This is a genomic window from Azohydromonas caseinilytica, assembly GCF_012927045.1.
Taxonomy (GTDB): domain Bacteria; phylum Pseudomonadota; class Gammaproteobacteria; order Burkholderiales; family Burkholderiaceae_C; genus Azohydromonas; species Azohydromonas caseinilytica.
The window spans coordinates 228,219-281,279 of the sequence record NZ_JABBFW010000008.1 but is presented as its reverse complement, the minus strand read 5'-3'; the positions used below and the strand labels follow the sequence as shown (position 1 = coordinate 281,279).

The window sequence follows — 53,061 nt, the reverse complement described above, 5'->3', positions numbered from 1 at the left end:
CACGCATACACCATCCCGCTGCCGGATGGTTTGATCCACCGCACACCTCCTCATCAACACGGATACGAATCGGTCGAACACGCGACATGAGAGTTTCTCCGCCGTTGTACCGCTGTATCTCGCACCTTTTGTGTGCATTGGTGGCCTCAAGGCCGGTTGTGGATGTTCCCGGAGGTGATGCCAGGCGCATGACGCCGCGATGTCGGGGCGGCGGCTGGATGTTCTGGCTGACCGTCGCCTCACTGCTGGTTGGTTGCGGCAGCGGCGACCTCGCCGGCAGCACCGAGCTGCTTGCGCAAACAGAGCGCGCTGCGGCGAGCAGCGAGCCGGTGGTCCGGTTCGGGCTCTCCAGCGCCATCGGTGGTTCGCTGCTGCCCTTCACCATGGGCCAGCCGCTGGTGGAGGGGCAGGTTCCCGCCGGGTTCACACTCGTCGCAGCGGACGCACCGGAGCTGCAGTTCGTGGTCCGCAACCGCTGGCCCGACGGCAGCGCCAAGTTCGCCATCCTCTCCGGCAGAGTCAGCCTGGAGGCCGGCACCCAACGCAGCATCGCGTTGAGCGTGAGCCAGGCGCCCATGGAGCCCAACCCCGTGAGCCTTGACGATCTCAAGGCCACCGGCATCAGCGCCGAGGTGGGCTTCGGTACCTTCGGCACGGCGGGCTGGACCACCAGCGACTGGGACAAGCCCATGCGCACGGTGCTGTCCGGACCGCAGATGAGCGCCTGGACCTACCGCAAGCCCATCGGCGCGGATGCCCATCTCGTGGCCTGGCTGGAGGTGCGTGCCTACAAGGGCGGGGCGGTGGAGGTGCTGCCGTGGATCGAGAACGGCTACCTCAACGTGCCCGGGCCCGCCGAGAAAAGCGCCACGGCCAGCTTCACTCTGGGCGGCACGCAGCGCTTCTCGCAGCCGCTGACGCTGCTCAACCACCAGCGCGCGGTGCTCGCCGGGCCCGAGGTGCTCACGCACTGGCTGGGCGCCGACCCACAGATCACGCCGCGTCACGACGCGGCGTATTTCATGAAGAGCAAGCTGGTGCCTTTCTACCGGGGCAGCACCGCTTCCGGCAGCCCGCTGTTCAACCGCCTGCCCACCCAGTACACGCCGCTGATGCAGGGCAGCTACCACAGCGCCATGGGCACCACCGGCTACCACCCCTCCATCGGGCTGCTGCCCGAGTGGGACGTGGCCTACCTCAGCACGCGCGCCGATCCGCGCGCGTACCGCGCGGTGCTCATCAACGCCTACGCCGCCGGGCGCTACGGCATCCACTACCGCGATGAAACCACGCAGCAGCCGCTGGTCTTCACCCAGTACCCGGATCTGGTCATGCGCGCGGGCTCGGGCGTGGCCGACACCGGCACTTCCTCCACCGGGCGCTATACGCCCGCGCCCAGCGGCGCCGTGCCGCCCACCTTCAAGGTCTCGCACCATCCCTCGATGGGCTACATGGCCTACCTGGTCAGCGGCTGGAGCTACTTCATGGAGCAGACGCAGCTGCTGGCCACGGCCAACTTCATCAAGCATCCGGACCGCACGCGCGGCTACAGCCAGGGGCTCTACCTCAGCGGCCTGGACGCCGCCCAGACCCGCAGCTCGGCCTGGGCCATCCGCACGCAGGCCCAGGCCGCCACCATCACGCCCGACGACGATCCGCTGCGCCGGCAGTTCCTCGACGCCGTGAGCCACAACATCGTGGCCTACCACCGCCGCTACGTCGCCCAGCCCCACAACCCGCTGGGCGTGGTCGAGGGCTACAACGGCTACGCCAGCGACAACGAGTGGTACATCGGCGCGCCGTGGATGGACGACTTCCTGACCGCGACCCTGGCCTACGCCAAGGAGCTCGCGGCCTACGACCCGGCGGTGCGGCCGCAGCTGGAGGCCTTCCTGAAGTGGAAGTTCCGCGCCGTCACGGGCCGACTGGGCGGCGGCGGCCCGGGCGAGTTCCCCTACACGCACGGCGCCCAGTACAACCTGCCGTTCGCGAAGTCCAAGACCGCGGACTGGAAGAACGGCGCCGGCCCGTGGTTCGGCTCGTGGGGCGAGGTGGCGCGCGCGATGGGCGTGCCCACGGGAGCGCAACCCGGCGATGCGCTGGTGGAGGGCTACCCCGAGTCGGCCACGGGCTACTGGGGCAACCTCATGCCGGCGCTGTCCTATGCCGTCGATCTGGGCGTCGAGGGCGCCATGGAGGCCTGGACCCGCGTGACCACGGCCTCCAATTTCTACAAGCAGGCGCTCAAGTACAACGACCAGCCCGTCTGGGGCGTGCATCCGCGCACACTGGCCGTGGCCGATACGCCCATGCCCCAGACAGACAGCGGTGGCACGCTGCCGGAGCTCCCGTTGCCCGCCGATGCCTTGGCGCGTCTGGAGCCCGGCCACTGGCTGGAGCTGCCCAACACCAGGATTCGCTCGGTGCTGCCGGCCCCGGCACAGAAAGGCAACCCGCTGGCCATCGTGGGCGGCTGGAGCGGCGCCACCGTGGACACGGTGCGCAGCCGCCTGCTGGTCTGGGGCGGCGGCAACACCGACTACTGGGGCAACGAGATGTATGCCCTGGACCTGCCCACGCTGTCGATCAGGCGGGCGGTCGAGCCCAGCCCCGTCACGGGCGAGGACAGCTGCGGCGCCGCGCTCTCGGATGGCACGCCGCGCTCGCGCTCGACCTTCGACGCCATGGCGTATGTCGCGCACCTGGACAGCTTCTTTGCCATCGGCGGCGGCGTGAACTACTGCACCACCAGCCCCCGGGGCTCCGGCGGCGTCTGGCTGCGCGATTTCACCAGCAACCGCTGGATCATGAAGCGCCCGGACACGCCCTTGCCCTACGAGCTCAGCGCGATGGCCGAATACGACGAGGCCCAGAAGCGAGTCCTCATCAAGGACACCCGGAGCCTCTGGGCTTATCACCCGGAAACGGACAGCTTCACCGTCCTCAACGCCAGCATGCCCGTGAGCTATGGCCTGACGGCCACGCTCGACACCAAGCGGCGCAAGTTCGTGATGCTGGGCAACGGCGTGCAGGTCATCGACCTCCAGACCAACCAGCTGAGCACCTTGGCGACCACCAACACGCCGGCACTGGTCACCAGCAAGCAGGCGCCGGGCGTGGCTTACGACGTGGTGGCGGACCGCATCGTGGCCTGGCATGGCGGCGCCGAGGTCTGGACGCTCGACATGGACACCGGCGTCTGGAGCGAGGTGGCCGTGAGCGACGGCCCCACGGCCGACGCGCTGGCACAGGGTACCTTCGGCCGCTGGGCCTACATCCCGGGACTCAACGTGTTTGCCCTGATCAACGGCATCGATCAGAACGCCTGGGTGTTCAAGCTGCCCGATCCCGAAACGTCGAGCGCGCCATGACGGCGGCCTTCAAGGCCGCCTTTCAGCGCCGCGGCTGCGACAGCGCCAGCAGCGCCGGCGTCTGCGCCGTGATGGCCTGTGCCACCGGGGCCGCCAGGCGTTTGAGCCAGTGGCGGGGCAGGGCGCCGGCGCCGCAGCGCGCGCCGGCGAGCATGCCCACCAGGGCGCCGGTGGTGTCGGCATCCTCGCCGCGGTTGACGGCCGCCTGCACCGCCTCCTCGAAATCGGCGTGGCGCGTGAAGGCCCACAGCACCGTCTGTACCGTGTCCACCACGTAAGCGCTGGCACGGCCGGGATAGGGATCGAAGCGGAAAGCGGGCTGTTCCTGCGCCAGCCGCGCGGCGCGCTGGGCCATGGTGGCGGCATCGGCGCCGGTGAGCTGCAGGCGCAGCAGATGGCCCAGGCCCAGCACCGCGGCGTCCGACAGCCGGTGGTTGTGCGTGAGGTGCGCCTGCGCCATCGACACGCGCTTGAAGGCCTCGTCGTCGCCCAGCGTGGCCAGCGCTGCCGGCAGGTTGCGCATGAGCGCGCCGTTGCCCGCGTCGCCCTCGTTGGGCGGCGTGAACAGCGCGCCGGTGCGGATGAAACGCTGGATGCCGCGCCGGCAGGTGTTGCCGCAGTCCACCGGCTTGCCGCGCCACCAGGCCACGAAGGCCTCGGCGATGAGCCGGGCGTCTCCGAGCTTGTCCCGCCGCGCGCCCTCGATCAGCGCCGACCCCAGTGCCAGGCTCATGGTGGTGTCGTCCGTGACCTGGCCGGGCGGCAGGGCCAGCCAGCCGCCGCCGATGATGCGGCGGTGGATGCCGCCCTGGTCGGCAAAGCGCAGGGCAATCTCGCGCGGCGTCATGAACTCCACGGTGGCGCCCAGCGCATCGCCCAACGCCAGGCCCAGGTAGGCGCCCAGGGCACGGTCGAGCAACTCGACCGGCACACCAGTATCAACAGCCATAGCTGGCCTCCACCTCGTAGTCGCCGCCCAGGGCCAGCACCTCGGCCTCGCCCTGCAGCGAGCGCGTATCGAGCAGCCCGGGCACCAGCAACAGCTTGACCAACGGCGCCCGGGCCTGCAGCAGCCAGTCGCCGAAGCAGTCCGCCGTCTCGCGCGACAGGCTGAAGGACACGATGTTGTTGAGCCGCACCGTGCAACGACGCTCGCGCAGCGAGCCGCGCACCACCTGCTCCTCGCAGCGGCTGCTGCCGCGCCACAACTGCACATGCGTGCCGCAGCCCAGCAGCCCGAAGCGCGCCAGCATCCACTGGCAGAACTCGAACAGCAGGTCGAGCTGCTGGTGGATGTTGTTGCTGTGGTAGCGGCTGGTGGCCTTCTCTTCCAGGTAGCCCACCCAGGCCGGCGAGGGAAAGCGCCGCAGTGGCGCCTTGTGGAAGGTGGGCACCAGGCCAAAGCGGCTTTCCACCCAGCCCTTGAGCACCGCGCCGGCGGGGCCGTTGGCGTCCATGCCCCAGCCCTGCAGCAGCTTCAGGTAGCTGGCCTTCCAGCGCCGCAGTTCCGAGGGCGCCGCACGCGCCGCCGGCTTGGCCAGGCCGAAGGCCAGCTCCAGGTAGTGCTCGAACACGTCGCGGGCCTCGGCGGCGTCGCCACAGCGGTCGAGCAGGCTGAACAGCCCCGCGCTGGAAGCGCGGGTGCCGGCGATGCGCAGCCGCCGCGGGTGCGCGTTGAACTCCAAGCTGCCCAGCAACGGCGCCGGCACGCCGACCAGACTGGTCGCGTACCAGCGCGCCGGATCGGTCTCTCCCGCCGGCAAGTCGTCGAGCACGGGGGCCGGCGGGAAAGACACGGCGCGGTCAGACCGGACGGTTCTCGTTGGGATTGCGCACCGGGCCCATGCGCTGCAGCCCTTCCTCGTAGGTCATGGGCTCGAAGGAAGCCTTGAACTTCAGCGCCGCATCGGCCACGGCGTCGGTCTTGCCGGCGGTGTCGAGTTTCTTGAGGTCGCCCTTCTCCAAGTACAGCAGCTCCAGCAGCTCGTTGTAGACGGTGGCCTCGTCGATGGGCAGCACATGAAAGGTCGCGCCGTTGTAGGCCACCTGGTACTTCTTGAGCAGGTCGATGTTGTTGCAGAACAGGAAGTACTTTCCTTCGGGCGAGAGCTGCTCGCCCAGCACCTCGGCCACGTCCTTGAGATGCTCGAAGCTCAGCAGGTAGCCGGCGAAGAAGGGCAGCTTGGCATTGCCCCTCTGGGCGATGGCGATGACCTGGTCGCAGCTCAGCTCGGGCGGGCGGGCCTCGTCGGCCAGCTTCGGGGCGAAGCGCAGCGCCAGCTCGCCGCGGAAGCCGGCGCGGCCGGGCTTCTTGGTGGCGCCCTTGAGCACAGGGTTCAGCAGCCGGCCCTGAGCCTCCAGGGGCGCCAGGGCGGTATCGGCCAGGGCGGCGGCAACGGGGGATTCGGCAACGGTAGTGGTCATCAAGAACTCCGGTGGGTTGAGAACGAAACGTTCACGGGGTCTTGCGGGTCATCAAGCCGCCGCAAAGCCCTTGCGGTTCCTCATGCAACCCCCGTACCACCGGGAGAACGCCCGTCGATCCCAGCCCGATGGCCGCCGCCACGGCGCAAAGCCGCCATCGCGACAAGGCCGATACCGGCCTTTGTCGCCTTTCCGACATTCCAGCGGCCCGGCGCTGGCGGCCGCATCGGTCAAATGTCCCCGCCACACGGGCGTTTCCCCCTGGGGCAGGCCCGTGGCGCCGACATGGCACAGCCATTGCGTAAGGCTGGTTGCGCGGAACCCATGCCAGTCCAACAAGGCGCTGCAGAAGAAGACCACAGGCACCCAAGACTGCATAGAGATCGCGACGACCCGTTGAGATTCGTCCACTTCTCGTTCACTCACTGGAGCACACCATGTCCAAGCTTCGTCAGATCGCCTTCTACGGCAAGGGTGGTATCGGCAAGTCCACCACCTCCCAGAACACGCTGGCCGCGCTGGCCGAGATGGGTCAGAAGATCCTTATCGTCGGCTGCGACCCCAAGGCCGACTCCACCCGCCTGATCCTGCACGCCAAGGCCCAGGACACCATCTTGTCGCTGGCCGCCGAAGCCGGCTCCGTGGAGGACCTGGAAATCGAAGACGTGATGAAGATCGGCTTCCGCGACATCCGCTGCGTGGAATCCGGCGGCCCGGAGCCCGGCGTGGGCTGCGCCGGCCGCGGCGTGATCACCTCGATCAACTTCCTGGAAGAGAACGGCGCCTATGACGGCGTGGACTACGTCTCCTACGACGTGCTGGGCGACGTGGTGTGCGGCGGCTTCGCCATGCCCATCCGCGAGAACAAGGCCCAGGAGATCTACATCGTCATGTCCGGCGAGATGATGGCCATGTACGCGGCCAACAACATCTCCAAGGGCATCCTGAAGTACGCCAACAGTGGCGGCGTGCGCCTGGGTGGTCTGATCTGCAACGAGCGCAAGACCGACAAGGAACTGGAGCTGGCCGAGTCGCTGGCCGGCAAGCTGGGCACCAAGCTCATTCACTTCGTGCCCCGCGACAACGTCGTGCAGCACGCCGAGCTGCGCCGCATGACCGTCATCGAATACGCCCCGGACAGCAAGCAGGCCGGCGAGTACCGCAGCCTGGCCCAGAAGGTGCACGCCAACGCCGGCAACGGCGTGATTCCCTCGCCCATCACCATGGACGAGCTGGAAGACCTGCTGATGGAGCACGGGATCATGCAGGCCATCGACGAGAGCCAGGTCGGCAAGACCGCGGCCGAAGCCGCGGCCTGAGCAGCCCTGGGGCGCGCATGAGTGCCCCGTTCGGGCTGGGCTTGCCGAAGCATCGCCGCGCAGCCCGGCTGCCGGCCCTTCGACAGGCCCAGGGCGAGCGGAAACCACTCAGGCCAGACGCGCCTTCAACAAGAAGAACGCCCTCCGTTCCAGCCGCAACCCCTCTGCCGATTCCACCGCTGACGAAAGAGCCCAGCCATGAGCATGACCGTTGAAGAGCGCAAGGCCGCCAACAAGGCCTTGATCGATGAAGTCCTGAAGGCCTATCCCGAGAAGATGGCCAAGCGCCGTGCCAAGCACGTCAACCAGTACGAGGACGGCAAGCCCGACTGCGGCGTCAAGTCCAACATCAAGAGCCTGCCCGGCGTGATGACGATCCGCGGCTGCGCCTACGCCGGCTCCAAGGGCGTGGTGTGGGGCCCGATCAAGGACATGGTGCACATCTCCCACGGTCCCGTGGGCTGCGGCCAGTACTCCTGGTCCTCGCGCCGCAACTACTACATCGGCGTGACCGGCGTGGACAGTTTCGTGACGATGCAGTTCACCTCCGACTTCCAGGAGAAGGACATCGTCTTCGGCGGCGACAAGAAGCTCGACAAGATCATCGACGAGATCCAAGAGCTGTTCCCGCTGAACAAGGGCATTTCGATCCAGTCGGAGTGCCCCATCGGCCTCATCGGCGACGACATCGAGGCAGTGTCGAAGAAGAAGAGCAAGGAGTATGGCAACCACACCATCGTGCCCGTGCGCTGCGAGGGCTTCCGCGGCGTGAGCCAGTCGCTGGGCCACCACCTGGCCAACGACGCCATCCGCGACTGGATCTTCGACGGCAACACCAGGAAGGAGCGCGAGTTCGTCTCCACGCCGTACGACGTCACCATCATCGGCGACTACAACATCGGCGGCGACGCCTGGTCCAGCCGCATCCTGCTGGAGGAAATCGGCCTGCGCGTGATCGCCCAGTGGTCGGGCGACGGCACCATCGCCGAGCTGGAGAACACCCCGAAGGCCAAGCTCAACCTCATCCACTGCTACCGCTCGATGAACTACATCAGCCGGCACATGGAAGAGAAGTACGGCATTCCCTGGGTCGAGTACAACTTCTTCGGCCCGACCAAGATCGCGCAGAGCCTGCGCGAGATCGCCAGCCACTTCGACGACACCATCAAGGCCAACGCCGAGCGCGTGATCGCCAAGTACCAGCCGATGGTGGACGCCGTCATTGCCAAGTACAAGCCGCGCCTGGAAGGCAAGACCGTGATGCTGTACGTGGGCGGCCTGCGTCCGCGCCACGTCATCGGCGCCTACGAGGACCTGGGCATGGAGATCGTCGGCACGGGCTACGAGTTCGCCCACAACGACGACTACCAGCGCACCACGCACTACGTCAAGGACGCCACGCTGATCTATGACGACGTCACGGGCTACGAGTTCGAGAAGTTCGTCGAGGGCGTGAAGCCGGACCTCGTGGGCTCGGGCATCAAGGAAAAGTACGTGTTCCAGAAGATGGGCGTGCCCTTCCGCCAGATGCACAGCTGGGACTACTCCGGTCCCTACCACGGCTACGACGGCTTTGCCATCTTCGCGCGCGACATGGACATGGCCATCAGCTCGCCGGTGTGGAAGCTGGCCCAGGCGCCCTGGAAGAAGGCAGCCTGACAAGGCAGCTCAGTCTGAACCGAGAACACTCCGTTCGGGCTGAGCTTGTCGAAGCCCTGCCGCCCAGCCGGGATGCAGGCCCTTCGACAGGCTCAGGGCGAACGGGATCGAGATTCCTCCGTCATCACTCAGGAGAAACCAAATGCCCCAAAGCGCAGACAAGATCAAGGACCACGAGCTGCTGTTCCGCGAGCCGGAGTACCAGGAGCTGTTCAAGAGCAAGAAGGAAAACTTCGAGTTCAACCACTCCGAGGTCAGGATCGCAGAGATCCGCGACTGGACCAAGTCCAAGGAGTACAAGGACAAGAACTTCGCCCGTGAGGCGCTGGTCGTCAACCCGGCCAAGGCCTGCCAGCCGCTGGGCGCGGTGTTCGTGGCCAACGGCTTTGCCAAGACGCTGAGCTTCGTGCACGGCTCGCAAGGTTGCGTGGCCTACTACCGCAGCCACTTCAGCCGCCACTTCAAGGAGCCCACCTCCTGCGTGAGCTCGTCGATGACGGAAGACGCGGCGGTGTTCGGCGGCCTCAACAACATGATTGACGGGCTGGCCAACGCCTACAACCTCTACAAGCCCGAGATGATCGCGGTGTCCACCACCTGCATGGCGGAGGTCATCGGCGACGACCTGGATGCCTTCATCAAGAACTCCAAGCAGAAGGGCTCCGTCCCGGCCGAGTTCGACGTGCCCTTCGCCCACACCCCGGCCTTCGTCGGCAGCCACATCACGGGCTACGACAATGCGCTGGTGGGCGTGCTGAAGCATTTCTGGGACGGCAAGGCCGGCACGACCGACCCGCTGGTGCGCACTCCCGACGACAGCATCAACTTCATCGGCGGCTTCGACGGCTTCGTCGTGGGCAACATGAAGGAAGTGCGCCGGATCTTCGAGCTGTTCGGCGCCAAGGTGAACATCATCTGCGACCCCTCGGAGGTCTGGAACACGCCCACCGACGGCGAGTTCCGCATGTACGCAGGCGGCACGACCAAGGCCGAGGTGGAAGCGGCGCTCAACGCCAAGGCCACCATCGTCTTCCAGGAGTACTGCTGCGAGAAGACGACCAAGTACATCGCCGAGAAGGGCCAGGAAGTCGTGGTGCTCAACGCCCCCGTGGGCGTGGCCGGCACCGACCGCTTCATCATGGAAGTCGCCCGCCTCACCGGCAAGCCTGTGCCTGCCGCATTGGAGAAGGAGCGTGGCCAGCTCGTGGACGCCCTGGCCGACAGCCAGGCCCACCTGCACGGCAAGCGCTACGCGCTCTACGGCGACCCGGACCAGCTCATCGGCTACACCGAGTTCCTGTTGGAGCTCGGCGCCGAGCCCGCGCACATCCTGGCCACCAACGGCGGCACCGAGTGGGCCGGCAAGGTGCAGAAGGTGCTCGACGCCTCGCCCTACGGCGCCGGCTGCAAGGTCTACCCCAAGCGTGACCTGTGGCACCTGCGCAGCCTGCTCAACACCGAGCCGGTGGACTTCCTGATCGGCAACACCTACGGCAAGTACCTGGAGCGCGACTGCGGCACGCCGCTGATCCGCCTGGTGTTCCCGATCTTCGACCGCCACCACTACCACCGCTTCCCCACCTGGGGCTACGAGGGCGGCCTGCGCCTGCTGACGATGCTGCTGGACGAGTTCTTCGAGACGCTGGATGCCAACACCATCGTCCCGGGCAAGACCGACTACAGCTACGACATCATCCGCTGACCCATTGCGGAGCCAGGCAGCCGGACGCGCGGGGTGTGCCCCGCGTCCGGACCGGCCTCCGGTCCGAAATTCCTAGAGAGAGGTTGCGATGACACCCGTGCATGTCAAGACCACGCTCGATGGCCGCAAGGTCGAGGTGATCGGAGGCCATGTCTGCCTGGACGGCCGGCCCGAGGCGGACACGCTCGTCGCGCTCGATGAGCATCCCAATCGCCAGGCCATCCTGCGGGCCGTGCCCAAGGCCACGCATGTCGCCGGGCGCATCCCGCTGACCATGCCCGAGGCCTCCGTGGCCCAGGCGGCGCTGCGCCGCGCCAACGACCGTTTCGACGGCTCGCCGCAGGCCATCAGCGAGCGGCTGCGCAGGGCCTCGTGGCAGAAGGTGTTTGCCGAAGGCGCCGAATGACGCCCGCCCCGCACCCGGCCGCCAGCAAGCCCCGTACGTGCCGGCATTGATGTCCTGGAGCCTTGGTCATGATCTTCGTCCTTGAGATGCCCGCGCAGGCCGAGCCCAAGGCCTGGTTCGCCTACGACGCGGATGATCTGCTGCGCAAGGTCGCGGCCGGTGACGCGCTGCAGGCGTGGGAGATCCACGACCGCGCCACGCCGCGCGAGCTGCTGGAGATGTTCGATGCCGCGCCCGAGACGCCGGGCGTGCACGGGCGCTATCCCGGCATCTGCGCCATGGGCGAGGAATACGGCTGGGACACGCCGCTGTACCGCGCCGACCACCTGCTGGAGCCCGGCACTTATCGCACCGGGCTGGTGACGCCGGCGCAGGCCAGTGAGGCCGCGTTGCGCGCCCGCGGCGACTGCCGCATCTACTGGAGCGAATCCGAGGCTACCGCGGCGTTCGAGCGCGCCGAGGACCCGGCCTGGACCGGTGGGGGCTGGCGCGCGCGCTGGGCGCTGCGCGCGCAGCTCGTTGCCACGGAAGTGCTGGCCGACGACCTCTGATGCAGCCACATGCGATGTCAGGCCACCGGCCCCTCACGGCGCCCATAGACCCGCGTCACACATGCGACAGAACCGACAGAAGCCACAGCCGCCACGGCTTCCGAAAGCAGGCGGCCAGGGGAGCATGCAGGAAATGCCTGCCTCCGCGGTGATTTCTTGATAGTCCATCGCTGGCACGGTCCATGCGACAGGGCCGCAAAGCACCTCGTCGAGCAGCGCATGGACGGCTCCGGCCACCCCGGCCGGCTCATGGGCAGCCGGCGCCATGAGCCTGCGCTGCAACCGCCCGCTTGCGGGCCGCACCGGGCCACGCGGTGCGGCGCGGCACGCATCCTGTTCCAGTTCCGTTGAAGGAGAAACCATGGGCAAGCCACAACGTCACGTTTTCGTCTGCAGCCAGCAGCGTCCGCCGGGGCATCCGCGCGGTTCCTGTGCTGCCAAGGGCGCCTCGCCGCTGCTGCAGGCCTTTTGGGGCGAGCCGCAGAAGCGCCAGGCCTACGACCGTGTCGCGGTCACCTACTCCGGCTGCCTGGGCCCGTGCGACAACGGCCCCAACGTGCTGGTCTATCCCGAGGGGGTGCTCTACAGCGGCGTGACCACGGCCGACGTCGCGGAGATCTTCGACAGCCACCTCGAAGGCGGCCAGCCGGTGGAGCGGCTGCGCGCGGAAGCCGGCGTCTGGTGAGCCGCGGGGCGCCCGGGGCGTCGCGTGCCGCTCCGGTGTGCGGCACGCCTTGGCGTAGATCCTGCTAGCCCGCAGTCAAGCACATTCAGCAGGGGAAAAGAATGGAAGTCGCTACCAGGGGACGCTTCGAACGGGACCGCATGGCGGTGGCCGTCATGGTGGACCTGATGCTGCTGTCGCGGCGCGGGCCGGTGCCGCAGGAGAACATCGGCCGGCGCCTGCGCCTGTCTTCCTATGCCCTTGAGGTGTTGTTCACGCAGTTGCGCCGCCACAAGCTCGTGCGCTTCACCCGCGGGCGCGAGGGCGGCTACGCGCTGGCGCGCCGCGCCGACGAGATCACGGTGGCGCAGGTGGTGCAGTGTGTGAAGGAGCGGCCGGACCGCCGCAGCACCTTCTGCGCCGAGGCCCGTGTCGGCGACAACGCCGGCAAGTGCCTGACGCAGGAGCTGTGGGCCGGGCTGGACGAGGTGATGCAGGGCGTGCTGGGCGCGGTGACGCTGCAGGACCTGGCCGACACGCACCGGCAGGGCCAGGCCACCAACCCCTTGCTGGACATGCCGCACGTCGCAGCGCTCCTGCCCGCGCGTCCCGGCACGCCGCTGCCCCTGGGCGCCTTGTCCCAGGTGCGGCCCGCGGCGCGCAGCGAGAGCGTCGCACTGTCGGAAAGCGCCGCATGAACCTGGCCATGGACGACTTCACGCTGTTCGGCCTGCCGCAGCGCTTCGCGCTCGACCGCGCGGCGGTGGACGAGCGCTGGCGCACACTGCAGGCGCGCATGCATCCGGACCACGTGGCCAACGCCAGCGCTGCCGAGCAGCAGGCGGCCACGCAGTGGGCCGTGCGCATCAACGAGGCGCGCGAGCGGCTCGGGAACCCGGTGCAGCGCGCCTTCCTGCTGTGCGAGCTGCGCGGCGTCCCCATGGACGCGCAGGCCGGCCGCGGCGCCGTGCCGCTGGTATTTCTGGCCCGGCAGATGGCCTGGCGCGAGGCGCTGGACGAGGCACGCGACGTCCAGGCGGTGGAGCGCCTGGACGCCGAAGTCGCGGCCCACGAGCGCGAGACGCTGGAGTCGCTGCACGTGCTGCTGGACGAGCGCGACGACGCTGTCGCCGCGGCGCAGCTGGCCTGGGTGCTGAGCTACGTCGTGCGCCTGCGCGAAGCCATCGCCAGCCGGCTGGAGGCGCTGGAAGCATGAAACCCGATGGCTCGGGAGACGCCCCCATGGCGCACCTGCGCTTTTATGGAAAGCCCGGTTGCGGCGGCAACGCCCGCCAGCGCGCGCTGCTCGAAGCCGCCGGCCACCGCTGAAGCGCACTTCGTCGCCTTCGACACGGCCAAGGTGGAGCGCTTCGTGGGCCTATCGGCCGTGGCCGGCACGCCGGCATCGCTCGAAGGCTGAGCCTCGGCCCGGCACCCGGAAAAGCGGATGCGCTGCGTTTCGTCCTGACACCGCTTCCGCCGCAGCGTCCACGCCCACCGACGGCCCGCCTCCACGGCGGGCTGTCGCGCGTCGGCTTCATTGCGGTTGTCGCCGTTGTCGGAATCCCGACGAAGGCCGGCAATGCGGTGGCCTATGCCCGCGCCGGCGTGGACCTGCTGGTCAACTCGGCACCGTACTGGGCAACGCCTGCAAAGGTGAAGGTGAGGTTTTCGCGTAGCCACACGGTGTTGTGAACCGTGTTCCGCCACCGGCGGCCGTAGCTGGCCGGGCCTTCAGCAGGCCCGCGCACGACACCCGGTGACGCAGTCAGCGGTTGCGGCGGCGACGGCTGATCAGGCCCAGGCAACCCAGACCGGCCAGCACCATGGCCGCGCTGCCGGGCTCGGGGACGGGATTGCGCTGCCCGTTGAAGTAGACCTCGTCCAGGAAGCTCCACGGGCCGTTCGACATCACCGAAACACGCACGAACTGGCTCTGGATATCGAGATCGGACAGCGTAAAGATGGGGTGGGACGCCTTGCTCGCCTCGTCACGGTTGTTGCCGTCGGTAGGCGGATTGTCCAGCGTGCCCTTCAGCACCCACTCGCTGCCTTCAAGCGCATACACGGCAAATGAGGGCAGCACTACATCGTCGAGACGGTTCTGTGCCGAGCCAATCGAAACGGACGATACGGGCGTGACCGCACCCAGATTGAAGTCGATGTTGACGACCCCGAGGTTGTACCAGCCGACCCAGGGGCGTGCCTGGTCCACCAACACACCGGCGTAGCCGGTCCGACCATCGGTGAGCTTGGTCATGTACGGGTCCTTGTAGCAACCGGGGACAGTGCATCCGGACGCGTCATTGGGCGCCTGCTCGTAGGTGTACGTGATGCGCGCCTGGGCAGCGGTCACGCCGCAAACCGTCAACAGCAGTGCCGACAAGAGCTTTTTCATGTTCATTCCCTGAGTGTCGAAGTTGATGAGGAACCTGAGGCCGCCGGTGGCCGCGGCGCACGTGCAGCGTGTGCATGGGCCGTCTGGCCTGTCGGTCGGCGCTGCACGGCCTCATGGCTTGGCGCTTGAAAGTCGATGTCGCCATCACGAAAATCCGTTGCAGATGCAACCATTATGTAAGCAAATGCCACTACTTGATACATATTTTTGTTGATTTATGTCAATGTCATGAGCGTTTGATCGACTGATGTCCAAGGGCAGGCGCCTTGGCGGCATGTGGGCGCTCACAACCCGAGGCTGCGGTCCTCCACCACCACGGGCGCCAGGTTCACGACCCGCGGCGCGCAGGACTCCATCCGCTCGATGCGGTCCACCTGCAGCAGCCACTGGCCCGAGCGCAGCCCCCAAGCCATGCGCCGCTCATGACCCAGCAGCACGGCCACGGGGCACTCGGCAATGTCAAAGCGCTCGTCCACCGCCGTGTGGTCATGCCGAGCCCAGCAGCGCCGGCCTCGGCATCGAGCCCGACCAGCTTGGTGGCCAGCGCCTCCTACTCCTCGTGGCAGCAAAAGCTCCACGGCGCCACCACTTGGCCCTCATAACCGGCCGGCAAGGCGCGGAACCAGTCGTCGGGATCGCGGCGCGGTTCACACATCCAGGCACGTCCTGTCACGCAATGCAGTCCGCTACACAGCGCGACGCCGGCATGCACGGCATGGATTGGGGAGCCCGCCGTGGTGGGCGGCCCATACGACCTCAACGGCTGCCAAAGCGCCCCGTCGCAGAGCCGACGCGGCTTGTCGCTTTTGTGGCCTACCGGACAAGCCAACGTCCCGCCAGCGCCCTAAAAGCCGTGAAAAGGCCGCGAATCGCCCTGGCACGGCTCTCGCAATACGGGGCTCACGGACCGTTCCTGGAGACCCACCATGGCTTACAAGATCATCGCTTCCCAGTGCTCCGGCTGCTCCGCCTGCGAGGCCGAGTGCCCCAACAACGCCATCCGCGAGAAGGGCGGCACCTTCATCATCGACCCGGCCAAGTGCACCGAGTGCGAGGGCCATTTCGACGCGCCGCAGTGCGTGACGGTGTGCCCGGTGGACGGCTGCATCAAGAAGGTCTGAGCCCGAGTCCCGCCATGATCGACCTGCGTGAACCCAAGTACCCCTGGGGCCTGCCGGTGAAGGCGGTGGTGGACCTCTACAACGACGGCAGCGTGCCCGACGTGCCCGAGGACATCCTCCTGGTCGCCAAGGGCGGCCCGGGCGAGATCGTGCAGGTGGGCCACCACGGCGAGGCCAACCTGCCGATCTACATGGTTGACTTCGGCGTGTGCGTGCTGGGCTGCCTCGAAGAGGAGATCACGCCCCTGCAGGCCCTCGCAGCGCCCGCTGCCGCCGCATGAACGCCCGATCCGTCCCTTGCACGGCCGCCGGACCCTGCCGGCGTGCCGCAGGGCGGGGCCCGACGCACCGTTGACGCCGCCACCGCCCATGAACACCGCCACCGTCTACCTGGACCACAACGCCACCACGCGCCCGGTGCCCGAAGCGGTGGCGGCGATGGTGCAGGCGCTGCAGCAGTGCTGGGCCAACCCTTCGTCCACCCACGAGCCCGGGCAGGACGCGCGGCGGCTGCTGGCCCAGGCCCGCGGGCGCGTCGCCGCCTTCCTGGGCTGCCAGGCCGCCGAGGTGGTGTTCACCAGCGGCGCCACCGAGGCCAACCACATGGCGCTGCTGGGTGCGCTCAAGGCCGGCACGCGGCGGCGGTTGGTGCTCTCCGCCGTGGAGCACCCCGGGCTGCTGGCGCTGGGCCTGCGCCTGGGCGCCGAGGGCGTGCCGGTCGACTTCATTCCCGTGGACGCGCAGGGCCGGCTCGACCTGGCCGCGGCACGCTCGCTCATCCGCGACGACGTGGCGCTGGTCAGCGTCATGGGCGCCAACAACGAGACCGGCGTGCTCATGCCCGTGGCCGAGTTGGCCGCGCTGGCGCATGCCGCCGGGGCCTGGATGCACGTGGACGCCACGCAGCTCGCGGGCAAGGCGCCGCTGTCCTTCGCCGCCTCCGGCGCCGACCTGATGTCGGTGTCGGCCCACAAGCTCGGCGGCCCCAAGGGTGTGGGCGCGCTGCTGGTGCGCAAGGGGCTGCCGCTGCCGCCGCTGCTTGCCGGCCGCCAGGAGCGCCACCGCCGCGGCGGCACCGAGAACCTGCCCGGCATCGCCGGCTTTGCCGCCGCCTGCAAGCGCGCCGCCGCGACGCTGGCGGCCGACATCGCCCGCATGGAAGCACTGCGCCGGCGCCTGGAAGAGGCGCTGCTGGCGGCGCTGCCGGGCGTGCACGTCTATGGCCGCGCGGCCGAGCGGCTGTGCAACACGCTGTGCCTGCGCTTCGGCACGCTCGATGCCGAGCAGGTGCTGTCGCAACTAGAGCGTGCCGGCATCGTCGCCTCTTCGGGCGCGGCCTGCAGCGCCGGCGGCACGCAGCCCTCGCACGTGCTGCGGGCCATGGGAGAGAGCCCGCTGCACGCCAAGGCCGGCGTGCGCCTGTCGCTGGGCCCCGACACCACCCCCGAACACATAGCCGCCGCCATCGCCGCGGCCACCGGGCGGCTGCGGCCGCTGCTGGCCCAGGCCGCGGCGGCGCCGCAACCCGTTTTCCAGGAGACCCCATGAAAGTGATGATCCGCAAGACCTCCACCGGCGCCCTGTCGGCCTACGTGCCCAAGAAGGACCTGGAGGAGCCGATCGTGTCCCAGGAGAAGGCCGATCTGTGGGGTGGCACCGTCACGCTGGGCAACGGCTGGGTGCTGTCGCTGCCGGAAATGGCGCCGGGCACCGGGCTGCCGATCACGGTCGAGGCCAAGCGCCTGTCCGGAGATTGAGCATGGACGCCGCGCTGCTTCAGGAAGCGCTGGGCCTGGCCGATGCCGCCGACAGCGCGCGCCAGGCCGCGGCCGTGCTGCGCGAGCGCTTCGCGCCGCTGCGCGTGATCGTGGTGGACGCGATGGACATGCGCCACGAGAAGCCCGCCGCCATCGGCGCGCGCCGCGCGCTCTACCTGGGCGCCAGCGACGGTCACTGCTGGAACGTCACCGACGACCCGGCGCAGGCCGCCGGTTTCTTCGTCGTGGACAAGGTGGCGCCATGAACGCGGTGATGCAGGCGCCGGAAGAGGAGCTGCCCGAGGGCGAGCTGCTGCTGTCCGATCCCGACATGAGCGAGGTCGAAATCGAGCTGGTGCAGGCCGCGCTGCGCGAGCCGCGGCTGTCGGCCGGGCGCATGGTGCAGCACTTCGAGGCGGCGTTCGCGCGCTGGATCGGGCGCAAGCATGCGGTGGCCGTGTCCAGCGGCACCATCGGCACCTGGCTGGCGCTGCGCGCCCTGGGCATCGGCGCGGGCGACGAGGTGATCGCCTCGCCCTACGGCTGGCACCAGGTGGCACACGCGGTGCAGCTCACCGGCGCGCGCGTGGTGTTTTCCGACATCAACTACTGGTCCGGCTGCCTGGACCCGGTGCGCGCGGCCGACAAGGTCGCGCCCGCGACCAGGGCCATCCTGGCCGGCAACGCCAACGGCCACCCGGCCGCCTGGGATGAGCTGCGCCAGCTCGCCGGCGCCCGGGGCCTGCGGCTGGTCGAGGACTCCACCGAGGCGCTGGGCTCGCGCCTGGGCGGGCGGCTGGTGGGCAGCTTCGGCGACCTGTCGGTGTTCGATTTCTCGCAGCCCTCGGCGCTGTGCTGCGGCGAGGGCGGCATGGTCGTCACCGACGACGACGCGCTGGCCTCGGAGCTGCGCTACCTGCGCTCGCGCTCGCCGTCGGACCGGCGCTCGGTGTCGGTGGGCGCGCGCGTGCCGCTGCAAGCCGCGATGAGCGAGATCACCGCGGCGCTGGGTGCGGGGCAGCTCGCGCGCATCGACACCCTCCTGTCGCGGCGCAAGGCCGTCGAGGCCAGCTACCTGGCCGAGATGCAGTCCTTCGAGGGCGTCAAGCCGCCCTACGTCGCGCCGGGCGTGGACGAGGTCCACTGGATGCTCTACGTGGTGCACCTGGGCAAGCGTTTCACCGCCGGCGCCTGCGCCGACATCATCGAAGACCTGGAGACCGAGCTGATCGAGGCGGTGATGTACTGCGTGCCGCTGCACCAGCAGTTCTTCTACGCGCAGCAGGGCTGGAAGCGCGGCGACCTGCCGCTAACCGAGCGCATCGCCGACCGCGCGCTGGCGCTGCCGTTGCACGCGCACCTGGAGCCCGGCCACATCAGGTTCATCGTCAAGACGCTCAAGGACTCGTCGGTCAACGTCGGGGCGGGGGCGGCGATCTATTTGTGACGCAGGAGAACCCCATGACCCACGCCACCCTCCATGAGCTCCCCGCCGCCGTCGCCGACGGCCTGGCCGCCGGCACGCTGGCGCCCTACCTGGGCCCGGGCCTGCTGGCACTGTGCGAGGGCGCCACGCCCCCGGCCGATGCGCTGGCGCTGGCCGGCATGCTCAGCGCCAAGGTGTCGGTGCCGGGCAAGATCCGCAGCCGCCTCACCGCCGTGGCGCAGTTCATCGAGAACTTCAAGCACCGCAAGACGCTGGTGAGGGTGATGGACGAGGCCTACGCCGCGGCGCCAGCCCCTTCGGCGCTGCACCGCTGGCTCGCCGCGCTGCCCGCGCCGCTGATCGTCGAGGCCTGGTACGACGACACGCTGCGCCAGGCGCTGGCCGCACGCAGCGACTGGGCCGAGGTGCAGGGCCTGGCGCAGAGCGAGCATTTCGGCACCTGGACCGGCTGGTACGACGCCCGGGGCCAAGTCAGCCCCGATCCCATCGCCGCGGCCACGCTCTACTACAAGCCCTGGGGCGGCCACGCGCCGGCCTCGAACTACCTGGTGTCGGACAGCGACTTCGTGGAGGTGCTGACCGAGATCGACATCCAGACGCCCATTCCCGCCGAGGTGCAGCAGCGCCGCGCCACGCTGGGCTTCGTGTTCCTGGGTTGCCGCTTCAACGACCAGCTGCCGCGCGCCTTCGCACGCCAGATCATGAAGCGCTCGCAGGGCCCGCACTACGCGGTGCTGCCGGACGAGCCCACGCGCATGGAAGCGCGCTTCCTGTCCGAGCAGGGCATCACCCGCATCGCGTTGCCGCTGGCGGCGGCGGCCGCGGCACTCACCGGCAGCGCCGCCACGGCCTGAACACCCCCCTGACCCGCCATGTACCACCGCTCGCTCTACGACATCGTGATGGACACCGGCCGCTCCATCGGCGAGCTCACCCGCGAGATGCAGGGCGAGGACGAGCTGTTTGCCAGCACGCTGACGCTGCGCGCGGTGGAGGCGCAGCTGCTGATCATGGCCCACACCCTGGGCAACATGACGCCGGCGCTGCACAGCCGGCTGCTGCAGGTTGACTGGAACGGCTGGGCCGCGCTGCACGACAAGCTGTGCCGCGGCGTGCAGCCCCGGCGCGAGGAGATCTGGTACGCCGTCAACGCGCTGGTGCCGCAGACCATGGCGCTGCTCGAAGAGCTGCGCCGCAGGCAGCCGGTGTGGTTCGAGGTCGGCTACTGAACCCTGTGCTCCCGCCTCCGTACTTCCTCACCGCGATTACCGAGAACGATCCATGAGCACTGCGGCCACAACCACCCCGCTGTCCGATCTCGAATACCGCCGGATCACCAGCGCCATCCTCTCCAACGTCGAGGCCGCGGTGGACGCGTGGCTGGAGGCGGACCTGATCGACATCGACACCCGCCGCAGCGGCGGGCTGCTGGAGCTGGTGTTCCCGAACAGCAGCCACATCGTGCTCAACACCCAGCCGCCGCTGCAGGAGCTGTGGATGGCAGCGCGCAGCGGCGGCTTTCACTACCGCCACGCCGAAGGGCGCTGGCTGGACCGCGAGGGCCGGGAGTTCTTCGAGGCCCTGTCGGCCTGTGCCAGCGAGCAGGCGGGCCAGGGGCTGAAATTCGCGCCGGCACATTGAGCCGCCGCCGCCCCAGCCGCCCGGCACCCGCTGGCAACAGCGCATTACGAGCAAGCCCCCTCCCGCGCGACGCCGGCCCATGCTTTGGCCCCTGAATCTCGGGAGCCAAAACCATGAAAAAACTCTTGACTCTGGCCGCGACGGCCTCCACCACCGCGGCACTGCTGGGCGCGCCGACGGCGGCGCAGGCCGGGCTGATCGGCCTCTACCAGTTCAACGACGCGGCCCAGCTCGGGCTGGACACGAGCGGCGCCGGGCGCGACGGCACGGTGTCGTCCTCGGGGGCGGACTACAGCGCCGCGGGCTACCAGGGCGGGGCAGCGAGCTTCAGCGGCGGCTCCGTGTCCGTGAACCTGGACGTGAACGCCTCGGTGCTGCCGAAGATGAGCTGGGGCGCCTGGGTCAAGCCGACCAGCACCCGGGGCTACCAGACCATCCTGTCCGCCGACAACGGCGGCTACGACCGCGAGATCACGATCGACGCCCGGGGCAGCGGCTTCAATTCCTGGTCCGCCTTCACCGGCACGGGCGTGCTGAGCTCGTACGTCACGCCCTCGACCACCGACTGGACCTTCGTGGCGGCGGTGTACGACCAGGTGGCGCGCTTGGTGACGCTGTACGTCGACGGCGTGATGACCATGACATCGACCAACTTCAGCCCCTCGTTCAACTTCTTCCAGATCGGCCACAACCCCGGCCACGGCGAAGCCTTCACCGGGCTGATCGACAACGTGTTCGTCTACGACCAGGCGCTGACGTCCACCGAGATTGCCGCCATCCGCGCCAACGGTTTCCCGGCCCCGGTGCCCGAGCCGGCGTCGCTGGCGCTGGTGGGGCTGGGCGGGGTACTGGCGCTGGGGGTGTCGAGGCGGCAGAGGAGGCCACAGGCTGCCAGCCTCAAGTAAGGCAAGGCCGGGGCGGGCTTCGCGCACATGGCGAAGCCTCCCTGAACCCGTCTCGCATGCCTGCACTGCCATGAAGAAACCGCTTTTCACCTCGTTCCTCGGCGCCCTTTTCAGCGCCGGCTGTCTGGCCGCCTCCAACTGCGACAAGCCCGTCAACGACTTCGACGGCCTGTATTGCCTGAACAAGGTCTACAACGAAGCCGACCGGGAGTTGAACGAGAAATACGGCCAGCTCGCCGGGCAGCTGGATGCCGAGGGCAAGGCGAAATTGAAGCGGGGCCAGATCGCCTGGATGAGAAACCGTAACAGCCAATGCTCGCGTCACGAGGGCCACGAATTCTTCGTGAACCTGGAATGCGCCACGCGCGAGACCATTTCCAGGGCTGAATTCCTGCAAAGCCGCCTGCGTGAATGTTCCAGCACGGGGTGCCAGAGCAGCAGGCTTTGAGGAAATTCACATAGAAGCGCCGGCGCCTGAATGACGTCACTGCCTAAGGCGGTTCGTCATGCGAGTCGGCTATCGGCCTTCAAAGGCAGCCGACCCGCCGGCCACGCATACCGAAAACGCGGCACGAAGGTGCCGCCCGGCGCGTTCCACACATCCTCGCCCACATTGGCGGCGCCATGGAATTCATAAAAGCGCCGGGCCCGCAAGTTCGATTGCAGCACCCACAAATAAAGACCGGCCTTCGGCGCTAGCTCCGCCGCACGGCGGGCCACCTCCAACAGCAGGGCCGTGCCGATGCTTTCCCGCAGCGAGGTTTCTCTCACATGAATATTGTCGAGGAGCGAGCCCCACTCGGGATCGTCATTCAAATACAGGCACGCGAAGCCTTTCAGGCTTTCGTTGCCGGCTACCACGACGCATTGCTCCGCAGCCGGCTGGTCCAGGCGCTGTTGCCAGAGGTGAATTCGGTCTTCGACGATATCGCCCGCCAGATATTCCTCACTGAGCGCGGCCCGGTAAGCGAAGCGCCAGCTGGCGGCATGCAAGGCCGCAATGGCGGCGGCGTCGGTGGAGCGGGCGGTGCGGAGCATGGGACGGGTTGCTGTCATGCAGGGAAATGAGCGCCTCAATCTAGCGATGCCTGCCTGTATTTGCCGGCACGAAATGAGGCTACGGCCCCGTCCATTTCCCGCGAATCGATTCACCAAAACATCCGCTGGCCCGCGTCGTTGGTCGGCAGCAGCGCCCCGGTGTATTTCAGGGAGTCGTGGAAGCGCACTTCGGACATCTGGTATTCCTGCCTGAGGTATTCCTCGCGCCGCTTGGGCTCGGCCGGCTTGGTGATGGCGCCGTCGGCGCCGACCTCGAAGCGCACCTCCGCCGTGCCGGCCACGGCGTTGTCCTTGGCCAGCAGCGCGGTGACCTTGCCGGCCGCGTCCATCTCGTAGCCGTAGACGGCCACGAAGTGGTCCGTCACCGGCTGGCTGTGCGGATTGACCACCGTGCCGTTGGACGGCTCGTTCACGCCAGCGACCACGGCGCGGCCGGAGTCGATGTGGGCCTTGATCTGGTCCAGCGCCAGCCGGCTGGCGGTGGCGTCGGTCTGGATGCGGCGGGCCGTGCTCTCGTAGAGCATCACGCCGCCTCCCTTGACGACGCTTTCGCCGGCATGCGCCGTCTGCTGCGCCCCGGCGCTGGCGAGCTTGAAGCAGGCGGCCGGGTTGCCGCCGGACGCCTCCCAACCCGGCGGCTTGAAGCCGTCGAGCTGGACCGTGGTGCGGCCCTGGGCGGCGAGGCGGCTGTCGTAGTCCTGCTTGAGCTTCGGGTCGGGGCCGCCCGGCAGCGCCTCCAGGCCGTCGGGGCGCGCCAGCGCCGCACCGGCACGGTCCAGCGCCCCCTCGGTCGGGCAACGCTGGAACACGCTCTCGAAGGACTGGCGCAGCAGCTCGCGGTGGTTGTCGGAGCGCAGCACCCGGGCGTCGCCGCCGGGCTGGTCGCACTGGTCGCGCTGGAAGGCTTCCAGCTCGGCCTGGGTCATGGTGCGGGTCTGGCCGTTGACCTCGACCTGGACCAGCCCCAGCAGCCCGGCCAGGCCGTCGGCGCGCGTGACGCGCACGTCCTCGCCGGGCGCATGGTGGGACTGGCCGTTGGCGGGGCAGGCGCCGAGGGAGAGGGCGCTGCTGGAGGTCGAGATCGGGGAGGACATGGCGGGCTCCGGCACGGGGCATTGAGGTTGGCGCATTGAACCCGCCGGCCCGGCCAGCGCCAATCTCGTGGCGTTCCCAGTTGGGAACGATCCCAACGGACCTGATGCCCGCTCCTGATATCACTTCTTGCTAGCATTCCGCGAATGAACGCAAAGCACCGCAAGACCCTTGCTGCCGTCTTTGCGAAACCCACATCTCCTTCCATCGTCTTTGCGGACATCGAGGCGCTGGTCATCGCGCTCGGCGGAACGGTCACGGAGCGGGAGGGCTCGCGCGTGAAGATCGAGCTCAAGGGCGAGCAGTGGCGCTGCCACCGGCCGCATCCGGGCAAGGAGGCCAAGCGCTACCAAGTCGAGGAAGCCCGGGAATTGCTGGAGAGAGCCGGAATCAAGCCATGAACACCATGACCCACAAGGGATACACGGCGCGGATCGACTTCGACGAGCGCGACGACATCTTCGTCGGACGCGTTCTGGGCCTGCGCACGATCATCAGCTTCCACGCTGACAACGTGGCCCGGTTGCGCGCCGAGTTCGAAGCCGCGGTTGACGACTTCCTGCGCGACTGCGAGGAGCAGGGCATCAAGCCGGAGAAGCCGGCCTCAGGACGGCTGCTGCTGCGAGTGCCGCCCGAGGTGCACGGCGCGGCCCTGGTCGCGGCCCAGGCTGCGGGCAAGAGCCTCAACCAGTGGGCCACCGAGGTGCTGCAGAACGCAGCGCAGGCATCCACGGCCTAGCGGCGCCATCAGGCCCGCGAGGTACGGACCCGCGCCACCGGGCGCAGCGCCTTGCCGCCCACCAGCGCCAGCAGCAGCGAGAACACCACCACCGTGGCCAGCCCGGCCGTCAGCGAGCGGTGCTGGGCGATGAAGCCGATCACCGGCGGCCCGCCCATGAAGCCCAGATAGCCCAGCGAGGACACCGTCGCGATGCCCTGCGCCGCCGGCACGCCCGGCAGCCGCGAGGCGGCGGCGAAGAGCACGGGAATGACATTGGCCAGCCCCAGGCCGACCAGCGCGAAGCACAGCAGTGCCAGCGCCGGGTGCCGGCCCAGCAGCGCCGCCGCCATGCCGGCGGCGGCCAGCAGCGCGCTGGCGGTCATGAGCTGGTGCGCCGGCCAGCGCGCCCGGGCCGCGTCGCCCACCAGCCGCGCCAGGCCCATCGCCACCGAGAAGCTGGCATAGGCCAGCGCCGACAGCGCCGGCGCGCTGCCCAGCTCGCGCTGCATGTACAGCACGCTCCAGTCGTACATCGCGCCCTCGGCCACCAGCCCGATCGCCGCCAGGACGCCCAGCACCCACAGCACGCCGCGCGGGCGGCCGTGGCTGCCCGAGGCCGGGGGCTCCTCCGCTGCCGCGGGCAGCACCGGCCGCGTCGCCCAGAGCACGGCCGCCACGGAGGCCGCGCCCACCAGCGCCAGGTGCAGCACCGGCGCCACCTCCAGCTTCAGCAGCGCGCTGCCGAAGGCCGCGCCGGCCATGCCGCCGAAGCTGAAGAGGGCGTGGAAGCGGCTCATCAGCCGGCGCCCGCTGACGCGCTCCAGCGCCGACCCGCCGGCATTCATGGCCACGTCGTAGATGCTGCCGACGGCGCCGAAGACCCACATCGTCGCCAGCAGCAGCGGCCAGACCTGGCTGGCCAGCAGCGCCGTCAGCGACAGCGCCGCCCCCATGCCCGTGAGCAGCGCCACCCGCTGCGGCCCCCAGCGGCCGACCCAGCGCCCGGCGAAGGCCAGGCCGCACAACGCGCCGATGCCGGCGGCGAGCATGGTGAGCGCCAATGCCTGCTCGTTCAGGCCGTAGTGGCCGCGCACGGTGGGCACGTGCACGCCCCAGGTGGCAAAGAGAAAACCGCTGACGAAGAACTGCAGGCGCACGGCCCACACGGGCCGATCGAGGGACAAGGGCATGAACGGGACTGGAGAAGTGAGTGAGGCTGCCGGGACGGGGCGCGAGGCCTCGGGGCGGCAAGTGTCGGGCCTGGCGCGCCGGCGGGCGCTGGCCGCGCCCGGGCCAGCGCGGCTCCTTATGCCTTCCTGACGCCGCGGCTGCTACGTTAAGTGCCATGGAACACGCCGCCCCCACACTGCGCCACGCGGCCCTGCGCTGGATTCCGGCCCTGGCCGTGTGGGCGGGCGCCTGGGCCGCCCTGCTGGCGCTGGACGGCCGGGTGGACCTGGCCAATCTCGCCATGCTGCCGGTGCTGGCCTCGGCGCTGGCCGCGCTGTGGCTGCCCGCGCTGCCGTCCCTGCTGCTGACGCTGTTGGCGGTGGTGGGCTTCAACTGGGCCTTCGTGCCGCCGCGCCACACCTTCACCGTGGACCTGCGCCAGGACGCGCTGCTGCTGGCAGTGATGCTGGTGGTCAGCCTGCTGGTGGCCGTGCTGGTGGCACGCCAGCGCCGCCTCGCTGAGAGCGCCCGCCACCACGCCGCCCAGGCGGAGCTGCTGCGCCGCTTCGGCGAGGCGCTGCGCGATGCCGACGCGCCCGCGCCGCAGGCCGAGCTGCTGCGCCAGGCGCTGGCACAGCAGCTGGGCACGGCCCCGCTGCTGATGGTGCTGCGCGACGCGCTGCCGCCGCAGGACGACCCGGCCGCCGTGCTGCTGCTGGGCGAACCCAGCGCCGACGAGCTCGGCGGCCTGTGGCACTGCCTGCGGCAGGCGCGCGCCTTCGGTCCGGGCACGGGGCGCCACTCGGAGCTGCGGCAGTGGTACCTGCCGCTGCGCGGCCGGCAGGCGGCGTTCGGCGCCGCGGTGGTGCGGCTGGACGCGCTGCCGCAGGCCGACGAGGCGCTGCGGCTGCAGGCGCAGGCGCTGTGCGACCAGGCCGGGCTGTCGCTGCAGCGCGGCCACGCCCAGCGCGCGGCCGAGGCCGCGCGCGAGCAGGCCCAGGCGCAGGGCGTGCGCAACGCGCTGCTGGCCGCCATCTCGCACGACTACCGCACGCCGCTGGCCACCGTCATGGGCGCGGCCTCCTCGCTGCGCGACCAGGGCGAGCGGCTCGGACCCGAGCAGCGCCGGCGCCTGGCGCAGACCATCCTGGACGAGGCCACCCAGCTCAGCCGCCTCACCGACAACACGCTGCAGCTGGCGCGGCTGGATGCCCCGGGCGTGCAGTTGCAGCTGGATTGGGAATCGGCCGAGGAGATCGTGGGCACGGTGCTGCGCCGTGTGCGCGCCCGCGACCCCGCGCGGCGCGTGCGGGCCTGGCTTGCGCCCGGGCTGCCGCTGCTGCGCTGCGACGCGCTGCTGCTGGCGCAGCTGCTGGAGAACCTGGTGGACAACGCCCTGAAGTACAGCGACGCGCCCGCGCCGGTGGAAGTGACGGCGCAGCGGCGGGGCGGCAGCCTGGTGTTCGCGGTGCGCGACCGCGGCCCGGGCATCGCGCCGGCCTGGCGCGAGAAGGTGTTCGAGGTGTTCCAGCGCGGCGAGCCCCGGCCGGCCAGCGCCGGCGGCGGACGCGCCCGGCGCGGTGCCGGCGTGGGCCTAGCCGTGTGCCGCGCCATCGCCCGGGCCCATGGCGGCGAGCTGCGGCTGCGCCCGCGCGCCAGCGGCGGCACCAGCTTCGAATGCGAGTTGCCGCTGGCGCCGCCGCCGCCGGTCGAGGAGCCGGCCACGCCGTTGGCAGCCGGCACGGCCCCGGGTTCCACGACGCCGGAGGATGCCGAGAACCAGGGTGCGGCACCGGGCGGGGTCGCGTCCGACGGGCCGGAGCCGCAGGCCGGTGCGGCCGCGCCGGCGGGAGCGCCGCGATGAGCCTGCGCGTGCTGCTGGTGGAGGACGACCGCGAGCTGCGCACCATGCTGCGCGACGCGCTGGCGGTGGAGGGCTACGAGGTGGTCACCGCCGCCAGCCTGGCCGAGGGCCTGGCGCTGCTGGCCCACCTGGGCCGGCGCCCGCGCCACGCCGACGACGCCGGCACCGACCTGGTGCTGCTGGACCTGAGCCTGCCCGACGGCGAGGGCGAGACGCTGCTGGCGGCGCTGCGCCGGCGCCACGGGCTGCCGCTGATCGTGATCTCCGCGCGCGAGAGCGACGGCCAGAAGATCCGGCTGCTCGATGCCGGTGCCGACGACTACCTGGTCAAGCCCTTCGGCATCGGCGAGCTGCTGGCACGCATGCGCGTGGCGCTGCGCCACCGCGGCACGCGGCTGGCGCCGGCGGTGACGCGCTACGAGCACGGCGCGCTGCGGGTGGACCTGGAGCGGCGCGAGGTGCGCGCCGACGGTACGCCGGTGCACCTCACGCCCACCGAGTTCGCGCTGCTGGCCCGCCTGGTGCGCAGCGCCGGCCGCGTGGTCACGCACCGCCAGCTGCTGGCCGACGTGTGGGGCCCGGAGCACGTGGCCGACACGCACTACCTGCGGCTGTACATGGCGCAGCTGCGCGCCAAGCTCGAACCCGACCCCGCCGAGCCGCAGCTGCTGCTGACGGAGCCGGGCGTGGGCTACCGGCTGGCGGAAGCGCCCGCCTGATCCTTATGCGTTCCTGATGGCCGGCCCGGCACGCTGGGCCCATGTCACAACCTCTTGCCCACCCCCTGCCTTCGGACACGGCCCACGGCACGGGACCGCGGCGCCAGGGCCTGCCCGCGCTGACCCTGGCCGCCATCGGCGTCGTCTTCGGCGACATCGGCACCAGCCCGCTCTACACGCTCAAGGAGGTGTTCCACCCCGCCGGCGGCGTGCCGCTGGACCGGCCGCACCTCATCGGCGCCTGCTCGGCCATCGTCTGGGCGCTGATGCTGATCGTCACCTTCAAGTACGTGATCCTGATCCTGCGCGCCGACAACCGCGGCGAGGGCGGCGCGCTGGCGCTCACGGCGCTGGCGGCGCACGCGGTGCGCGCTTCCCCGGCGCGGCGCCGCGCGCTGCTGCTGCTGGGCCTGTTCGGCGCGACGCTGTTCTACGGCGACGGCGTCATCACGCCCGCCATCTCGGTGCTGGGCGCGATGGAAGGCCTGGAAGTGGCGGCGCCGGGCCTGGAGCCCTGGGTGGTGCCGGCCTCGCTGGCGGTGCTGGGCGCGCTGTTCGCGGTGCAGCGCCTGGGCACCGGCGCCGTGGGCGCGGCCTTCGGGCCTGTCATCGGCCTGTGGTTCGTGACGCTGGCCGCCACGGGGCTGGCGCAGGTCGCGCGCGAGCCCGCGATCCTGGCCGCGCTCAATCCGCTGGAGGCGCTGGCCTTCCTGAGCGAGCGCGGCTGGCAGGTGTTCGCGGCGCTGGGCGCCATCGTGCTGGCCATCACCGGGGCCGAGGCGCTGTACGCCGACATGGGCCACTTCGGGCGCGCGCCGATCCGGCTGGCCTGGACGGTCCTCGTGCTGCCGGCGCTGGCGCTGAACTACCTGGGCCAGGGCGCGCTGCTGATGGCCGAGCCCGCGGCGCTGGAGAACCCCTTCTTCCGCCTGTTCCCGGCGGCCTGGGTGCCGGCGGCCATCGTGCTGGCCACGCTGGCGGCCGTCATCGCCTCGCAGGCCGTGATCTCCGGCGCCTACTCGATGACCAAGCAGGCCATCCAGCTCGGCTTCCTGCCGCGCATGGCGCTGCGCTACACCTCGGCGCGCGAGGCCGGACAGATCTACCTGCCCGCGGTGAACTGGGCGCTGCTGGCCGGCGTGGCGGGCGTGGTGCTGGGCTTCGGCAGCTCCTCGGCCCTGGCCGGCGCCTACGGCATCGCGGTGACGGTGACGATGCTGATCACCACGGTGCTGACCTACTTCGTGGTCCGCCACGGCTGGAGGCTGCCGCGCGGCCTGGCGCTGGGAGCGACGGCCTTCTTCCTCGCGGTGGATGCGCTGCTGGTGGCGGGCTGCTCGCTGAAGTTCCTCGACGGCGGCTGGTTCACCTTCGCCGTGGGCCTGGCGCTGTTCGCGCTCATGAGCACCTGGGAACGCGGACGCGCGCTGCTGCTGCAGACCATCCACAGCGAGGGCCTGGCCCTGCGGGAGTTCGTGGCCGCGCTGCCCGGCAGCGCGACGCCGCGCGCACAGCGCACGGCGGTCTACACGGTGGCCGACCCGGACACGGTGCCGCACGCGCTGCTGCACAACCTCAAGCACAACCAGGTGCTGCACGCGCGCAACCTGATCCTGACCGTGGTGTTCCACGACGTGCCCTGGATCGAGGACCAGCGGCGCGCCGAGGTCGAGCCGCTGGGGCAGGGCTTCTGGCGCGTGGCGCTGCATTTCGGCTTCATGCAGGTGCCCGACGTGCCGCGGGCGCTGGCCGGGTGCGAGGCGCAGGGACTGCGGCTGTCGCCCTTCGAAACGAGCTACTTCCTCAGCCGCGAGACCGTGGTGCCCACGCCCGGCACGGGCATGGCGCGCTGGCGCGAACGGCTGTTCGCCGCCATGAGCCGCAACGCCGGCAGCGTGGCCGAGTTCTTCAGGCTGCCCGACAACGCCGTGGTCGAGCTGGGCACGCGCATCCAGATCTGAACGCCGGGGCCTCGGGCCGCGGCCGCCCCCGGCAGCCCCCGGCAGCCCGCCCCATGCCGGCGGCATGACATGCGCGCCGGCGTCGGGCGGGCGGGCGTGGCGCTCGGCCACAATCCCGCCCCATGGATGACGACATCTCCGCCCTGCTGCGCCGCCTGCTGGCCGAGCGGCCCGTGGCCGCGCTCGCCACGCTGCACCGCGGCGAGCCCGCCGTCTCGATGGTTCCCTTCGTGCTGCCGGCCGGCGACACGCGGCTGCTCATCCACGTCAGCGGCCTGGCCACGCACACGCGCGACATGCTCGACCACGCGCGCGTCGGGCTGCTGGTGACGGCCGAAACCGGCGCCGCCTCGCCTCAGGCCCTGCCGCGCGTGTCGCTGCAGGCCGACGCCGCGCCGCTGGCGCGCGAGGGCGCCGAGTACGCCGCGGCGCGGGCGCAGTACCTGGCGCGCTTCCCGGACGCGGCCCAGACCTTCGAGCTGGGTGACTTCCAGCTCTTCGCGCTGCAGCCGGTGTCGGCACGGCTCATCGCCGGCTTCGGGCGCATCCACAGCCTCGCGGGCGAGGCGCTGCACCGCTGGCTGCGCGCCGACCGGGGAGCGCAAGCGTGAGCCGGACGCTGCGCATCGAGCCGCTGGGCCGCAGCGTCAGCGTCCCCGACGGGTGCAGCCTGCTGGAGGCGGCGCTGGCCGAGGGCCTGAAGCTGCGCAGCCTGTGCCGCAACGGCACCTGCCGCGAGTGCATCGCCCGCGTCAGCGAAGGACGCGTGAGCTACCGCGTCGAATGGCCCGGGCTGTCCCCGGATGAAAAGGCCGAAGGTTTCACATTGCCCTGCGTCGCGCTGGCCGAGAGCGACGTGGTGCTGCTGCAGCCGCACGTGGACGTGCTGCGCTGAGCGGCGGCTGGACCCGCCGCAGCGGAGAGTACCGCGCCTCAACGACAATCCCTCAGGTGAGGGTCCATGAGCTTCAACCACCCAATGCCGCCACGCCGCCCGCCCGGGACGGCGCGGCGCTGCCCGTCGTGATGCCGGACCCGCAGGGCGGCTGGGCCGCGCTGCTGGCCAGCGCGCAGGACGCCATCGTCGTGCACAGCGTGCAGGGGCTGGTCACGGCCTGGAACCCGGCGGCGGAGCGGCTGCTGGGCTGGAGCGCCCACGAGGCCGTGGGCTGCTGCCTGCTGCAGCTGACCGTGCCGGCCGAGCATGCCGAGGAGGCGCGGCGCGTGCAGCAGGCACTGCAGCAGGGGCGCGACGTGGCACCGTTTCGCACGCGGCGGCTCAACCGCCACGGTGGCCTGGTCGAGGTCTCGGTCGCGGCGGCGCCGCTGCGCGATGCGCAGGGGCAGGTCACCGGGGCGATGACGACGCTGCGCGACCGGCGCGGCCCGCGCCCCGGCGACGCCGAGTTCGACGCCGCGGTGGAGCGCCGGGTGCAGGAGCGCACCGCCGCGCTGGGCGCGATCCTCAACAGCGCCGCCAGCGCCATCATCACGACCGACCTGAAGGGCCGCATCACCTCCTTCAACCCCGCCGCCGAGGCCATGTTCCGCATGGCCGAGGCGCAGGCGCTGGGCCGGCTCATCACCGACATCTCCGACCAGGAGCAGGCCCACGCGCCGGCCCCGCACAGCCGGCCGGACGGCGGCGCGGGCACGCCGCGCGACACGGCCGCCGCCGGCGGCGGCCGGCGCGGCGAGCGCATCTACCTGCGCGCCGACGGCACGCGCTTTCCGGGCCTGCTGAGCATCAGCATGCTGCGCGACGAGGTCGGCACCGTGCAGGGCATCCTGTGCATCGTCACCGACCTCACCGAGCGCAAGCAGATGGAGGAGGCGCTGCGCGAGCGCACGGTCCAGGCCGAGGCCGCCAACCGCGCCAAGAGCGCCTTCCTGGCGCACATGAGCCACGAGATCCGCACCCCGCTCAACGCCGTCATCGGGCTGAGCCAGTTGCTGGCGCGCATGGAGCTGCCGGCCAGGGCGCAGGAGTTCGTGCGCCACATCGGCGAGGCCGGCACGCAACTGCTGGGCCTGACCGACGACGTGCTGGACCTCTCGCGCATCGAGGCCGGCGCGCTGCACCTGGAGCACACCCGCTTCGAGCTGCTGCCGCTGCTGGAGTCGGTGTGCGACCTCGTCGCGCCGCAGGCCGGACAGAAGGGCCTGGCCCTGCGCTTCGAGCCCGCGCCGGAGCTGCCGTCCAGCGTGCTGGGCGATCCGGTGCGGCTGCGCCAGGTGCTGCTGAACCTGCTGGGCAACGCAGTGAAGTTCACCGCCGAGGGCAGCGTGACGCTGCGCGCCGCGCAGCTGCGGCGCGAGGGCGGGCACAGCACGCTGGGCCTGGAGGTGGCGGACACGGGCATCGGCATCGCGCCGGAGCACCAGCGGCGCATCTTCGAGCCCTTCACGCAGGCGGAGGGCTACACCACGCGGCGCTTCGGCGGCAGCGGGCTGGGGCTGTCGATCGTGCACCGCCTGGTGCAGCTGATGGGCGGCTCGGTGCGGCTGCACAGCACGCCGGGCCAGGGCAGCACCTTCACCGTGACGGTGTCGCTGGCGCTGCCTTGACGCCGGGACAGGCCAGCGCGTGCACCGGCCCCGGGGAGCGGATCTGGTGGCACATGCATCTTGTGAACGAGCGCCTGCTTGGTTGCCGGCGCATCTGAGGGGCGCAAGATCAGGAATTGATCGGGGCCTGCGGCCCGGCGTCAGTGCGGGCGCAGCCGGTCGAACACCTCGGCCATCTCCCGCGCCGGCACTTCCGCGAGCGCGGACGGGGCGAAGACGTCCTCGCCGCGCAGCCAGCGCGCCTCGCTGTGCTCGTCGTCCATCGCGATCAGCACCGCGCGGTTGAGCTCGTACATGCCCCAGGCCAGCCCGGCATCGCGCAGCGAGGACTGCATGGCGTTCTGCACCATCGAGCGCACCTGGCGATGGCCCTCGCTGTGCGGCACCTGCAGCAGGCGGCCCGAGGCCGCGTCCATGCAGGCGCTCACGTCGTGCGAAGCGTGGCCGCGGCAGGCCAGGGGCCTGACGCCGTAGATCACGCAGGCGCCCTGGGCCACGAAGGGGCAGGGCTGGCGCAGCGCCACGCGTGCCGCCTCGGGCAGGCCCGCGGTACGCGCGTCGGCCGCACGCAGCCCGGCCACCAGGTCGATGCCGCGATCCAGCAGCCGCGGCGTGACGGCCCGCAGGAAGCGCGACACCAGCAGCACCTCCGTCGCGGTGGCGCCCACGCGCAGCGTGCAGCAGGTGGAGCAGCCGCGCGCGCAGGCCAGCGGCGGTTCGTCCCGGCACTGGATCGCGACGTTGCCGGCAAAGCTGTCGAAGGCCTGTGACAGCAGCGCGTCGATGAGCGGCGGTGCGCCGGTGAAATCGGCCAGCGTGGCGTCGAAGGCACGGTGCAGCGCCTGGAAGAATTCTTGGTCGGGGTGCATGGTGGCACCCACCTTAGAGACATGGCTGCGGCTGCAACTTGAGCCATCTCAATCGCGACTGTGCACGCCGCTTGCATCGCATGGGGTAGTTCGCTGCTGTGCTGGACACGGCCTTGTCACGTTTGTAGAAATCGTGTCCGCAGCAGCGTTTGTTGCTCTCTCACAGGAATCCCATCCCATGGCAGCCATGCTGGAACCCATCATTGCCTTGGCCGAGGACGACTTGCGGCGCTGGCGCGCCTGTGTGCGCCGCTTCTGGCTGCAGCGCCATGCCGCCCCCGAGGCCACCTACCCGGAGACCGAGCCCGGCGTGGACCGCATCGTCCGGGGCCCTGCCGCCACGGCGCTGCGCGCCTCGTACCCGGGGCTGGTCACGGTACCCACGCCGCGCACCGACGACGAGTGGCAGCAGGCCATCGACCTCACCGAGCGGCTGCTGGTGGACGTGCGGGCGCAGTCGGAAGAAGGCTGGGGCGTGGCCGGCGCCTGCTTCGCCAGCGACGAGGGCGTGCGCGTGCGCGTGGACCTGGTCACGCGCGGCCTGCAGGGCTTCAAGGTGTTCCGGGTGCGGCATGCCACGGCCGGCAGCGAGGCCGACGTGGACGCCGTGGCGCTGTGGCTGTACGTGATGGCGCGCAACACGCTGCGCGTGCAGAGCGCCGGGCTGCTGCTCATCGACACCAGCTTCGTCTATCCGGGCCTGGGCTGCTACGCCGGCCTGTACCGCGAGATGGACCTGGCGCCCGTGCTGGGCACGCGGCCGGTGGGCGAGTGGATCGTGGCCATGCGCCAGTGCGAACGCGGCGCCATGCCGGCGCTGCCGCTGGGCGCGCCCTGCGGCGGCCCGGGCGCGAGCGGGCGCTGCGAGCACCTGGCGCAGTGCGGCCTGCCGCCTGCGGAGCCGGCGCTGGCCGACGCCCGGACGAGCCTGGACATCGTGGGCCGCGAGCTGGCGGCCGAGCTGCGCGCGGAGGGCTACGCCGACCTGCGCGGCGTGCCGCTGCACCGCCTCACCGCGGCGCGCCACCGCCGCGCCGCGCGCGCCGTGAAGCACGGGCAGCCGGTGCTGGACCCGGGTGCCGCGGCGGCGCTGCGCACGCTGCCCGGACCGCGGCGCTGGCTGCGCTTCGAGACCATCGGCTTCGCCGTGCCGCCCTGGCCGGGCACGCAGCCCTACCAGGGGCTGCCCTTCCAGTGGAGCTGCGACCTGGAGACGGCCGAGGGCAGCCCCAGGCACAGCGGCTTCCTGGCCGGGGCCGACGGCGATCCGCGCCGCGCCTTTGCCGCGTCGCTGGTGGACGCGATGGACGAGGAGGGGCCGATCCTGGCCTACAACGCCGGTTTCGAGCGCAACCGCATCCGCGAGCTGGCGCTGCGCTTCGGCGACCTGGGGCCGGCGCTGCTGGCGCTGCTGCCCCGCGTGGTGGACCTGTTCGCGCTGCTGCGCGACCACTACTACCACCCGGCGATGGCGGGCTCGTGGTCGCTGCGCTCGGTGTTCCAGGCCGTCGCGCCCGAGGTGCGGGCGCACGAGTTCGAGGCGCCGTACCGGGGCCGGCTCGTGCACAGCCCGCTGCAGGCCTATGCCGCGTCCCTGGAGCGCGAGCTGCCGCCCGAGGAGGCAGAACGCCTGCGCGAGGCGCTGCGTGCCCATGGCCGGCGCCATTGCGAGGCGCTGCGGCGCCTCACCGCGGTGCTGGAGGCGGCCTGAAGCCCGGCACGGCCCGCCAAGGCGGCGCTGCACGCCTCACGGCGGCCGGGCGCCGGCGCGGCGGCTTTGATCCCGCACAAGGCCGCTGCGATCAGGCGCCGGCAGTTGCGGAATCTACCGACGCGGCGGGCCGGCCGGCTCCCTAGGCTCGACTTCACGATCGGCCGCGTCCGCACAGGGGCGCACGCGGCCGCCCCAAGGGCGCTGCGGCATGCCATGGCCGGACGCGCCGCACCCATGGCCCCGATGTTGCCTGCCGGATGATGAAACCCACACGCACCGACAACGACCTGCTGCGCTGCCTGGAGGACTGCAGCGAGGAGCAGCCCGACGCCGCGCATGTCACGACGCTGGCGCTGGCCGCCGCCAGCGGCCGGCTCAAGCGCATGACGGCCCAGGCACACTGGGCGCTGCTGGCGGCCGCGCTGATGGCGCCGCGCCCCTCGGGCGCGCTGGAAACGCTGCGCCAGGCGCGCGCGCTGCCGCAGCTGCTGCCCGAGCTGGATGCGCTGTTCGGCGTGCCGCAGCTCTGCGAAGGGCCACGCTGGGTGGACGTGGGCGAGCACCAGTGGCGCTTCATCGACGAGGCGGCGCGGGCCGAGGCGCCGCTGGCGCTGCGTTTCGCCGCGCTGATGCACAAGACCGGCAAGTCGGGCACGCCGCCGGACATCTGGCCGCACCACCACGGGCATGAGCAGCGCGCGCATGCCGCCATCGACGCGCTGGCGCAGCGCGCCGCGGTGCCGGCCGAGGCCCTGGCCATGGCGCACCTGGCGGTGGACGAATGCGACCGCGTCCACCGCATGAGCGACATGCGCGCCGGCGCCATCGCGCAACTGCTGGAGCGGGTGCAGGCGCGCGAGCATCCCGTCCGGCTGGACCAGCTGCTGCTGCTGTGCGGCTGCGACTGGGCCGCCTTCGAAGGCCACCAGCACGAGCAGTACCCCAGGGCGGTGCGGCTGCGCCTGGCGCTGGAGGCCAGCCGCGCGGCCGAGGTCACGGGGCTGGGCGAGGAAGCGGCCCTGCAGGCGCGCGCCGAGGCGATCGCGGCGGCGCTGGGCAGCCGGGCACGCGGCTGACGGCCCGCGCTCAGCCCGCGCCGAAGACCAGCACTTGCGGCTCGTCCTCGTGCGCCGAGGTGATGACGGCCTCGCGCAGCGCGCCGGCCGCGTCGTAGGCGTAGTCGTGGCGCATCTCGACCTCGCCGTAGACGATCTTGTCGCAGCGGCGCATGCGCCCCTGGGCGTCGTACTCGGCGCGGAAGTAGGTGTTGCGGTGCCGCAGCGATGCCGGGTGCAGCTCCTGGCTTAGCTGCAGCGGCAGCTTCACGCCGCTGTAGGTGAGGAAGCAACGCATCGTGCGGTCGGCGGCCTCCGTGCCCTGCGCAGCTTGCGGGGTGCTCACTTCAGCAGCCGGGCCCGCTCGGCCGCGCTGTAGTTGCTGAAGTGCCCTTCGCGCGCGGCGGCGTGGCGGTGGGCCGCGATGATGGCCTTGCTCTTGCCTTGCGGGGCGGTCAGCGACACGCGCCGCTCCAGCGCCGCCGAGGCGCATTGCGGGCAGGCGGGCGTCGTGCTGGAGCGCACCAGCAGCTCGAAGTCCTGGCCGCAGGCAGGGCAGTGGTAGTCGTAGATCGGCATGTCGGCCTCAACGTGGAAGGTGGACGGCTCGGTGGCGGCAAGGGGCCGCGCGCCGCTCAGATGGTGTTCTTGATGTGGTCGGCGATCTTCCAGAACGCCGCATCGAGCTCCTGGCGCAGCCCGGCGTCGGTGCAGGTCTGCGCCAGTGCCTGGCGCATGCAGGCCATCCAGGCGCCGCGGGCGCCGGCGTCGATGTCGAAGGGATGGTGGCGCCGGCGCAGCATGGGCGTGCCGCGCTCGGCGCTGTAGGCCTTCTCGCCGCCCATCCACTCCACCAGGTACTTCACCACGATCGCCTTGGTGTGCGCGAGGTCCGGCGCGTGCATGGCGCGGATGGCGCGCGCGTCCTCGCGCGTGTCCATGGCCAGGTAGAAGGCGTCCACCAGGCGGGCCACCGCCTGCGGACCTCCCAGCCGCTCCAGGTGCGGGTTGCGGGTGCTGCAGACCACGGGAATGTGTGCACTCATGGCCGTTTCCTTTGCAACAGCCGTACCAGGGCGCTGCATGGAGCCTTGCCCCGCGTCATACCCTGCGCCGGGACGGCGCGGCATCCACCGGGCGCGTCGGACAGCCCGGCTTTGTCGGGTTCCGGACAAACGCGCCGGGCGCCAGGCTCAGAGCCAGCCGACCTTCTTGAAGCGGCGGTACAGCAGCACGCAGGTCAGCACGATGGTGCCCAGCGCCAGCGGGTAGCCGTACTGCCACTTCAGCTCGGGCATGTGCTCGAAGTTCATGCCCCAGATGCCGGCGAAGGCGGTGGCGGCGGCGAAAATGCCGGCCCAGGCGGCGAGCTGCTTGGTGATCTCGGACTCCTCGATGGTCACCATGGACAGGTTCACCTGGATGGCCGTGCCGATGGTGTCGCGCAGGCTGTCGAGGCTGGCATGGATGCGCAGCAGGTGGTCGTAGACGTCGCGGAAGTATTCGCGGTTGCCCTCGCACACCGCCGGCACGCGCCCGCTCCAGAGCTTGGCCACCGCTTCCAGCAGCGGGGTGACGGTGTGGCGCACGGCCATGATGCGCTGCTTGAGCGCGTAGAGCTGCTGCACGTTGGTGCGCGCCGATCCGGGCTCGAAGATCTGGGCTTCCAGGGCCTCCAGCTCGCTTTCCATGAGGTCGATGATGGGAAAGTAGCGGTCCACCACCGCGTCCAGCAGCGCGTACAGCACGAAGCCCGCGCCGTGGCGCAGCAGGTGCGGCTCGCGCTCGGCGCGCTCGCGCACGCCCAGCAGGCTGTGGCGGCTGCGGTTGCGTACCGAGAGCACGAAGTTGCGGCCGACGAAGACGTCCACCTCGCCGACGCGCAGCTGGTCCAGCGCGTCGAGCTCGACGGTGTGCATCACGACGAAGAGCTGGTCCGCGTACTCCTCGACCTTCGGGCGCTGCTGGCCGTGGCTGGCGTCCTCCACCGCCAGGTCGTGCAGCCCGAACTCGCGCTGCATGGTGGCGAGCTCCTCGTCGCTGGCGTCGCGCAGCGCCACCCACACGAAGCAGTCAGGCCTCTCGACCCAGCGGCTGATCTCCTCGACCGGAATGTCGGAGAGCTTCTTTCCCTCCTGATAGACGACGCAGTTGATCAGCATGACGGGCCACCCTCAAGACAACCCGCCATTCTTGCGCATCGGCTCCGGCGGCCCGCCGCGACCCTGCAAGCCTCGCGGCAGGCTGGAGGCACCGGCCGCGGCCACAATGCCGGGCTGTCGCGTTCGCTTCCGTGCCCCGTTGCCATGACAGCCCCGCTTCTGAAGCGCCGGTCGGATTCTGCACTGGCGGCACCCAGCGCCGAGCTGGGCGCCTGCGTGCGCGCCTACTACTGGCATGACCTGCGGCCCTGCGCGCCGCTGTCGCTGGAGCAACGCCAGAGCCTGATCCCGCCCAACCCGTACATGGCCGTGGTATGGCTGGTGGAGGGCCGCGCCGTGCTGGTGGAGCGCGGCGGGCAGGCACAGGCCGTGGAGCTGCCGGCGGTGATGCTGGCCGGGGCGCACCGGCAACCGTACCGCTCCATGGCGCTCACGCCCTATAACTCTTTCGGCCTCGTGTTCCAGCCGGCCGCGCTGGGCCTGCTCAGCGGCCTGGACGCCGACCGCCTCACCGAGCAGGTCGTCGATGCCCGCGAGCATCTGCCGCCGGACTGGAGCGCCTTCCTGGACGCCGTTGCGACAGCCCCAGACCATGCGCAGCGCATTGCCTGCTGCGAAGCCTTCCTGGGCCCGCGCTGGGCCACGGCGGCAGGCCCACGAAGCGTGTGGCGCCGCTTCGGCGCCGCGCTGTGGCAGCGCTCGACCCGGGCTGCGGCGCTGGGCCTGCTGAACTGGACGCAGCGGCATTTCCAGCGCCGCACCCGCCAGCTGGCCGGGCTGAGCGCCACGGAGATCGAGCGCCTGCTGCGCCTGGAGCAGGCCCTGCGTGATGTGCGCGACGGGCGCGCCAGCCGCGCCGAGGCCGCGGCGGCGCATGGCTACGCCGACCAGCCGCACTTCACGCGCGAGGTGCGGACCTACATGCACGGCAGCCCGGGAGAGCTGCTGCAGCGCGTCAACGACCCGGAACGCGAGTCCGACTGGCTGCTGCGGCTGTAGCCTGCCGGCCGCTGGTCGCGCTCGAAGCACGGCGACATCCGCGGCCAGTGCCGCGACGCCGGCATGTCGCGCCATCGCCAAGGCGTCGCGTTTGTCGCAAACCCGCCATGCCGCAGCGGCGCATGGAGCACCGAAGCCGCCATTCGGCCCGTGGCCGAAGCCTGGAAGCGCACACACGCTGCTGGCACCGAACCTGCTTAGCTGTGCTCGCATGCCCCAGGAGAAACCATGTCGCCCAGCCTGAAGGACAAGATTGCGCAGGTCTTTGACGAGCCAGGTTGCGAACACAACCAGACCAAGGACGAGAAGGCGCGCAAGAAGGGCTGCACCAAGCAGCTCACGCCGGGTGCCGCGGCCGGCGGCTGCGCTTTCGATGGCGCCAAGATCGCGTTGCAGCCCATCGTGGACGTGGCGCACCTGGTGCACGGCCCTATCGCCTGCGAAGGCAACTCCTGGGACAACCGGCACAGCGCGTCCTCCGGTTCTCAGCTCTACCGCACCGGCTTCACCACCGACATCAACGAGCTCGACGTCATCTACGGCGCCGAGAAGCGGCTGTTCAAGGCCATCCGCCAGATCCTGGACCGGCAGGACCCGGCGGCCGTGTTCGTCTACCAGACCTGCGTCACCGGCCTCATCGGCGACGACATCGAGGCCGTGTGCAAGCGCGCCAGCGAGAAGTTCGGCAAGCCGGTGATCCCCGTCAACGCGCCGGGCTTTGCCGGCCCGAAGAACCTGGGAAACAAGCTCGGCGCCGAGGCGCTGCTGGACCACGTGATCGGCACCGTCGAGCCCGAGCGCATGACGGCCTACGACATCAACATCATCGGCGAGTACAACCTCTCGGGCGAGTTGTGGCAGGTCAAGCCGCTGCTCGATGCGCTGGGCATCCGCGTGCTGAGCTGCATCTCGGGCGACGGCCGCTACCGCGAGATCGCCGGCGCCCACCGCGCGCGCGCCAACATGATGGTGTGCTCCAAGTCGATGATCAACGTCGCCACGCGCATGCAGCAGCGCTGGGGCATCCCGTTCTTCGAAGGCTCGTTCTACGGCATCTCGGACATGAGCACCACGCTGCGCGACATCGCGCGGCTGCTGGTGGAGCAGGGCGCCGACCCCGAGCTCCAGAAGCGCACCGAGGCGCTGATCGCCGTCGAGGAAGCGCGCGCCTGGGAGCGCATCCGCGCCTACCGCCAGCGCCTGGCGGGCAAGAAGGTGCTGCTCATCACCGGCGGCGTGAAGAGCTGGTCGGTGGTCGCCGCGCTGCAGGAGGCCGGCCTGGAAGTGGTGGGCACCAGCGTCAAGAAGAGCACCCGGGCAGACAAGGAAAAGATCAAGGAGATCATGGGCGACGACGCGCACATGATCGACGACCTGAGCCCGCGCGAGATGTACGCCATGCTGCGCGACGCCCGGGCCGACATCATGCTCAGCGGCGGACGCAGCCAGTTCGTGGCCCTCAAGGCGCGCATGCCCTGGATGGACATCAACCAGGAGCGCCACCACGCCTTCGCCGGCTACGAGGGCATGGTCACCATGATCGCCGAGATCGACAAGGCGCTGTTCAACCCGGTGTGGCAGCAGGTGAAGGCCCCCGCCCCTTGGGAAGAGACCGAAACCGCCGCGCTGCCGGCTTGAAGAAGTTGCGCAGGAGAGCACCGCCATGGCCCTCGTCACCGAATCCAGGAAAGCCGCCGCCGTCAACCCGCTCAAGATGAGCCAGCCGCTGGGCGCGAGCTACGCGTTCATGGGCCTGGCCTCCTGCATGCCCGTGATGCACGGCTCGCAAGGCTGCACCTCCTTCGGGCTGGTGCTGCTGGTGCGCCACTTCAAGGAGGCCATCCCGCTGCAGACCACGGCGATGAACGAGGCCACCACCATCATGGGTGGCTACGACAACCTGGAGAAGGCGCTGCTCAACATCCGCTCGCGCGCCAGGCCCAGGCTGATCGCCATCTGCTCCACCGGCCTCACCGAAACCAAGGGCGACGACGTCGAAGCGTTCGTCAGGCTGGCGCAGGACAAGCACCCGGAGCTGCACGATACCGCCGTCGTCTACGCCTCGACCCCCGACTACGTCGGCGCCTTCCAGGACGGCTGGGCCGCTGCGGTGACGGCGCTGGTGTCCAGGCTGCCGCGCCAGAACGAGCCCAAGGTGGCGCGCAAGGTCGCGGTGCTGCCGGGCTGCCACCTGACGCCGGGCGACATCGAGGAGCTGCGCGAGATCATCGGGTCCTTCGGGCTGCGGCCGGTGTTCGCGCCGGACATGTCAGGCTCGCTCGACGGCCACATTCCCGAGGGCTGGCTGGGCCACACGCTGGGCGGCACCACGCTGGACGAGCTGCTGGCGCTGGGCGGCGCGCAGCACGCCATCGCCATCGGCGAGCAGATGCGCCCGGCCGCGCAGGCGCTGCAGGCCCGCTGCGGCGTGCCGTACACGCTGTTCGACCGGCTCACCGGCCTCACCGCCACGGATGATTTCATCCGTTTCCTCAGCCGGCTCAGCGGCCGGCCGGTGTCCATGAAGTTGCGGCGCCAACGCAGCCAGCTGGTGGACGCGATGCTCGACGGCCACTTCCACTTCGGCAACGTCAGGGTCGCGCTGGGCGCGGAGCCCGACCTGCTGTGGGCTGCGGGCAGCTTCCTCGCCGAGATGGGTGCGGAGCTGTCGGTGGCCGTGACCACCACCAAGTCGCCGCTGCTGGAGCGGCTGCCCACCGCGGAGGTGCTCATCGGCGACCTGGAGGACTTCGAGCGCTCGGCCCAGGCGGCCGGGTGCGACCTGTTGATCACGCACTCGCATGGCCGCCAGGCGGCGCAGCGCCTGGGCAAGCCGCTGTTCCGCCTGGGCATCCCGATGTTCGACCGCATCGGCAACTCGCACGTCTGCCACGTGGGCTACCGCGGCAGCCGCAACTTCGTGTTCGAGGTCGGCAACCTGCTGATGGACCAGATCCACCACGCCAGCCCCGAGGACTGGCCGCTCACACCCGCGGCCCGCGCCGCCGCTGCCGGCCTGGCCCCTTCCGCCGCCGGCGAGGGCGTGGCCGAGATCGGACTTTGACCCGTACCGCCCCCACAGGAGCTCCAGCCCATGAAAGTCGCCTTTGCCACCCAGGACCAGCAGCGCGTGGACGCGCACTTCGGCTGGGCCAAGCACCTGGCCGTCTACGAGGTGACGGCCGAGAGCTGCGCCTTCGTGGAGGACTTCGCCTTCGGCGACAACCTGGCCGAGGACGGCGATGAGGACAAGCTCGCGCCCAAGCTCGCCGCCATCGGCGACTGCGCCATCGTCTACGTCGGCGCCATCGGCGGTTCGGCGGCCGCGCGCGTGGTGGCCGCCGGCATCCACCCGGTGAAGGTCACCGGGCCGGACTCCATCTCCGACATCCTGTCCAGGCTGCAGGAAGTGCTCAAGGGCACGCCGCCGCCATGGCTGCGCAAGGCGCTGCTCAAGGGCCAGGAGAAGCGCTTCGATTTCGAGGAAGAGGACCAGGTCCAATCATGAGCGAAGTTCAGGCCCAAGCCCCGGAAGAAGCCCTGCTGCAGGACCGCTTCATCCGCGAGCTGATCAAGCAGCTGCGCGCGCAGGACACGCACGGCACCTGGGAAGGCAAGAGCGACCCGCAGTTGCTGGAGCCCTATGTTGTCACGGCCGAGCAGCGCCGCGCCATGCCGATCATGGGCGACCCGGACCCCGAGACGCTGTGGCGGCTGGAGCTGTTCCACAACGCCATCGGCCTGGCCATCGAGCGCGCCACGGGCTGCATGGTCGCGCCCATGATGAACATGAGCCACGAGGGCTTCGGCCGCGCCGTGCTCACCACCGGGCGGCTCATCGTCGTCAACCGCTACCTGCGCGACGTGCACCGTTTCGGCTACCCCTCGCTGCAGAAGCTGGCCGAGGCGGGCAACAAGCTCGTCGACGAAGGCATCGGGATGATCGAACAATTCAAGGAGGTTGCCACCTATGGCTGACATCGACGCCCTCAAGGCCGAAGTCAGGAAGCTCAATGCCAAGGCCGTGCAGGCCAAGATGGACCTGCACGACCTGAGCGAGGAGCTGCCCACCCACTGGGAGCGCATCCCCGAGGTGGCCCGCCTCGCGCACGAGGCGCACGAGGCGCTGATGGCCGCGCGCGGCAAGCTGGCGGCGGCGCAAGCCGCGGGCTGATCGGCCGGCCTGGCCGGAAAGCACGTTCCGTTCGGGCGCTGAGCTTTTCGAGGCCCGGCCGCGCCGTCACGGCGCCCCTTCGACAAGCTCAGGACGAACGGGCAGAGCAGAAGAGAAAGCAACTGTCATGGCAAATTTCAGCGTCACCATGCCTTCGGGCGAGAGCTGGATTCCAAACTTCGTCCAGTCCATCAACGAGGAAAAGTGCATCGGCTGCGGCCGCTGCTTCCGCGTCTGCCCGCGCGGCGTGCTGGAGCTCATCGGCCTGGACGAAGAGGGCGAGCGCATCGCCCTGGACCCGGACGGCGACGATGACGAGGAATACGAGAAGAAGGTGATGACGATCGCCCATGGCGGGCTGTGCATCGGCTGCACCGCCTGCGCCAAGATCTGTCCCAAGAAGTGCTACACGCACGCGCCTGCCGTGGTATGACGATGCTGGCGCAACGGCCTTTCCTGCCTGAGCCCTTGCCGCTGGCGCGCTCGCGCCGCGCCGCGCGGGGCGACGAGGTACAGGACGTGGCGGCGCTGCTGCTCGACCATGCCGACGCCTCGGCCGGCACGCCGGCCGAGATCCTGCACATGGCCGAGACGGTGGCCGTGGCCTGCCTGGGTGACAACCACCTGTGGCAGGACCTGCAGCTGGCTTCGCGCACCGAGCTCTCGGCGCTGATGAGGCACTGGTTCCCGTCGCTGGTGGCGCGCAACGCCAAGGACATGAAGTGGAAGAAGTTCCTTTACAAGCAGCTGTGCGAGCGCGAGGAGATCTTCGTGTGCAAGGCACCCAGCTGCGCCGTGTGCACCGATCATTCGGTGTGCTTCGGGCCCGAAGTCTGATTCGGCCTCTCAAACGAAGCGGAAATATTCCCTCGTCATGCCCGCGCAGGCTGGCCTCCACGCCGGCCGGGATGCAGCCCGGAGTTCGTGGACACCCGCCTTCGCGGGTGTGACGAGGTTATTTCAGTGAGAAGGACGAATCGGAATGACATGCCACACGGCGTGGGCCGGCTGCGGTGGCGCCTCCCGCACTGGCGGGGCCTGACAGCCTCTTGCAAGCTCGGCACGCCTCAATGGCCGGGCGGTTGCCTGGAGGTGCGCGCATGCTGACCTGGTCCGAGATCGAAAGCACGATGCAGATCGAGTTCGAGCTGCGTCTCGAAGCGCAGGAGGAAGCGGTCCTGCGCGAGCTGCTGGAGCAACCGGCCCTGCTGCGCCGCATGGCGCCCGGCCATCTCACCGATGACGAGGTGCGGGCCATCGCCGAGAAGGCGCTGGCCGACGTGGTGGCCCGCAACGCCGCAGCCGCCGCTGCCGCCGCGCTGCTGGAGCCAGCCCAGTCGCAGCCGGCCGCGGCCTTGTGGCACTGGCCGACGCTCTTCTCCTGGTTCAGGCCGCCCCGGCGCTGAGCGACGGTCTCTGCAGGTCCTGTTGCCCCATGTACCGCGCGAGCACACCGGCATGAAGTAACGCGCGTGTGACGGTTTGACACACTGCCGGATGACAAGTGCAGCCAACTGGATGAGCCTGTAAACATTGGCTCAATCCGTTGCTGGCAGCACGGTTCCGTATGGCTTTTGCTCACCACTGCGGAAACGGCTGTCGCGGCTTCCTCCTTAAGCTCCGGGCAGCCTGCCCATGGCTATCCTGGCCCATGCCGGCAGGCTCTCAACCGACTGGGGAGTCGAGCCATGCCGATCGTTGTCGATGACGTCGAAGTCGACGAGTCCGCCGCCGTTGCGCGATTCACGCTGCGCCTGACAACGCCCAATGCGTTGCCAGTGAGCGTTCGCTACAGCAACTCCAACCTCACGGCCGCGAACGGCACGGACTATGACGCCCGCTCCGGCACCGTGACCTTCGCGCCCGGGCAGACTTCGCTGGTCATCGACATCCCGCTGCGCAGCGACGGCGTGCTCGAACGCACGGAGCTGTTCCAGCTCAACCTGTTCAGCGCGGTCAACGACACCATCGCCCGCGACACGGCCTGGGCCACCATCTATGACAACGACGCGCCCGCGATCGGCACGCCGGTCATCCGCGTGGGAGACCGCGTGGTGGACGAGCAGGCCGGCGTCGTGACCTTCACCGTCACGCTGGACCGGCCCAGTGCCGGCAACGTCAGCGTCAACGTCGCCACCGCCAACGGCACGGCCGTGGCCGGCCAGGACTACGTGGCGCTGTCCCAGACGCTGGTGTTCGCACCGGGGCAGGTGGCCAAGACGGTCAGCGTGGCGCTGATCAACGACAACGCGCGCGAGCTGGCCGAAACCTTCGACCTGCGGCTGTCCTCGCCCGTGGGCGGCATGCTGGTGGCGCCCACCTTCGGCCGGGCCACCATCGGCGCCAACGACGCCGCGCCGGTGTCGCTGCCGCTGATCACGGTGTCGGACGCCGTGGCCGACGAGAGCGACCACGCGCTGCGCTTTGTCGTGAGCCTGAATGCGCCCTCGGCCCAGCAGGTCAGCGTGCGCTACAGCAGCAGCAACGTCACCGCCGCCAACGGCAGCGACTACCTGGCGTTGAACGGCACGCTGGTGTTCCTGCCCGGCGAGACCACCAAGGTGGTGTCGATCCCCGTGCTCAACGACGCCACGGCCGAGCGCGTGGAGCTGATGCGCTTGAACCTGTTCTCGCCCACCAATGCGCAGGTGGCCGACGAGGGCGGCCTGGGGGCCATCCATGACAACGACGCGCCCGCCGGGCCGCCGGTCATCCGCGTGGCCGACACCGTGGTGGACGAGGCCGCGGGCCTGGTGACCTTCACCATCGCGCTGGACCGGCCCGGCACCGGCAACGTCAGCGTCAATGTCGCCACCGCCAACGGCACGGCCGTGGCCGGCGCGGATTACACCGCGCTGCCGCTGCAGACGCTGGTGTTCACGCCCGGCCAGGTCGCCAAGACGGTGAGCGTGGCGCTGAACAACGACACCGCGGCCGAGCTCGCGGAGTTCTTCGACCTGCGGTTGTCCACGGCCGTGGGCGGCACGCTGGTGGCGCCCACCTTCGGCCGGGCCACCATCGGCGCCAATGACAGCGCGCCGGTGTCGCTGCCGCTGATCACGGTGACGGATGCCGTGGCCGACGAGAGCCAGACCCTGCTGCGCTTCGCCGTCAGCCTCAGCGCGCCGTCCACGCAGGTGGTGAGCGTGCGCTACAGCAACAGCAACGTCACCGCCGCCAACGGCAGCGACTACCTGGCCCAGAACGGCACGCTCGTCTTCGCGCCTGGCGAGACCACCAAGGTGGTCGAGATCCCGGTACTGAACGACCTGAACACCGAGCGCACCGAGATCCTGCGGCTGAACCTGTTCTCGCCCAGCAACGCGCAGGTCGCCGATGAAGACGGGCTGGGCTTCGTGGTGGACAACGATGCCGCCACCGGCACGCCCGTGATCCGCGTGGCCGATACCGTGGTGGACGAGGCCGCGGGCATGGCCACCTTCAGCATCACGCTCGACCGGCCCGCCACGGGCAACGTCAGCGTCAACGTCGCCACGGCCAACGGCAGCGCGCTGGCCGGCAGCGACTACACCGCCCAGCCGCTGCAGACGCTGGTGTTCAGACCGGGCGAGGTGAGCAAGACGGTGAGCGTGACGCTGGCCAACGACGCCATCAGCGAGCCCGGCGAGTACTTCGACCTGCTGCTGTCCGGTCCCGTCAACGCCACGCTGCCCGATGCGCGTGCGCGTGCGTACGTCGCCACCAACGATGCGCCGCGGGTGAGCAGCCCGATGATCAGCGTGTCCGACGCCCAGGCCGGCGAAAGCGACAGCGCGCTGGCCTTCATCGTGAGCCTGAGCGCGCCGTCCACGCAGCTGGTGAGCGTGCGCTACAGCAACAGCAACATCACCGCCGCCAACGGCGCCGACTACCTGGCCCAGAGCGGCACGCTGGTCTTCGCCCCCGGCGAGACCACCAAGACGATCCTCGTCCCGGTGCTCGAAGACCTCACCAGCGAGGCTGACGAGCTGCTGCGGCTGAACCTGTTCTCGGCCGGCAACGCCACCATCGTCGATGCCGACGGCCTGGGCGTGGTGCACGACAACGACGGCACCACCGGCACGCCGGTACTGGCCGTCACGGACGGCATCGCGGACGAGTCGGGCCGGATCGCGCGCTTCGAGGTGACGCTCGACCGCGCCAGCACGAGGCAGGTCACGGTGCAGGTCGGCACGGCCAACGGCACGGCGCTGGCCGGCGCGGACTACGAGGCGCTGGGCACGCAGACCCTGGTGTTTGCGCCGGGCGAAACCAGCCGCACCGTGCTGGTGAACCTGCGCGATGACGCCGCCGCCGAAAACTTCGAGTTCTTCGACCTGCAACTCTCGGGCGCGGTGAACGCGAGCATCGGTGACGGCCGTGGGCACATGGTCGTCACGCCCAGCGAGCTCGCGACGGTCGTGCAGCCCACGATCTCGGCCGCCGCGATTCCCGCGCCCGAGTCGGGCACCACGCTGGACTTCATCGTCAGCCTGAGTGCGCCGTCCACGCAGCTGGTGAGCGTGCGCTACAGCAACAGCAACGTCACGGCCACCAACGGCAGCGACTACCTCGCGCAATCCGGCACGCTGGTGTTCACGCCCGGGCAGACGGTCCAGGTGCTGCGCATCCCCGTGCTCAACGACCTGGGCATCGAGGCGACCGAGGTCTTCAACCTCAACCTGTTCAGCCCGACCAATGCCACGGTGGGCAGTGCCTCGGTAGCGGCAAGCATCCGTGACGACGACGGCACGCCCGTGCCGCAGCTCACGGTCAACGGCAGCGGCAACGCCGAGGTGCTGGTCGGCCGCGCCGGGGCCAACATCGTCAACGGCGGTGGCGGCAACGACCTGCTCGACGGCGTGGCGGGCGTGATCATGCGCGGGGGCGCCGGCAACGACACCTACATCGTCGAGACGGCGACCGACACGGTCAGCGAGGCGGGCGGCTCGGGCCTCGACAGCGTGGCGGCCTACGTCACCCACACGCTGGCGGCGGACGTGGAGAACCTGCTGCTGATGGGCGGCGCGGCCATCAACGGCACCGGCAACACGGGCAACAACGTGATCGTCGGCAACGGCGCGGCCAACATGCTCAACGGGGGCGCCGGGGCCGACACGCTGTACGGCGCCGCGGGCAGCGACACGCTGACCGGCGGTGCCGGGGCGGATTCCTTCGGCTTCAACAGCCTGGTGGGCGTGGACGCCATCACCGACTGGAGCAGCGCCGACGACCGCTTCCTGTTCAGCATGGGCGGCGTGCGCGTGGGCGACGGTGACACGCTGGTCGAAGGCGCCTTGGTGCGCGCCGCGCCGGGCGGATTCGGCACCGGCGCCGAGCTCGTGATCTTCAGCACCGACATCGCCGGTGCCGTCACGGCGGCCAGCGCAGCGGCGGCCATCGGCTCGGCCACCGCCGCCTATGCCGTGGGCGACGCCCGCCTGTTCGCGGTGGACAACGGCACCCAGACCGGCGTGTTCCTGTTCCGCTCGGCGGGCGCGGACGCGCAGGTCGGCGCCGCCGAGCTCACGCAACTGGTGGCGGCCACCGGCAGCGCCTCGGCGCTGTCGGACTACTTCTTCGTGGCCTGATACCGATTCCACTTTGGTCGTGAGATGACCCGTTCGTACTGAGGTATCGAAGCATCAGGACGAACGGAATTACTTCACTCAGAAGCCAGAAGTGGCCTGAGGCCAGCCTCCAAGGCGCGCCGGCAAAAAAAGACCGCCCGAAGGCGGCCAATGCTCCTGCGGCAGCCGGCCGTCGCCTCGGCCGGCCGCTCCTCAGAACGGTTGCGGGCGCGGCGTCGCGTCGGTGGACGGCGGCAGGATGGGCAGCGTGAGCTTGGGCTGTTCGCCGGTGAGGGTCTTCAGGAAGGACACGATCTGCGCGTTCTCGGTGCTGGAGAAGGTGCGGCCGAGCTGCAGCCTGCCCATGGTGTCCACGGCCTGCGTCAACGTGGCGGCCTCGCCGTCGTGGAAGTACGGGTAGGTCAGCTCCACGTTGCGCAGCGTGGGCACCTTGAAGCTGAAACGGTCGGCATCCTTGCCAGTCACGGCCACACGCCCTTCGGCCGGGCTGCTGGCCTTGTAGGGCGCCACGACGCCCATCTTCTGGAAGGAGTTGCCGCCCACGGCCGGGCCGTTGTGGCAGGCCGTGCAGCCGCTGGTCTTGAAGAGCTGGTAGCCCGCGAGCTCATCCTTGTTCAGGGCGTCCTTCTTGCCCAGAAGCCATTGGTCGAAGCGCGAGTTGGGCGTGACCAGCGTTTCCTCGAAAGCGGCGATGGCCTTGGTGACCTCCTCGATGGTGAGGCGCTCGCTCTTGAACACCTGCCTGAACTCGGCCTTGTAGGCCGGGATGGAGGACAGCACCTCCACCGCCAGCTCATGCGTGAAGGCCATCTCGCCAGGATTGGCGATGGGGCCGCCGGCCTGGTCCTTGAGCGTGTTGGCACGCCCGTCCCAGAACTGCGCAACGTTGAAGCTGGCGTTGAGCACGGTGGGCGCGTTGATGGGGCCCTTCTGCCAGTTGTGCCCGATGGAGCTCTTGAGGTTGTCCGTGCCGCCCATGCTCAGGTTGTGGCAGGAGTTGCAGGAGATGAAGCCGGACCTGGACAGGCGCGGCTCGAAGAACAGCTTCTTGCCCAGCTCCACCAGCGCGGGGTCACTGGCCTTGGCGGCCTTGATCGGCTGGATGGGTTCGTTGCCGGCGGGGCCGGCAGCCTGAGCACTGCCTGCGAAAGCAAGGGCAAGGGCGACGGCAAGGGGCTTGAGAATGTCTTTCATGGCTTGGCTCGTTGTACTTCTTGGTTGCGATCGCAAGGGAATGGGACGGCCCGCCACTGCAAGCCGGCCGTCCTGGTGGAGGGCAAGCCAATTGCATCACCGGCCGGTACATCGGCTTCTGACATTGGTCAATGCGCACCAAGCCAGGACCGGCGTACTCGAAGCGTCTCGAGCCCACATCCAGCACTGGACGACTACCGCGCCTGAACGTGACACCGCTGCGCCGCTCCACGTCGCAGACCCTACAAAAGCGACAGCCATCCCCCGGCGAAGGCCCACGCCGGCCGCGCCCAATGAGGCGGGCGGCGTATTAACTCATTGACGCAGCGCAACTTTGCATGCGCACCCAGGGTTGGCACGGTCCATGCGAAGCAAGGGCCATAGCCGCACGGGAGCCTTCGCATGGACAGCGCCAAACCGATCTACCTGGACTACGCCGCCACCACCCCGGTGGACCCGCGCGTGGTGCAGCAGATGGTGCCTTACCTCTACCAGCAGTTCGGCAATCCCGCCTCGCGCAGCCACGCCTGGGGCTGGGCCGCGGAAGAGGCCGTGGAAATCGCCCGGGAGCATGTGGCCTCGCTGATCAACGCCGACCCGCGCGAGATCGTGTGGACCTCGGGCGCCACCGAGTCCAACAACCTCGCGCTCAAGGGCGCCGCGCAGTTCCACCGCAGCCGCGGCAGGCACCTCGTCACGGTCCAGACCGAGCACAAGGCGGTGCTGGACACCATGCGCGAGCTGGAGCGCGAAGGTTTCGCCGTCACCTACCTCGACGTGCAGGAGGACGGCCTGCTGGACCTGTCCGCGCTGGAAGCGGCGCTGCGCCCGGACACGGTCCTGGTGTCGGTGATGTGGGTCAACAACGAGATCGGCGTCGTCCAGGACATCCCGGCCATCGCCGCGCTGTGCCGCGCCCGCGGCATCCTGTGCCACGTCGATGCGGCGCAGGCCAGCGGCAAGGTCGAGATCGACATGCAGCACGTGCCGGTGGACCTGCTGAGCCTGTCGGCGCACAAGACCTACGGCCCCAAGGGCATCGGCGCACTGTACGTGCGCCGCAAGCCGCGCGTGCGCATCGAGGCCCAGATCCACGGCGGCGGCCACGAGCGCGGCATGCGCTCGGGCACGCTGCCCACGCACCAAATCGTGGGCATGGGCGAGGCCTATCGCCTGGCCAAGGAAGGCATGGGCCGCGAGAACGAGCGTATCCGCGCGCTGCGCGACCGGCTGCTCTGCGGCCTCAAGGACATCCCGGCCGTGCGCGTCAACGGCAGCCTGGGGCGGCGCGTGCCGCACAACCTCAACATCAGCTTCGAGTTCGTCGAGGGCGAGTCGCTGCTCATGGGCGTCAAGGGCGTGGCCGTGTCCTCGGGCTCGGCCTGCACCTCGGCCAGCCTGGAGCCCAGCTACGTGCTGCGCGCACTGGGCCTGTCGGACGAGGTGGCGCACAGCTCGATCCGCTTCTCCGTCGGCCGCTTTACCACCGAGGCCGAGATCGACGCCGCCGTGGCCCAGGTGCACGCCACCGTGGAGCGGCTGCGCTCGCTGAGCCCGCTGTGGGAGCTGCACCAGGCCGGCATCGACCTCGACACCATCCAGTGGGCCGCGCACTGAGCGCGCGACCCGCCGCCACCGCAAACGCACCGCATCAGGAGCACCTCACATGGCTTACAGCGACAAGGTCATCGACCACTACGAGAACCCGCGCAACGTCGGCAGCCTGGAGGCCGACGACACGGTGGGCACCGGCATGGTGGGTGCACCCGCCTGCGGCGACGTGATGAAGCTGCAGATCAAGGTCAATCCCACCACCGGTGTGATCGAGGACGCCAGGTTCAAGACCTACGGCTGCGGCTCGGCCATCGCGTCGAGCTCGCTGGTGACGGAGTGGGTCAAGGGCCGCACGCTGGAGCAGGCGCTGGCGATCAAGAACACCGCCATTGCCGAGGAGCTGGCGCTGCCGCCCGTGAAGATCCACTGCTCGATCCTGGCCGAGGACGCCATCAAGGCCGCCGTGGCCGACTACCGCGCGCGGCGTGCCCCCGTCACCGAGCAGCCCGCCTGCGCCAGCAGCGCGAACTGAGCCCGCCTCCCGCACATCCCTGTCCGAACCTCAGGAGAGAACACCATGGCTTGCCAATCCCAGCCCGATGCCGCCGGCAGCTGCAGCGCGTCCGCCGCCCCTCCGATGCCGGTCGAGCTGCCCGAGGGCGCCGATCCGATACGCCTGACCGACGCGGTGGTGAGCAAGGTCTCGGAGATGCTGGCCGAGGAGAACGACCCGGCGCTGCAGCTGCGCATCTTCGTCACCGGCGGCGGCTGCTCGGGCTTCCAGTACGGCTTCGCCTTCGACGACGAGCGCAAGGAGGACGACTTCCGCATCGAGCGCGAGGGCGTCAAGGTGGTGGTCGACGCCATGAGCATGCAGTACCTGGTGGGCGCGGAGATCGACTACGAGGACAAGCTCGAAGGCGCGCGCTTCGTCATCAAGAACCCCAATGCTTCCAGCACCTGCGGCTGCGGCAGCTCGTTCTCGGTTTGAAAGGCCACAGCCATGTCCATCAGCGTGACCCCGAAGGCGGCGGCCCAGATCCGTAAGGCGCTCACCCAGCGCGGCGGCGGGTTCGGCCTGCGCCTGGCGATCAAGACCAGCGGCTGCTCCGGCTACGCCTACGCGCTGGAGTTCGCCGACGAGGCCCGCGGCGAGGACCTGCGCTTCGACAGCGAAGGCGTGACGCTGCTGGTCGATGCCGCCAGCTTGGCCCTGCTCGACGGCACCCAGCTCGACTGGGTGCGCGAGGG

At 70.1% G+C, this 53,061-nt stretch carries 59 protein-coding genes (1 of these 59 cut by a window edge); 45 read left to right on the top strand and 14 right to left on the bottom strand.

The genetic code is table 11. The features are described 5' to 3' along the window. Positions 1-188 precede the first annotated feature (188 nt). Entirely contained in the window at positions 189-3,371 is a 3,183-nt protein-coding gene (locus HHL10_RS14360) for a Kelch repeat-containing protein (protein ID WP_169161051.1), read from the top strand. Positions 3,372-3,393: 22 nt separating this feature from the next. Here the strand turns inward: HHL10_RS14360 and draG are convergent, their stop codons facing one another. From draG to HHL10_RS14345, 3 genes are read right to left on the bottom strand one after another with little or no spacing between them, the layout of a single operon-like run. Continuing rightward, positions 3,394-4,320 (bottom strand): ADP-ribosyl-[dinitrogen reductase] hydrolase, encoded by a 927-nt coding sequence (gene draG, locus HHL10_RS14355; protein WP_169161050.1) that lies wholly within the window; start codon positions 4,318-4,320, stop codon positions 3,394-3,396. After that, positions 4,310-5,167 (bottom strand): NAD(+)--dinitrogen-reductase ADP-D-ribosyltransferase, encoded by an 858-nt coding sequence (locus HHL10_RS14350; RefSeq protein ID WP_310734595.1) that lies wholly within the window; start codon positions 5,165-5,167, stop codon positions 4,310-4,312. The genes draG and HHL10_RS14350 overlap by 11 nt, the downstream gene beginning before the upstream one ends. Positions 5,168-5,174: 7 nt before the next feature. Beyond that, positions 5,175-5,795 carry a hypothetical protein gene (locus HHL10_RS14345; protein WP_169161049.1) on the bottom strand — a complete coding sequence of 207 codons (621 nt, stop codon included), beginning with the start codon at positions 5,793-5,795 and terminating at the stop codon, positions 5,175-5,177. A gap of 437 nt (positions 5,796-6,232) precedes the next feature. Here HHL10_RS14345 and nifH point away from each other — a divergent pair, with 437 nt between their 5' ends. From nifH to HHL10_RS14300, 9 genes are all read left to right on the top strand, one after another. Next, on the top strand, positions 6,233-7,114 hold the full coding sequence (nifH, locus tag HHL10_RS14340) for a nitrogenase iron protein (protein ID WP_169161048.1): 882 nt from the start codon (positions 6,233-6,235) through the stop codon (positions 7,112-7,114). A gap of 198 nt (positions 7,115-7,312) precedes the next feature. Beyond that, positions 7,313-8,773 (top strand): nitrogenase molybdenum-iron protein alpha chain, encoded by a 1,461-nt coding sequence (gene nifD / locus HHL10_RS14335; protein WP_169161047.1) that lies wholly within the window; start codon positions 7,313-7,315, stop codon positions 8,771-8,773. A 142-nt stretch (positions 8,774-8,915) separates the two neighbouring features. Beyond that, positions 8,916-10,475 carry a nitrogenase molybdenum-iron protein subunit beta gene (gene nifK / locus HHL10_RS14330; RefSeq protein ID WP_169161046.1) on the top strand — a complete coding sequence of 520 codons (1,560 nt, stop codon included), beginning with the start codon at positions 8,916-8,918 and terminating at the stop codon, positions 10,473-10,475. 88 nt (positions 10,476-10,563) lie between these two features. Continuing rightward, on the top strand, positions 10,564-10,881 hold the full coding sequence (locus HHL10_RS14325) for a hypothetical protein (protein WP_169161045.1): 318 nt from the start codon (positions 10,564-10,566) through the stop codon (positions 10,879-10,881). A 68-nt stretch (positions 10,882-10,949) separates the two neighbouring features. Further along, a complete protein-coding gene (locus HHL10_RS14320) occupies positions 10,950-11,432 on the top strand; it encodes a hypothetical protein (RefSeq protein WP_169161044.1) in 483 nt (160 codons plus the stop codon). Positions 11,433-11,793: 361 nt separating this feature from the next. Continuing rightward, positions 11,794-12,117, top strand: a complete 324-nt coding sequence (locus HHL10_RS14315) for a (2Fe-2S) ferredoxin domain-containing protein (RefSeq protein ID WP_169161043.1) — start codon at positions 11,794-11,796, stop codon at positions 12,115-12,117. Between the two features lie 101 nt (positions 12,118-12,218). Further along, positions 12,219-12,794: an Rrf2 family transcriptional regulator gene (locus HHL10_RS14310; RefSeq protein ID WP_169161042.1), complete on the top strand. Its 576-nt coding sequence runs from the start codon at positions 12,219-12,221 to the stop codon at positions 12,792-12,794. Then, on the top strand, positions 12,791-13,312 hold the full coding sequence (hscB, locus tag HHL10_RS14305; RefSeq protein WP_169161041.1) for a Fe-S protein assembly co-chaperone HscB: 522 nt from the start codon (positions 12,791-12,793) through the stop codon (positions 13,310-13,312). Before HHL10_RS14310 ends, hscB begins: the two co-directional genes overlap by 4 nt. 45 nt (positions 13,313-13,357) lie before the next feature. Further along, positions 13,358-13,516 carry a hypothetical protein gene (locus HHL10_RS14300; RefSeq protein WP_169161040.1) on the top strand — a complete coding sequence of 53 codons (159 nt, stop codon included), beginning with the start codon at positions 13,358-13,360 and terminating at the stop codon, positions 13,514-13,516. Positions 13,517-13,864: 348 nt separating this feature from the next. Here the strand turns inward: HHL10_RS14300 and HHL10_RS14290 are convergent, their stop codons facing one another. Continuing rightward, a complete protein-coding gene (locus HHL10_RS14290) occupies positions 13,865-14,494 on the bottom strand; it encodes a PEP-CTERM sorting domain-containing protein (protein WP_169161039.1) in 630 nt (209 codons plus the stop codon). 284 nt (positions 14,495-14,778) lie between these two features. Next, positions 14,779-14,970, bottom strand: coding sequence for a hypothetical protein (locus tag HHL10_RS14285; protein WP_169161038.1), 192 nt, complete (start codon positions 14,968-14,970; stop codon positions 14,779-14,781). A 450-nt stretch (positions 14,971-15,420) separates the two neighbouring features. Here HHL10_RS14285 and HHL10_RS14280 point away from each other — a divergent pair, with 450 nt between their 5' ends. From HHL10_RS14280 to HHL10_RS14230, 11 genes are all read left to right on the top strand, one after another. Then, entirely contained in the window at positions 15,421-15,615 is a 195-nt protein-coding gene (locus HHL10_RS14280) for a 4Fe-4S binding protein (RefSeq protein WP_169161037.1), read from the top strand. Between the two features lie 14 nt (positions 15,616-15,629). Continuing rightward, positions 15,630-15,896 carry a nitrogen fixation protein NifZ gene (locus HHL10_RS14275; RefSeq protein ID WP_169161036.1) on the top strand — a complete coding sequence of 89 codons (267 nt, stop codon included), beginning with the start codon at positions 15,630-15,632 and terminating at the stop codon, positions 15,894-15,896. 88 nt (positions 15,897-15,984) lie between these two features. Next, the gene (locus HHL10_RS14270) at positions 15,985-17,163 is read left to right on the top strand and encodes a cysteine desulfurase family protein (protein WP_169161035.1); all 1,179 of its coding nucleotides are present in this window, start codon (positions 15,985-15,987) and stop codon (positions 17,161-17,163) included. Continuing rightward, positions 17,160-17,372 carry a putative nitrogen fixation protein NifT gene (gene nifT / locus HHL10_RS14265; RefSeq protein WP_169161034.1) on the top strand — a complete coding sequence of 71 codons (213 nt, stop codon included), beginning with the start codon at positions 17,160-17,162 and terminating at the stop codon, positions 17,370-17,372. The genes HHL10_RS14270 and nifT overlap by 4 nt, the downstream gene beginning before the upstream one ends. Positions 17,373-17,374: 2 nt before the next feature. Beyond that, entirely contained in the window at positions 17,375-17,638 is a 264-nt protein-coding gene (locus tag HHL10_RS14260; RefSeq protein ID WP_169161033.1) for a hypothetical protein, read from the top strand. Further along, positions 17,635-18,819 (top strand): DegT/DnrJ/EryC1/StrS family aminotransferase, encoded by a 1,185-nt coding sequence (locus HHL10_RS14255; RefSeq protein ID WP_375138953.1) that lies wholly within the window; start codon positions 17,635-17,637, stop codon positions 18,817-18,819. The genes HHL10_RS14260 and HHL10_RS14255 overlap by 4 nt, the downstream gene beginning before the upstream one ends. A 14-nt stretch (positions 18,820-18,833) precedes the next feature. Beyond that, positions 18,834-19,673, top strand: coding sequence for an SIR2 family protein (locus tag HHL10_RS14250; protein ID WP_169161032.1), 840 nt, complete (start codon positions 18,834-18,836; stop codon positions 19,671-19,673). Positions 19,674-19,691: 18 nt separating this feature from the next. Continuing rightward, the gene (locus HHL10_RS14245; RefSeq protein ID WP_169161031.1) at positions 19,692-20,048 is read left to right on the top strand and encodes a ribonuclease HepT family protein; all 357 of its coding nucleotides are present in this window, start codon (positions 19,692-19,694) and stop codon (positions 20,046-20,048) included. A 52-nt stretch (positions 20,049-20,100) separates the two neighbouring features. Then, the gene (gene cyaY, locus HHL10_RS14240) at positions 20,101-20,460 is read left to right on the top strand and encodes an iron donor protein CyaY (protein ID WP_169161030.1); all 360 of its coding nucleotides are present in this window, start codon (positions 20,101-20,103) and stop codon (positions 20,458-20,460) included. 113 nt (positions 20,461-20,573) lie between these two features. Continuing rightward, on the top strand, positions 20,574-21,365 hold the full coding sequence (locus tag HHL10_RS14235) for a LamG-like jellyroll fold domain-containing protein (RefSeq protein WP_169161029.1): 792 nt from the start codon (positions 20,574-20,576) through the stop codon (positions 21,363-21,365). 70 nt (positions 21,366-21,435) lie between these two features. Next, positions 21,436-21,813 carry a lysozyme inhibitor LprI family protein gene (locus tag HHL10_RS14230; protein WP_169161028.1) on the top strand — a complete coding sequence of 126 codons (378 nt, stop codon included), beginning with the start codon at positions 21,436-21,438 and terminating at the stop codon, positions 21,811-21,813. A 56-nt stretch (positions 21,814-21,869) separates the two neighbouring features. Here HHL10_RS14230 and HHL10_RS14225 read toward each other — a convergent pair whose 3' ends face one another. Together HHL10_RS14225 and HHL10_RS14220 are read right to left on the bottom strand one after the other, a co-directional pair. After that, positions 21,870-22,403, bottom strand: a complete 534-nt coding sequence (locus HHL10_RS14225; RefSeq protein WP_169161027.1) for a GNAT family N-acetyltransferase — start codon at positions 22,401-22,403, stop codon at positions 21,870-21,872. A 110-nt stretch (positions 22,404-22,513) separates the two neighbouring features. After that, positions 22,514-23,518 (bottom strand): hypothetical protein, encoded by a 1,005-nt coding sequence (locus tag HHL10_RS14220; protein ID WP_169161026.1) that lies wholly within the window; start codon positions 23,516-23,518, stop codon positions 22,514-22,516. A gap of 144 nt (positions 23,519-23,662) precedes the next feature. Here HHL10_RS14220 and HHL10_RS14215 point away from each other — a divergent pair, with 144 nt between their 5' ends. Both HHL10_RS14215 and HHL10_RS14210 read left to right on the top strand, forming a co-directional pair. After that, the gene (locus HHL10_RS14215) at positions 23,663-23,917 is read left to right on the top strand and encodes a type II toxin-antitoxin system HicA family toxin (RefSeq protein ID WP_169161025.1); all 255 of its coding nucleotides are present in this window, start codon (positions 23,663-23,665) and stop codon (positions 23,915-23,917) included. Continuing rightward, on the top strand, positions 23,914-24,255 hold the full coding sequence (locus tag HHL10_RS14210) for a type II toxin-antitoxin system HicB family antitoxin (protein ID WP_169161024.1): 342 nt from the start codon (positions 23,914-23,916) through the stop codon (positions 24,253-24,255). The genes HHL10_RS14215 and HHL10_RS14210 overlap by 4 nt, the downstream gene beginning before the upstream one ends. Before the next feature lie 8 nt (positions 24,256-24,263). Here HHL10_RS14210 and HHL10_RS14205 read toward each other — a convergent pair whose 3' ends face one another. Beyond that, entirely contained in the window at positions 24,264-25,427 is a 1,164-nt protein-coding gene (locus HHL10_RS14205; RefSeq protein ID WP_169161023.1) for an MFS transporter, read from the bottom strand. Positions 25,428-25,582: 155 nt separating this feature from the next. On the opposite strand from HHL10_RS14205, the gene HHL10_RS14200 reads away from it, so the two are divergent. The 6 genes from HHL10_RS14200 (at position 25,583) to HHL10_RS14175 (ending at position 32,519) form a co-directional block, all read left to right on the top strand. Then, positions 25,583-27,271: a sensor histidine kinase gene (locus tag HHL10_RS14200; RefSeq protein WP_169161022.1), complete on the top strand. Its 1,689-nt coding sequence runs from the start codon at positions 25,583-25,585 to the stop codon at positions 27,269-27,271. Further along, entirely contained in the window at positions 27,268-27,990 is a 723-nt protein-coding gene (locus HHL10_RS14195; RefSeq protein WP_169161021.1) for a winged helix-turn-helix domain-containing protein, read from the top strand. Before HHL10_RS14200 ends, HHL10_RS14195 begins: the two co-directional genes overlap by 4 nt. 41 nt (positions 27,991-28,031) lie before the next feature. After that, positions 28,032-29,951, top strand: a complete 1,920-nt coding sequence (locus HHL10_RS14190; RefSeq protein WP_169161020.1) for a potassium transporter Kup — start codon at positions 28,032-28,034, stop codon at positions 29,949-29,951. Positions 29,952-30,073: 122 nt separating this feature from the next. Beyond that, entirely contained in the window at positions 30,074-30,562 is a 489-nt protein-coding gene (locus tag HHL10_RS14185; protein ID WP_169161019.1) for a HugZ family pyridoxamine 5'-phosphate oxidase, read from the top strand. Continuing rightward, positions 30,559-30,846, top strand: coding sequence for a 2Fe-2S iron-sulfur cluster-binding protein (locus HHL10_RS14180; protein WP_310734594.1), 288 nt, complete (start codon positions 30,559-30,561; stop codon positions 30,844-30,846). Before HHL10_RS14185 ends, HHL10_RS14180 begins: the two co-directional genes overlap by 4 nt. 56 nt (positions 30,847-30,902) lie before the next feature. After that, positions 30,903-32,519 (top strand): PAS domain-containing sensor histidine kinase, encoded by a 1,617-nt coding sequence (locus HHL10_RS14175; protein ID WP_169161018.1) that lies wholly within the window; start codon positions 30,903-30,905, stop codon positions 32,517-32,519. A gap of 140 nt (positions 32,520-32,659) precedes the next feature. Here the strand turns inward: HHL10_RS14175 and HHL10_RS14170 are convergent, their stop codons facing one another. Next, complete coding sequence (locus HHL10_RS14170; RefSeq protein ID WP_169161017.1) at positions 32,660-33,388, bottom strand: YkgJ family cysteine cluster protein; 729 nt, start codon at positions 33,386-33,388, stop codon at positions 32,660-32,662. A 178-nt stretch (positions 33,389-33,566) separates the two neighbouring features. Between HHL10_RS14170 and HHL10_RS14165 the strand changes: the two genes are divergently transcribed. Continuing rightward, positions 33,567-35,099 (top strand): DUF2779 domain-containing protein, encoded by a 1,533-nt coding sequence (locus HHL10_RS14165; protein WP_169161016.1) that lies wholly within the window; start codon positions 33,567-33,569, stop codon positions 35,097-35,099. Between the two features lie 263 nt (positions 35,100-35,362). After that, the gene (locus HHL10_RS14160) at positions 35,363-36,178 is read left to right on the top strand and encodes a tRNA nucleotidyltransferase (protein ID WP_169161015.1); all 816 of its coding nucleotides are present in this window, start codon (positions 35,363-35,365) and stop codon (positions 36,176-36,178) included. Positions 36,179-36,188: 10 nt separating this feature from the next. On the opposite strand, the gene HHL10_RS14155 is transcribed toward HHL10_RS14160, so the two are convergent. The 4 genes from HHL10_RS14155 to corA all read right to left on the bottom strand — a co-directional run bounded on the left by HHL10_RS14155 (position 36,189) and on the right by corA (position 38,319). Continuing rightward, complete coding sequence (locus HHL10_RS14155) at positions 36,189-36,503, bottom strand: DUF6156 family protein (RefSeq protein ID WP_205833036.1); 315 nt, start codon at positions 36,501-36,503, stop codon at positions 36,189-36,191. Beyond that, positions 36,500-36,736, bottom strand: coding sequence for an FmdB family zinc ribbon protein (locus tag HHL10_RS14150; RefSeq protein ID WP_169161014.1), 237 nt, complete (start codon positions 36,734-36,736; stop codon positions 36,500-36,502). Before HHL10_RS14150 ends, HHL10_RS14155 begins: the two co-directional genes overlap by 4 nt. 56 nt (positions 36,737-36,792) lie before the next feature. After that, positions 36,793-37,203, bottom strand: coding sequence for a group II truncated hemoglobin (locus tag HHL10_RS14145; RefSeq protein ID WP_169161013.1), 411 nt, complete (start codon positions 37,201-37,203; stop codon positions 36,793-36,795). Positions 37,204-37,350: 147 nt separating this feature from the next. Then, the gene (gene corA / locus HHL10_RS14140; protein ID WP_169161012.1) at positions 37,351-38,319 is read right to left on the bottom strand and encodes a magnesium/cobalt transporter CorA; all 969 of its coding nucleotides are present in this window, start codon (positions 38,317-38,319) and stop codon (positions 37,351-37,353) included. 144 nt (positions 38,320-38,463) lie between these two features. Here corA and HHL10_RS14135 point away from each other — a divergent pair, with 144 nt between their 5' ends. From HHL10_RS14135 to HHL10_RS14090, 10 genes are all read left to right on the top strand, one after another. Continuing rightward, positions 38,464-39,318 (top strand): helix-turn-helix transcriptional regulator, encoded by an 855-nt coding sequence (locus HHL10_RS14135; RefSeq protein ID WP_169161011.1) that lies wholly within the window; start codon positions 38,464-38,466, stop codon positions 39,316-39,318. A 228-nt stretch (positions 39,319-39,546) separates the two neighbouring features. Then, positions 39,547-40,956: a nitrogenase iron-molybdenum cofactor biosynthesis protein NifE gene (nifE, locus tag HHL10_RS14130; RefSeq protein WP_169161010.1), complete on the top strand. Its 1,410-nt coding sequence runs from the start codon at positions 39,547-39,549 to the stop codon at positions 40,954-40,956. Between the two features lie 25 nt (positions 40,957-40,981). After that, positions 40,982-42,382 (top strand): nitrogenase iron-molybdenum cofactor biosynthesis protein NifN, encoded by a 1,401-nt coding sequence (gene nifN, locus HHL10_RS14125; RefSeq protein ID WP_169161009.1) that lies wholly within the window; start codon positions 40,982-40,984, stop codon positions 42,380-42,382. Between the two features lie 30 nt (positions 42,383-42,412). Beyond that, positions 42,413-42,826: a nitrogen fixation protein NifX gene (gene nifX / locus HHL10_RS14120; RefSeq protein WP_169161008.1), complete on the top strand. Its 414-nt coding sequence runs from the start codon at positions 42,413-42,415 to the stop codon at positions 42,824-42,826. Further along, positions 42,823-43,296 (top strand): NifX-associated nitrogen fixation protein, encoded by a 474-nt coding sequence (locus tag HHL10_RS14115; protein ID WP_169161007.1) that lies wholly within the window; start codon positions 42,823-42,825, stop codon positions 43,294-43,296. Before nifX ends, HHL10_RS14115 begins: the two co-directional genes overlap by 4 nt. After that, positions 43,289-43,492, top strand: coding sequence for a CCE_0567 family metalloprotein (locus HHL10_RS14110; RefSeq protein WP_169161006.1), 204 nt, complete (start codon positions 43,289-43,291; stop codon positions 43,490-43,492). The genes HHL10_RS14115 and HHL10_RS14110 overlap by 8 nt, the downstream gene beginning before the upstream one ends. A 127-nt stretch (positions 43,493-43,619) precedes the next feature. Next, complete coding sequence (gene fdxB, locus HHL10_RS14105) at positions 43,620-43,925, top strand: ferredoxin III, nif-specific (protein ID WP_169161005.1); 306 nt, start codon at positions 43,620-43,622, stop codon at positions 43,923-43,925. 2 nt (positions 43,926-43,927) lie between these two features. After that, complete coding sequence (locus HHL10_RS14100; protein WP_235971451.1) at positions 43,928-44,329, top strand: nitrogen fixation protein NifQ; 402 nt, start codon at positions 43,928-43,930, stop codon at positions 44,327-44,329. Between the two features lie 263 nt (positions 44,330-44,592). After that, the gene (locus tag HHL10_RS14095; RefSeq protein ID WP_169161003.1) at positions 44,593-44,898 is read left to right on the top strand and encodes a hypothetical protein; all 306 of its coding nucleotides are present in this window, start codon (positions 44,593-44,595) and stop codon (positions 44,896-44,898) included. A 282-nt stretch (positions 44,899-45,180) separates the two neighbouring features. Continuing rightward, a complete protein-coding gene (locus HHL10_RS14090; protein WP_169161002.1) occupies positions 45,181-49,062 on the top strand; it encodes a Calx-beta domain-containing protein in 3,882 nt (1,293 codons plus the stop codon). 192 nt (positions 49,063-49,254) lie between these two features. Here HHL10_RS14090 and HHL10_RS14085 read toward each other — a convergent pair whose 3' ends face one another. Further along, the gene (locus HHL10_RS14085; protein WP_169161001.1) at positions 49,255-50,256 is read right to left on the bottom strand and encodes a cytochrome-c peroxidase; all 1,002 of its coding nucleotides are present in this window, start codon (positions 50,254-50,256) and stop codon (positions 49,255-49,257) included. A gap of 402 nt (positions 50,257-50,658) precedes the next feature. Here HHL10_RS14085 and HHL10_RS14080 point away from each other — a divergent pair, with 402 nt between their 5' ends. The 4 genes in view from HHL10_RS14080 to HHL10_RS14065 are tightly spaced (at most 49 nt apart) and all read left to right on the top strand, a layout consistent with a single transcriptional unit that may run on beyond the window. Then, on the top strand, positions 50,659-51,873 hold the full coding sequence (locus tag HHL10_RS14080; RefSeq protein ID WP_169161000.1) for an IscS subfamily cysteine desulfurase: 1,215 nt from the start codon (positions 50,659-50,661) through the stop codon (positions 51,871-51,873). A 49-nt stretch (positions 51,874-51,922) separates the two neighbouring features. Beyond that, positions 51,923-52,342, top strand: coding sequence for a Fe-S cluster assembly scaffold IscU (gene iscU, locus HHL10_RS14075; RefSeq protein ID WP_169160999.1), 420 nt, complete (start codon positions 51,923-51,925; stop codon positions 52,340-52,342). Between the two features lie 45 nt (positions 52,343-52,387). Further along, positions 52,388-52,801, top strand: a complete 414-nt coding sequence (gene erpA, locus HHL10_RS14070; protein WP_169160998.1) for an iron-sulfur cluster insertion protein ErpA — start codon at positions 52,388-52,390, stop codon at positions 52,799-52,801. Positions 52,802-52,813: 12 nt separating this feature from the next. Further along, on the top strand, positions 52,814-53,061 hold the 5' portion of the coding sequence (locus HHL10_RS14065) for a HesB/IscA family protein (protein WP_169160997.1). 76 nt of this gene lie beyond the right edge of the window; the window shows 248 of its 324 coding nt (coding positions 1-248); its start codon is at positions 52,814-52,816; the stop codon falls past the right edge of the window.

Excerpts from the sequence above, each read along its gene's own strand:
- HHL10_RS14360 (WP_169161051.1), top strand. The coding sequence starts at position 189 with ATGACGCCGCGATGTCGGGGCGGCGGCTGGATGTTCTGGCTGACCGTC.
- draG (WP_169161050.1), bottom strand. The coding sequence starts at position 4,320 with ATGGCTGTTGATACTGGTGTGCCGGTCGAGTTGCTCGACCGTGCCCTG.
- HHL10_RS14345 (WP_169161049.1), bottom strand. The coding sequence starts at position 5,795 with ATGACCACTACCGTTGCCGAATCCCCCGTTGCCGCCGCCCTGGCCGAT.
- nifH (WP_169161048.1), top strand. The coding sequence starts at position 6,233 with ATGTCCAAGCTTCGTCAGATCGCCTTCTACGGCAAGGGTGGTATCGGC.
- nifD (WP_169161047.1), top strand. The coding sequence starts at position 7,313 with ATGAGCATGACCGTTGAAGAGCGCAAGGCCGCCAACAAGGCCTTGATC.
- nifK (WP_169161046.1), top strand. The coding sequence starts at position 8,916 with ATGCCCCAAAGCGCAGACAAGATCAAGGACCACGAGCTGCTGTTCCGC.
- HHL10_RS14325 (WP_169161045.1), top strand. The coding sequence starts at position 10,564 with ATGACACCCGTGCATGTCAAGACCACGCTCGATGGCCGCAAGGTCGAG.
- HHL10_RS14320 (WP_169161044.1), top strand. The coding sequence starts at position 10,950 with ATGATCTTCGTCCTTGAGATGCCCGCGCAGGCCGAGCCCAAGGCCTGG.
- HHL10_RS14315 (WP_169161043.1), top strand. The coding sequence starts at position 11,794 with ATGGGCAAGCCACAACGTCACGTTTTCGTCTGCAGCCAGCAGCGTCCG.
- HHL10_RS14310 (WP_169161042.1), top strand. The coding sequence starts at position 12,219 with ATGGAAGTCGCTACCAGGGGACGCTTCGAACGGGACCGCATGGCGGTG.
- hscB (WP_169161041.1), top strand. The coding sequence starts at position 12,791 with ATGAACCTGGCCATGGACGACTTCACGCTGTTCGGCCTGCCGCAGCGC.
- HHL10_RS14300 (WP_169161040.1), top strand. The coding sequence starts at position 13,358 with ATGGAAAGCCCGGTTGCGGCGGCAACGCCCGCCAGCGCGCGCTGCTCG.
- HHL10_RS14290 (WP_169161039.1), bottom strand. The coding sequence starts at position 14,494 with ATGAAAAAGCTCTTGTCGGCACTGCTGTTGACGGTTTGCGGCGTGACC.
- HHL10_RS14280 (WP_169161037.1), top strand. The coding sequence starts at position 15,421 with ATGGCTTACAAGATCATCGCTTCCCAGTGCTCCGGCTGCTCCGCCTGC.
- HHL10_RS14275 (WP_169161036.1), top strand. The coding sequence starts at position 15,630 with ATGATCGACCTGCGTGAACCCAAGTACCCCTGGGGCCTGCCGGTGAAG.
- HHL10_RS14270 (WP_169161035.1), top strand. The coding sequence starts at position 15,985 with ATGAACACCGCCACCGTCTACCTGGACCACAACGCCACCACGCGCCCG.
- nifT (WP_169161034.1), top strand. The coding sequence starts at position 17,160 with ATGAAAGTGATGATCCGCAAGACCTCCACCGGCGCCCTGTCGGCCTAC.
- HHL10_RS14260 (WP_169161033.1), top strand. The coding sequence starts at position 17,375 with ATGGACGCCGCGCTGCTTCAGGAAGCGCTGGGCCTGGCCGATGCCGCC.
- HHL10_RS14255 (WP_375138953.1), top strand. The coding sequence starts at position 17,635 with ATGAACGCGGTGATGCAGGCGCCGGAAGAGGAGCTGCCCGAGGGCGAG.
- HHL10_RS14250 (WP_169161032.1), top strand. The coding sequence starts at position 18,834 with ATGACCCACGCCACCCTCCATGAGCTCCCCGCCGCCGTCGCCGACGGC.
- HHL10_RS14245 (WP_169161031.1), top strand. The coding sequence starts at position 19,692 with ATGTACCACCGCTCGCTCTACGACATCGTGATGGACACCGGCCGCTCC.
- cyaY (WP_169161030.1), top strand. The coding sequence starts at position 20,101 with ATGAGCACTGCGGCCACAACCACCCCGCTGTCCGATCTCGAATACCGC.
- HHL10_RS14235 (WP_169161029.1), top strand. The coding sequence starts at position 20,574 with ATGAAAAAACTCTTGACTCTGGCCGCGACGGCCTCCACCACCGCGGCA.
- HHL10_RS14230 (WP_169161028.1), top strand. The coding sequence starts at position 21,436 with ATGAAGAAACCGCTTTTCACCTCGTTCCTCGGCGCCCTTTTCAGCGCC.
- HHL10_RS14225 (WP_169161027.1), bottom strand. The coding sequence starts at position 22,403 with ATGCTCCGCACCGCCCGCTCCACCGACGCCGCCGCCATTGCGGCCTTG.
- HHL10_RS14220 (WP_169161026.1), bottom strand. The coding sequence starts at position 23,518 with ATGTCCTCCCCGATCTCGACCTCCAGCAGCGCCCTCTCCCTCGGCGCC.
- HHL10_RS14215 (WP_169161025.1), top strand. The coding sequence starts at position 23,663 with ATGAACGCAAAGCACCGCAAGACCCTTGCTGCCGTCTTTGCGAAACCC.
- HHL10_RS14210 (WP_169161024.1), top strand. The coding sequence starts at position 23,914 with ATGAACACCATGACCCACAAGGGATACACGGCGCGGATCGACTTCGAC.
- HHL10_RS14205 (WP_169161023.1), bottom strand. The coding sequence starts at position 25,427 with ATGCCCTTGTCCCTCGATCGGCCCGTGTGGGCCGTGCGCCTGCAGTTC.
- HHL10_RS14200 (WP_169161022.1), top strand. The coding sequence starts at position 25,583 with ATGGAACACGCCGCCCCCACACTGCGCCACGCGGCCCTGCGCTGGATT.
- HHL10_RS14195 (WP_169161021.1), top strand. The coding sequence starts at position 27,268 with ATGAGCCTGCGCGTGCTGCTGGTGGAGGACGACCGCGAGCTGCGCACC.
- HHL10_RS14190 (WP_169161020.1), top strand. The coding sequence starts at position 28,032 with ATGTCACAACCTCTTGCCCACCCCCTGCCTTCGGACACGGCCCACGGC.
- HHL10_RS14185 (WP_169161019.1), top strand. The coding sequence starts at position 30,074 with ATGGATGACGACATCTCCGCCCTGCTGCGCCGCCTGCTGGCCGAGCGG.
- HHL10_RS14170 (WP_169161017.1), bottom strand. The coding sequence starts at position 33,388 with ATGCACCCCGACCAAGAATTCTTCCAGGCGCTGCACCGTGCCTTCGAC.
- HHL10_RS14165 (WP_169161016.1), top strand. The coding sequence starts at position 33,567 with ATGGCAGCCATGCTGGAACCCATCATTGCCTTGGCCGAGGACGACTTG.
- HHL10_RS14160 (WP_169161015.1), top strand. The coding sequence starts at position 35,363 with ATGAAACCCACACGCACCGACAACGACCTGCTGCGCTGCCTGGAGGAC.
- HHL10_RS14150 (WP_169161014.1), bottom strand. The coding sequence starts at position 36,736 with ATGCCGATCTACGACTACCACTGCCCTGCCTGCGGCCAGGACTTCGAG.
- HHL10_RS14145 (WP_169161013.1), bottom strand. The coding sequence starts at position 37,203 with ATGAGTGCACACATTCCCGTGGTCTGCAGCACCCGCAACCCGCACCTG.
- corA (WP_169161012.1), bottom strand. The coding sequence starts at position 38,319 with ATGCTGATCAACTGCGTCGTCTATCAGGAGGGAAAGAAGCTCTCCGAC.
- HHL10_RS14135 (WP_169161011.1), top strand. The coding sequence starts at position 38,464 with ATGACAGCCCCGCTTCTGAAGCGCCGGTCGGATTCTGCACTGGCGGCA.
- nifE (WP_169161010.1), top strand. The coding sequence starts at position 39,547 with ATGTCGCCCAGCCTGAAGGACAAGATTGCGCAGGTCTTTGACGAGCCA.
- nifN (WP_169161009.1), top strand. The coding sequence starts at position 40,982 with ATGGCCCTCGTCACCGAATCCAGGAAAGCCGCCGCCGTCAACCCGCTC.
- nifX (WP_169161008.1), top strand. The coding sequence starts at position 42,413 with ATGAAAGTCGCCTTTGCCACCCAGGACCAGCAGCGCGTGGACGCGCAC.
- HHL10_RS14115 (WP_169161007.1), top strand. The coding sequence starts at position 42,823 with ATGAGCGAAGTTCAGGCCCAAGCCCCGGAAGAAGCCCTGCTGCAGGAC.
- HHL10_RS14110 (WP_169161006.1), top strand. The coding sequence starts at position 43,289 with ATGGCTGACATCGACGCCCTCAAGGCCGAAGTCAGGAAGCTCAATGCC.
- fdxB (WP_169161005.1), top strand. The coding sequence starts at position 43,620 with ATGGCAAATTTCAGCGTCACCATGCCTTCGGGCGAGAGCTGGATTCCA.
- HHL10_RS14100 (WP_235971451.1), top strand. The coding sequence starts at position 43,928 with ATGCTGGCGCAACGGCCTTTCCTGCCTGAGCCCTTGCCGCTGGCGCGC.
- HHL10_RS14095 (WP_169161003.1), top strand. The coding sequence starts at position 44,593 with ATGCTGACCTGGTCCGAGATCGAAAGCACGATGCAGATCGAGTTCGAG.
- HHL10_RS14090 (WP_169161002.1), top strand. The coding sequence starts at position 45,181 with ATGCCGATCGTTGTCGATGACGTCGAAGTCGACGAGTCCGCCGCCGTT.
- HHL10_RS14085 (WP_169161001.1), bottom strand. The coding sequence starts at position 50,256 with ATGAAAGACATTCTCAAGCCCCTTGCCGTCGCCCTTGCCCTTGCTTTC.
- HHL10_RS14080 (WP_169161000.1), top strand. The coding sequence starts at position 50,659 with ATGGACAGCGCCAAACCGATCTACCTGGACTACGCCGCCACCACCCCG.
- iscU (WP_169160999.1), top strand. The coding sequence starts at position 51,923 with ATGGCTTACAGCGACAAGGTCATCGACCACTACGAGAACCCGCGCAAC.
- erpA (WP_169160998.1), top strand. The coding sequence starts at position 52,388 with ATGGCTTGCCAATCCCAGCCCGATGCCGCCGGCAGCTGCAGCGCGTCC.